This is a genomic window from Bacillus sp. JFL15, from assembly GCF_001184225.1.
GTDB lineage: Bacteria > Bacillota > Bacilli > Bacillales > Bacillaceae > Bacillus > Bacillus siamensis.
The window spans coordinates 1,775,289-1,832,959 of the sequence record NZ_KQ236689.1; the positions used below are offsets into that span (position 1 = coordinate 1,775,289).

Annotated in this window: 57 protein-coding genes, 2 tRNA genes, 1 pseudogene and 1 other annotated feature (1 of these 61 only partly in view); of the genes and pseudogenes, 43 read left to right on the forward strand and 17 right to left on the reverse strand. The window is 45.6% G+C overall.

Annotation, left to right across the window (positions count from 1 at the left end):
- The first annotated feature begins 19 nt into the window (after positions 1-19).
- The 10 genes from AD710_RS08990 (at position 20) to AD710_RS09035 (ending at position 9,562) form a co-directional block, all read left to right on the forward strand.
- Positions 20-104 (forward strand) — tRNA-Tyr (locus AD710_RS08990).
- Between the two features lie 4 nt (positions 105-108).
- A tRNA-Gln gene (locus tag AD710_RS08995) sits at positions 109-180 on the forward strand.
- A gap of 228 nt (positions 181-408) precedes the next feature.
- Positions 409-972 (forward strand): RNA polymerase sigma factor SigW, encoded by a 564-nt coding sequence (gene sigW, locus AD710_RS09000; RefSeq protein ID WP_047476068.1) that lies wholly within the window; start codon positions 409-411, stop codon positions 970-972.
- Between the two features lie 13 nt (positions 973-985).
- Entirely contained in the window at positions 986-1,603 is a 618-nt protein-coding gene (gene rsiW / locus AD710_RS09005) for an anti-sigma-W factor RsiW (protein ID WP_016936922.1), read from the forward strand.
- Between the two features lie 174 nt (positions 1,604-1,777).
- Positions 1,778-2,599, forward strand: a complete 822-nt coding sequence (gene cdaA, locus AD710_RS09010) for a diadenylate cyclase CdaA (protein WP_003156763.1) — start codon at positions 1,778-1,780, stop codon at positions 2,597-2,599.
- The gene (locus AD710_RS09015) at positions 2,592-4,031 is read left to right on the forward strand and encodes a CdaA regulatory protein CdaR (RefSeq protein WP_047476073.1); all 1,440 of its coding nucleotides are present in this window, start codon (positions 2,592-2,594) and stop codon (positions 4,029-4,031) included. Before cdaA ends, AD710_RS09015 begins: the two co-directional genes overlap by 8 nt.
- A 17-nt stretch (positions 4,032-4,048) precedes the next feature.
- Positions 4,049-5,395, forward strand: coding sequence for a phosphoglucosamine mutase (gene glmM, locus AD710_RS09020; RefSeq protein WP_045926343.1), 1,347 nt, complete (start codon positions 4,049-4,051; stop codon positions 5,393-5,395).
- Positions 5,396-5,826: 431 nt separating this feature from the next.
- Positions 5,827-7,629 (forward strand): glutamine--fructose-6-phosphate transaminase (isomerizing), encoded by a 1,803-nt coding sequence (gene glmS / locus AD710_RS09025; protein ID WP_045926342.1) that lies wholly within the window; start codon positions 5,827-5,829, stop codon positions 7,627-7,629.
- Between the two features lie 420 nt (positions 7,630-8,049).
- On the forward strand, positions 8,050-8,922 hold the full coding sequence (locus AD710_RS09030) for an ABC transporter ATP-binding protein (RefSeq protein ID WP_049627801.1): 873 nt from the start codon (positions 8,050-8,052) through the stop codon (positions 8,920-8,922).
- Positions 8,900-9,562 carry an ABC-2 transporter permease gene (locus AD710_RS09035; RefSeq protein WP_049627802.1) on the forward strand — a complete coding sequence of 221 codons (663 nt, stop codon included), beginning with the start codon at positions 8,900-8,902 and terminating at the stop codon, positions 9,560-9,562. The genes AD710_RS09030 and AD710_RS09035 overlap by 23 nt, the downstream gene beginning before the upstream one ends.
- Positions 9,563-9,637: 75 nt before the next feature.
- On the opposite strand, the pseudogene AD710_RS09040 reads toward AD710_RS09035, so the two are convergent.
- Positions 9,638-10,478, reverse strand: a pseudogene (locus AD710_RS09040) (hypothetical protein).
- A gap of 133 nt (positions 10,479-10,611) precedes the next feature.
- On the opposite strand from AD710_RS09040, the gene AD710_RS09045 reads away from it, so the two are divergent.
- A complete protein-coding gene (locus AD710_RS09045; protein ID WP_049627803.1) occupies positions 10,612-11,778 on the forward strand; it encodes a DUF4885 family protein in 1,167 nt (388 codons plus the stop codon).
- 51 nt (positions 11,779-11,829) lie between these two features.
- On the opposite strand, the gene AD710_RS09050 is transcribed toward AD710_RS09045, so the two are convergent.
- The 3 genes from AD710_RS09050 to AD710_RS09060 all read right to left on the reverse strand — a co-directional run bounded on the left by AD710_RS09050 (position 11,830) and on the right by AD710_RS09060 (position 13,851).
- Complete coding sequence (locus AD710_RS09050; protein ID WP_049627804.1) at positions 11,830-12,672, reverse strand: aldo/keto reductase; 843 nt, start codon at positions 12,670-12,672, stop codon at positions 11,830-11,832.
- Positions 12,673-12,784: 112 nt separating this feature from the next.
- Positions 12,785-13,477 carry an LrgB family protein gene (locus AD710_RS09055; RefSeq protein WP_049627805.1) on the reverse strand — a complete coding sequence of 231 codons (693 nt, stop codon included), beginning with the start codon at positions 13,475-13,477 and terminating at the stop codon, positions 12,785-12,787.
- Complete coding sequence (locus AD710_RS09060) at positions 13,447-13,851, reverse strand: CidA/LrgA family holin-like protein (protein ID WP_049627806.1); 405 nt, start codon at positions 13,849-13,851, stop codon at positions 13,447-13,449. Before AD710_RS09060 ends, AD710_RS09055 begins: the two co-directional genes overlap by 31 nt.
- A gap of 194 nt (positions 13,852-14,045) precedes the next feature.
- Between AD710_RS09060 and AD710_RS09065 the strand changes: the two genes are divergently transcribed.
- The 12 genes from AD710_RS09065 to AD710_RS09120 all read left to right on the forward strand — a co-directional run bounded on the left by AD710_RS09065 (position 14,046) and on the right by AD710_RS09120 (position 24,196).
- The gene (locus tag AD710_RS09065) at positions 14,046-14,477 is read left to right on the forward strand and encodes a MarR family winged helix-turn-helix transcriptional regulator (RefSeq protein WP_049627807.1); all 432 of its coding nucleotides are present in this window, start codon (positions 14,046-14,048) and stop codon (positions 14,475-14,477) included.
- A gap of 421 nt (positions 14,478-14,898) precedes the next feature.
- The gene (locus tag AD710_RS09070) at positions 14,899-16,284 is read left to right on the forward strand and encodes an amino acid permease (protein WP_049627808.1); all 1,386 of its coding nucleotides are present in this window, start codon (positions 14,899-14,901) and stop codon (positions 16,282-16,284) included.
- Between the two features lie 92 nt (positions 16,285-16,376).
- Positions 16,377-17,090 carry a YjjG family noncanonical pyrimidine nucleotidase gene (locus AD710_RS09075; RefSeq protein WP_049627809.1) on the forward strand — a complete coding sequence of 238 codons (714 nt, stop codon included), beginning with the start codon at positions 16,377-16,379 and terminating at the stop codon, positions 17,088-17,090.
- A gap of 10 nt (positions 17,091-17,100) precedes the next feature.
- Entirely contained in the window at positions 17,101-18,231 is a 1,131-nt protein-coding gene (locus AD710_RS09080; RefSeq protein WP_049627810.1) for a sensor histidine kinase, read from the forward strand.
- A 4-nt stretch (positions 18,232-18,235) separates the two neighbouring features.
- Positions 18,236-18,880 carry a response regulator transcription factor gene (locus tag AD710_RS09085; protein WP_049627811.1) on the forward strand — a complete coding sequence of 215 codons (645 nt, stop codon included), beginning with the start codon at positions 18,236-18,238 and terminating at the stop codon, positions 18,878-18,880.
- A gap of 138 nt (positions 18,881-19,018) precedes the next feature.
- Entirely contained in the window at positions 19,019-19,966 is a 948-nt protein-coding gene (locus AD710_RS09090) for an ABC transporter ATP-binding protein (protein ID WP_049627812.1), read from the forward strand.
- The gene (locus tag AD710_RS09095; RefSeq protein WP_049627813.1) at positions 19,963-21,150 is read left to right on the forward strand and encodes an ABC transporter permease; all 1,188 of its coding nucleotides are present in this window, start codon (positions 19,963-19,965) and stop codon (positions 21,148-21,150) included. Before AD710_RS09090 ends, AD710_RS09095 begins: the two co-directional genes overlap by 4 nt.
- Complete coding sequence (locus AD710_RS09100; protein ID WP_049627814.1) at positions 21,147-22,289, forward strand: ABC transporter permease; 1,143 nt, start codon at positions 21,147-21,149, stop codon at positions 22,287-22,289. Before AD710_RS09095 ends, AD710_RS09100 begins: the two co-directional genes overlap by 4 nt.
- A gap of 13 nt (positions 22,290-22,302) precedes the next feature.
- The gene (locus AD710_RS09105) at positions 22,303-22,482 is read left to right on the forward strand and encodes a hypothetical protein (RefSeq protein WP_016936899.1); all 180 of its coding nucleotides are present in this window, start codon (positions 22,303-22,305) and stop codon (positions 22,480-22,482) included.
- Between the two features lie 105 nt (positions 22,483-22,587).
- Positions 22,588-23,064 carry a DUF4879 domain-containing protein gene (locus AD710_RS09110; protein ID WP_049627815.1) on the forward strand — a complete coding sequence of 159 codons (477 nt, stop codon included), beginning with the start codon at positions 22,588-22,590 and terminating at the stop codon, positions 23,062-23,064.
- Between the two features lie 75 nt (positions 23,065-23,139).
- Positions 23,140-23,388, forward strand: coding sequence for a sigma-G-dependent sporulation-specific acid-soluble spore protein CsgA (locus AD710_RS09115; protein ID WP_029575245.1), 249 nt, complete (start codon positions 23,140-23,142; stop codon positions 23,386-23,388).
- A 109-nt stretch (positions 23,389-23,497) separates the two neighbouring features.
- Positions 23,498-24,196 carry a YqeB family protein gene (locus AD710_RS09120; protein ID WP_049627816.1) on the forward strand — a complete coding sequence of 233 codons (699 nt, stop codon included), beginning with the start codon at positions 23,498-23,500 and terminating at the stop codon, positions 24,194-24,196.
- 43 nt (positions 24,197-24,239) lie between these two features.
- Here the strand turns inward: AD710_RS09120 and AD710_RS09125 are convergent, their stop codons facing one another.
- Complete coding sequence (locus tag AD710_RS09125; protein WP_016936895.1) at positions 24,240-24,500, reverse strand: hypothetical protein; 261 nt, start codon at positions 24,498-24,500, stop codon at positions 24,240-24,242.
- A 185-nt stretch (positions 24,501-24,685) separates the two neighbouring features.
- Here AD710_RS09125 and AD710_RS09130 point away from each other — a divergent pair, with 185 nt between their 5' ends.
- The 5 genes from AD710_RS09130 (at position 24,686) to AD710_RS09145 (ending at position 29,013) form a co-directional block, all read left to right on the forward strand.
- Positions 24,686-26,305 carry a glutamate/serine transporter AimA gene (locus tag AD710_RS09130; protein ID WP_045926328.1) on the forward strand — a complete coding sequence of 540 codons (1,620 nt, stop codon included), beginning with the start codon at positions 24,686-24,688 and terminating at the stop codon, positions 26,303-26,305.
- Positions 26,305-26,430 carry a hypothetical protein gene (locus tag AD710_RS20205; protein WP_269430487.1) on the forward strand — a complete coding sequence of 42 codons (126 nt, stop codon included), beginning with the start codon at positions 26,305-26,307 and terminating at the stop codon, positions 26,428-26,430. The genes AD710_RS09130 and AD710_RS20205 overlap by 1 nt, the downstream gene beginning before the upstream one ends.
- A 325-nt stretch (positions 26,431-26,755) precedes the next feature.
- A complete protein-coding gene (locus AD710_RS09135) occupies positions 26,756-27,430 on the forward strand; it encodes a hypothetical protein (RefSeq protein ID WP_231595046.1) in 675 nt (224 codons plus the stop codon).
- Positions 27,431-27,494: 64 nt separating this feature from the next.
- Entirely contained in the window at positions 27,495-28,697 is a 1,203-nt protein-coding gene (locus tag AD710_RS09140) for a hypothetical protein (protein ID WP_049627818.1), read from the forward strand.
- 67 nt (positions 28,698-28,764) lie between these two features.
- Complete coding sequence (locus AD710_RS09145; protein ID WP_049627819.1) at positions 28,765-29,013, forward strand: DUF2651 family protein; 249 nt, start codon at positions 28,765-28,767, stop codon at positions 29,011-29,013.
- A 179-nt stretch (positions 29,014-29,192) separates the two neighbouring features.
- On the opposite strand, the gene AD710_RS09150 is transcribed toward AD710_RS09145, so the two are convergent.
- Together AD710_RS09150 and glpT are read right to left on the reverse strand one after the other, a co-directional pair.
- Entirely contained in the window at positions 29,193-30,080 is an 888-nt protein-coding gene (locus AD710_RS09150; protein ID WP_049627820.1) for a glycerophosphodiester phosphodiesterase, read from the reverse strand.
- 96 nt (positions 30,081-30,176) lie between these two features.
- Positions 30,177-31,511 (reverse strand): glycerol-3-phosphate transporter, encoded by a 1,335-nt coding sequence (glpT, locus tag AD710_RS09155; protein WP_016936892.1) that lies wholly within the window; start codon positions 31,509-31,511, stop codon positions 30,177-30,179.
- A gap of 335 nt (positions 31,512-31,846) precedes the next feature.
- Between glpT and AD710_RS09160 the strand changes: the two genes are divergently transcribed.
- A complete protein-coding gene (locus tag AD710_RS09160; protein WP_016936891.1) occupies positions 31,847-32,089 on the forward strand; it encodes a DUF2651 family protein in 243 nt (80 codons plus the stop codon).
- 54 nt (positions 32,090-32,143) lie between these two features.
- On the opposite strand, the gene hpaB is transcribed toward AD710_RS09160, so the two are convergent.
- The 4 genes from hpaB to AD710_RS09180 all read right to left on the reverse strand — a co-directional run bounded on the left by hpaB (position 32,144) and on the right by AD710_RS09180 (position 37,095).
- Positions 32,144-33,589 carry a 4-hydroxyphenylacetate 3-monooxygenase, oxygenase component gene (gene hpaB / locus AD710_RS09165; protein WP_016936890.1) on the reverse strand — a complete coding sequence of 482 codons (1,446 nt, stop codon included), beginning with the start codon at positions 33,587-33,589 and terminating at the stop codon, positions 32,144-32,146.
- Between the two features lie 203 nt (positions 33,590-33,792).
- Positions 33,793-34,218: a hypothetical protein gene (locus AD710_RS09170; RefSeq protein WP_049627821.1), complete on the reverse strand. Its 426-nt coding sequence runs from the start codon at positions 34,216-34,218 to the stop codon at positions 33,793-33,795.
- 73 nt (positions 34,219-34,291) lie between these two features.
- A complete protein-coding gene (locus AD710_RS09175; protein ID WP_049627822.1) occupies positions 34,292-36,460 on the reverse strand; it encodes a glycoside hydrolase domain-containing protein in 2,169 nt (722 codons plus the stop codon).
- A 332-nt stretch (positions 36,461-36,792) separates the two neighbouring features.
- Positions 36,793-37,095, reverse strand: a complete 303-nt coding sequence (locus tag AD710_RS09180) for a contact-dependent growth inhibition system immunity protein (RefSeq protein ID WP_047476102.1) — start codon at positions 37,093-37,095, stop codon at positions 36,793-36,795.
- A gap of 298 nt (positions 37,096-37,393) precedes the next feature.
- Here AD710_RS09180 and AD710_RS09185 point away from each other — a divergent pair, with 298 nt between their 5' ends.
- The 8 genes from AD710_RS09185 to trhO all read left to right on the forward strand — a co-directional run bounded on the left by AD710_RS09185 (position 37,394) and on the right by trhO (position 43,935).
- Entirely contained in the window at positions 37,394-37,864 is a 471-nt protein-coding gene (locus AD710_RS09185; protein WP_049627823.1) for a helix-turn-helix transcriptional regulator, read from the forward strand.
- Positions 37,865-37,938: 74 nt separating this feature from the next.
- Positions 37,939-39,006, forward strand: a complete 1,068-nt coding sequence (locus AD710_RS09190; RefSeq protein ID WP_049627824.1) for an iron-containing alcohol dehydrogenase family protein — start codon at positions 37,939-37,941, stop codon at positions 39,004-39,006.
- Between the two features lie 82 nt (positions 39,007-39,088).
- Positions 39,089-40,243, forward strand: coding sequence for a phosphoribosylglycinamide formyltransferase 2 (gene purT, locus AD710_RS09195; protein WP_049627825.1), 1,155 nt, complete (start codon positions 39,089-39,091; stop codon positions 40,241-40,243).
- Between the two features lie 478 nt (positions 40,244-40,721).
- Positions 40,722-41,255, forward strand: a complete 534-nt coding sequence (pssA, locus tag AD710_RS09200) for a CDP-diacylglycerol--serine O-phosphatidyltransferase (RefSeq protein WP_016936881.1) — start codon at positions 40,722-40,724, stop codon at positions 41,253-41,255.
- Positions 41,246-41,734, forward strand: coding sequence for a DedA family protein (locus AD710_RS09205; protein WP_016936880.1), 489 nt, complete (start codon positions 41,246-41,248; stop codon positions 41,732-41,734). The genes pssA and AD710_RS09205 overlap by 10 nt, the downstream gene beginning before the upstream one ends.
- Complete coding sequence (locus tag AD710_RS09210; RefSeq protein ID WP_016936879.1) at positions 41,727-42,542, forward strand: phosphatidylserine decarboxylase; 816 nt, start codon at positions 41,727-41,729, stop codon at positions 42,540-42,542. The genes AD710_RS09205 and AD710_RS09210 overlap by 8 nt, the downstream gene beginning before the upstream one ends.
- 42 nt (positions 42,543-42,584) lie before the next feature.
- Positions 42,585-42,860 carry a hypothetical protein gene (locus tag AD710_RS09215; protein ID WP_047476110.1) on the forward strand — a complete coding sequence of 92 codons (276 nt, stop codon included), beginning with the start codon at positions 42,585-42,587 and terminating at the stop codon, positions 42,858-42,860.
- Between the two features lie 106 nt (positions 42,861-42,966).
- Positions 42,967-43,935, forward strand: coding sequence for an oxygen-dependent tRNA uridine(34) hydroxylase TrhO (trhO, locus tag AD710_RS09220; protein ID WP_016936877.1), 969 nt, complete (start codon positions 42,967-42,969; stop codon positions 43,933-43,935).
- A 36-nt stretch (positions 43,936-43,971) separates the two neighbouring features.
- Here trhO and gltP read toward each other — a convergent pair whose 3' ends face one another.
- Positions 43,972-45,222: a glutamate-aspartate/proton symporter GltP gene (gene gltP / locus AD710_RS09225; protein WP_049627826.1), complete on the reverse strand. Its 1,251-nt coding sequence runs from the start codon at positions 45,220-45,222 to the stop codon at positions 43,972-43,974.
- A gap of 367 nt (positions 45,223-45,589) precedes the next feature.
- Between gltP and AD710_RS09230 the strand changes: the two genes are divergently transcribed.
- Complete coding sequence (locus tag AD710_RS09230) at positions 45,590-46,657, forward strand: branched-chain amino acid aminotransferase (RefSeq protein WP_016936875.1); 1,068 nt, start codon at positions 45,590-45,592, stop codon at positions 46,655-46,657.
- Positions 46,658-46,696: 39 nt separating this feature from the next.
- Here AD710_RS09230 and AD710_RS09235 read toward each other — a convergent pair whose 3' ends face one another.
- The 4 genes from AD710_RS09235 to AD710_RS09250 all read right to left on the reverse strand — a co-directional run bounded on the left by AD710_RS09235 (position 46,697) and on the right by AD710_RS09250 (position 51,722).
- A complete protein-coding gene (locus AD710_RS09235) occupies positions 46,697-48,100 on the reverse strand; it encodes an amino acid permease (protein ID WP_197083932.1) in 1,404 nt (467 codons plus the stop codon).
- A 113-nt stretch (positions 48,101-48,213) separates the two neighbouring features.
- Positions 48,214-49,161, reverse strand: a complete 948-nt coding sequence (gene mmuM / locus AD710_RS09240) for a homocysteine S-methyltransferase (protein ID WP_049627828.1) — start codon at positions 49,159-49,161, stop codon at positions 48,214-48,216.
- A 116-nt stretch (positions 49,162-49,277) separates the two neighbouring features.
- On the reverse strand, positions 49,278-50,714 hold the full coding sequence (locus AD710_RS09245) for an alanine/glycine:cation symporter family protein (RefSeq protein ID WP_016936872.1): 1,437 nt from the start codon (positions 50,712-50,714) through the stop codon (positions 49,278-49,280).
- A gap of 24 nt (positions 50,715-50,738) precedes the next feature.
- A complete protein-coding gene (locus AD710_RS09250; RefSeq protein ID WP_016936871.1) occupies positions 50,739-51,722 on the reverse strand; it encodes a glutaminase in 984 nt (327 codons plus the stop codon).
- A 244-nt stretch (positions 51,723-51,966) separates the two neighbouring features.
- Between AD710_RS09250 and AD710_RS09255 the strand changes: the two genes are divergently transcribed.
- The 4 genes from AD710_RS09255 to AD710_RS09270 all read left to right on the forward strand — a co-directional run bounded on the left by AD710_RS09255 (position 51,967) and on the right by AD710_RS09270 (position 55,973).
- The gene (locus AD710_RS09255) at positions 51,967-53,259 is read left to right on the forward strand and encodes a two-component system sensor histidine kinase GlnK (protein ID WP_049627829.1); all 1,293 of its coding nucleotides are present in this window, start codon (positions 51,967-51,969) and stop codon (positions 53,257-53,259) included.
- Positions 53,259-54,206: a glutamine utilization two-component system response regulator GlnL gene (locus AD710_RS09260; protein ID WP_049627830.1), complete on the forward strand. Its 948-nt coding sequence runs from the start codon at positions 53,259-53,261 to the stop codon at positions 54,204-54,206. Before AD710_RS09255 ends, AD710_RS09260 begins: the two co-directional genes overlap by 1 nt.
- A gap of 295 nt (positions 54,207-54,501) precedes the next feature.
- Positions 54,502-55,422 (forward strand): macrolide 2'-phosphotransferase, encoded by a 921-nt coding sequence (locus AD710_RS09265; protein ID WP_049627831.1) that lies wholly within the window; start codon positions 54,502-54,504, stop codon positions 55,420-55,422.
- 48 nt (positions 55,423-55,470) lie between these two features.
- Positions 55,471-55,720: a binding site (T-box leader), on the forward strand.
- Between the two features lie 88 nt (positions 55,721-55,808).
- A complete protein-coding gene (locus AD710_RS09270; protein ID WP_016936867.1) occupies positions 55,809-55,973 on the forward strand; it encodes a tryptophan RNA-binding attenuator protein inhibitory protein in 165 nt (54 codons plus the stop codon).
- A gap of 355 nt (positions 55,974-56,328) precedes the next feature.
- Here the strand turns inward: AD710_RS09270 and AD710_RS09275 are convergent, their stop codons facing one another.
- Positions 56,329-57,222, reverse strand: a complete 894-nt coding sequence (locus AD710_RS09275; protein WP_016936865.1) for a cation diffusion facilitator family transporter — start codon at positions 57,220-57,222, stop codon at positions 56,329-56,331.
- A gap of 429 nt (positions 57,223-57,651) precedes the next feature.
- On the opposite strand from AD710_RS09275, the gene AD710_RS09280 reads away from it, so the two are divergent.
- A protein-coding gene (locus AD710_RS09280) for a nitroreductase family protein (protein ID WP_016936864.1) crosses the window boundary here: on the forward strand, positions 57,652-57,671 show its start. It continues 601 nt past the right edge of the window; only the first 20 of its 621 coding nucleotides appear in the window; it begins with the start codon at positions 57,652-57,654; its stop codon lies off the right edge, out of view.

A 57,671-nucleotide genomic window follows, 5' to 3' on the forward strand; every position in this document is an offset into this window, starting at 1 on the left:
CTGTTTTTCAACAAAATACGGAGGGGTAGCGAAGTGGCTAAACGCGGCGGACTGTAAATCCGCTCCCTCAGGGTTCGGCAGTTCGAATCTGCCCCCCTCCACCATTTTTGGGCTATAGCCAAGCGGTAAGGCAACGGACTTTGACTCCGTCATGCGTTGGTTCGAATCCAGCTAGCCCAGTCTCAGACACCTTTTGCGTAAGGTGTCTTTTTTTATTTGTATTTCGTCTCGATTTCTGATTGTTCATCAGATATACTATTTTTAAGCTGCTGTTAAGGCATTATATTCTGTATTTTCCATCTACACCCTGCCTGAAATTTGGTAAAATAAATGTAATAAAAAAATGAAACCTTTTAAAACAATCAACGTATAGATACAGACCGGTGAAGGGCAGAGGTAAGATAAAACATGGAAAACCTGATTAAAAAAAGAATCAAGCAAGTCAAAAAAGGCGATCAAAATGCGTTTGCGGAAATCGTTGACCTTTATAAAGATAAGATTTACCAGCTTTGCTACCGCATGCTCGGCAATGTCCACGAAGCGGAAGATATTGCGCAGGAAGCTTTCATCAGAGCGTATGTCAATATCGAGAGCTTCGACATCAACAGAAAGTTTTCAACGTGGCTTTACAGAATCGCGACCAACCTGACCATTGACCGCATCCGCAAGAAAAAGCCTGATTATTATCTGGACGCAGAAGTGGCGGGCGCAGAGGGGCTGACGATGTATTCGCAGATCGCCGCGGACGGGGTTCTCCCTGAAGACGCCGTGTTGTCATTGGAGCTGTCGGACACAATTCAGAAAAAGATTTTAAAGCTGCCTGACAAGTACAGAACAGTTATTGTATTAAAGTATATTGATGAACTCTCTTTAATTGAAATCGGGGAGATTCTGAATATCCCTGTCGGCACCGTCAAGACAAGGATACACAGAGGCAGAGAGGCTCTTAGAAAACAATTAAGGGATCTTTAAGTGGGGTGATGAAATGAGCTGTCCTGAACAGATCGTGCAGCTTATGCATAAGCATCTTGATGGAGATATTCTTCCTGAAGATGAAGACGTATTAAAACAACATTTGCGGTCATGCGGGAATTGCAAACGGCATTTTCATGAAATGGAGAAATCCGTAGCGCTCGTCCGGAGCACATCGCATGTCACAGCCCCTGCTGATTTTACTGCCAAAGTTATGGCGAATCTTCCAAAAGAGAAAAAACGCGCTTCTGTAAAACGATGGATCAAAACTCATCCGATAATTGCAGCCGCGGCGGTTTTTGTGATTTTAATGGGCGGCGGTTTTTTCAACAGCTGGCATAACGACCACAATTTCAGTGTGTCAAAGCAGCCGAACCTTGTCGTGCAGAATCACACGGTCACCGTCCCTGAAGGCGAGACCGTAAAGGGCGATGTCACAGTAAAAAACGGCAAGCTGGTCATTAAAGGGAAAGTCGACGGCAACGTGACCGTGGTTAACGGAGAAAAATACATGGCCTCAGCCGGACAAGTCACCGGGCAGATTGAAGAAATTAACGAATTGTTTGACTGGGTCTGGTACGAACTGAAAACAGCGGGTCAGGGCGTCGTGAGTGCTTTAGACTCCGATTGAAGATGAGTAAAGCGTATAATCGCTTTACTCTTTTTTTACGCCGCGCCGCGCTGGCTGATTTCACTTGATAAATCAAAATGTGGTATAATGAGCACGCTATATGATGTACATATTGCTCATGCAGCACAATTCATAACAAAAAACGAAATGACTGAATTCTTGGAGGACGAGGAAATGGCTTTTGAGGACATCCCATTTTTGCAATACCTCGGCAATGCCGTTGATATTCTCCTTGTTTGGTATGTGATATATAAATTAATCATGGTCATACGCGGAACGAAGGCGGTTCAGCTTTTGAAAGGAATCGTCGTCATCGTGTTGGTCCGGATGGCCAGTTCATATTTGGGACTCAGTACGCTTCAGTGGCTGATGGACCAAGCGATAACATGGGGATTTTTAGCGATCATTATTATATTCCAGCCTGAGCTGAGACGGGCGCTTGAACAGCTCGGACGGGGCCGGTTCTTTTCAAGGAGCGGCACCCCCGTGGAGGAAGCGCAGCATAAGACAATTGAAGCGATTACAAAATCAATCAGCTACATGGCGAAACGCCGCATCGGCGCCCTCATCGCCATTGAGCGCGACACGGGAATGGGCGATTATATTGAGACGGGCATCCCGCTTAATGCGCAGGTCAGCTCGGAGCTTTTGATTAATATCTTCATTCCGAATACGCCGCTGCACGATGGAGCGGTCATTATGAAAAATAACGAGATCGCGGCGGCTGCCTGTTATCTGCCGCTTTCTGAAAGCCCGTTTATTTCAAAGGAGCTGGGGACGCGGCACAGAGCTGCTGTCGGCATCAGTGAAGTGACGGACAGCTTAACCATTATCGTATCTGAAGAGACGGGCGCCATCAGCGTGGCCAAAAACGGAGACCTTCACAGAGAATTGACGGAAGAAGCACTGAAAGAAATGCTTGAAGCCGAGTTTAAGAAAAACGCCAGAGATACTTCTTCTAACCGCTGGTACTGGAGGGGCAAGAAAAATGGATAAATTCTTAAACAACCGCTGGGCTGTAAAGATCATTGCATTGCTCTTTGCGCTCCTGCTTTATGTTGCGGTTAACAACAACCAGGCGCCGACTCCGAAAAAGCCGGGGGAATCCTTTTTTCCGACATCAACGACTGACGAGGCTACGCTTACTGATATTCCTGTAAAAGCATACTATGATGAAGCGAATTACGTGGTCACCGGCGTGCCTCAGACCGTAAATGTCACGATTAAAGGATCGACAAGCGCAGTGAAAAAGGCGAGACAGACGAAGAATTTTGAGATATACGCCGATATGAATAAGCTGAAGACCGGGACTCATAAGGTCGAATTGAAGGCGAAAAATGTATCGGACGGACTGACGATATCCATTAACCCGTCAGTCACGACGGTTACGATTCAGGAAAAAACGGCTGAGAGTTTTCCGGTTGAAGTTGAATACTACAATAAAAGCAAAATGAAAAAGGGGTATACGCCCCAGCAGCCGATTATCAGCCCGAAAAATGTACAGATTACGGGTTCGAAAAATGTGATTGACAACATTTCGCTTGTCAAAGCATCCGTGAACCTTGAAAATGCAAATGAAACCATTGATAAGGAAGTGAAGGTGACCGTTTACGACAAAGACGGCAACGCACTTCCTGTTGATGTTGAACCGTCAGTCATTAAAGTGACGGTTCCCGTGGCCAGTCCGAGCAAAAAGCTCCCTTTCAAAATCGAAAGGAAGGGAAGTCTTCCTGACGGGGTGAGCATTGCAAGCATTGACTCGAACCCGAGTGAGGTGACGGTTTACGGCCCGCAGGACGTGCTGGATTCACTTGAGTTTATCGATGGCGTATCTCTTGATTTAGGCAAAATTGATAAAGATACGGATATAGATGCCGACATCCCGCTTCCTAAGGGTGTGACAAAGGTGTCGCCGGGGAAAATTACGCTTCATGTTAAGGTGGACAGTGAAGACAAAAAGGATTTTGACAATGTCGCAATTAAGACGGTCGGATTGGGAGGCTCGCAGCAGATTGAGTTTCTCGACCCTGAATCGCGGGCGATAAATATTACGGCCAAAGGCTCTCCGGCCAACATTAAAGCGCTGAAAAAGTCGGACATTGAACTGTACGCCAATGTCTCAGACTTAGATGACGGAGAGCATTCTGTAAAGCTTGCAGTAAACGGACCGCAAAACATCACATGGTCCCTGTCCAAAGACACGGCTAAAATCAAGCTGACTTCTAAGAAAAACACAAGTTCAAATAAAAATAACGGCAGCTCCGCCGATTCCGGCAATAAGGACGGAACAAGCGGAGACGCAGATAAAGACAAGAACAAGAACCGGGAAGAAGACACTGACAGCGATCAGAATAAAAGTCAGAACCAGGATCAAAATCAAGACCAGGATGAAGGCGGATCAAGCGCTGATTCATCTTCAACAGAATGAAAAAGGAGCGATACAAAATGGGCAAGTATTTTGGAACAGATGGTGTAAGAGGTGTTGCCAACAGCGAGCTTACGCCAGAGCTGGCCTTTAAAGTGGGGCGTTTTGGCGGTTATGTCCTGACCAAAGATAAACAGCGCCCGAAAGTGCTGATCGGCCGTGATACACGCATCTCCGGACATATGCTGGAGGGAGCCCTTGTCGCCGGACTTTTATCGATCGGAGCTGAAGTGATGCGCCTCGGCGTCATTTCTACACCGGGGGTATCCTATTTAACGAAAGCCATGGATGCTGAGGCGGGCGTCATGATTTCCGCTTCTCACAATCCCGTACAGGATAACGGAATTAAATTTTTCGGAGGAGACGGCTTTAAGCTTTCCGATGAGCAGGAGGACGAGATTGAACGTCTCATGGATGAACCGGAAGATAAGCTGCCGAGACCGACAGGCGCGGACCTCGGGCTTGTGAACGATTATTTCGAAGGTGTTCAAAAATATCTGCAATTTTTAAAGCAGACGGCGGACGAAGATTTCACGGGCATTCATGTAGCGCTTGACTGCGCCCATGGTGCGACATCTTCCATTGCCACTCACCTTTTTGCCGATCTTGATGCTGACGTGTCTACAATGGGAACGTCTCCGAACGGATTAAATATTAATGACGGCGTCGGTTCTACACATCCGGAAGCGCTGAGTGCTTTCGTCAAAGAAAAAAACGCCGACATCGGCCTTGCATTTGACGGCGACGGCGACCGCCTCATTGCCGTTGATGAAAAAGGAAACATTGTCGACGGCGATCAGATCATGTACATATGCGCGAAGTATTTGAAATCAGAGGGCCGTCTCAAAGATGATACCGTCGTATCAACCGTGATGAGCAATCTCGGTTTCTACAAAGCGCTTGAAAAAGAAGAAATCAAAAGCGTTCAAACGGCAGTCGGAGACCGCTATGTCGTAGAAGCGATGAAAAAAGACGGCTATAATGTCGGCGGCGAGCAGTCAGGGCACCTTATTTTCCTTGATTACAACACTACCGGTGACGGTCTCTTGTCCGCGATCATGCTTGTGAATACGCTGAAGGCGTCCGGCAAAACCCTTTCAGAGCTTGCGGCTGAAATGAAAAAATTCCCGCAGCTTTTAGTAAATGTGAAAGTGACGGATAAATATAAGGTGGAAGAAAACGCTAAGGTGAAGGCCGTTATTTCTGAAGTGGAAAAAGAAATGAACGGAGACGGCCGGATATTAGTGCGTCCGTCAGGCACCGAGCCGCTCGTCCGCGTGATGGCTGAAGCGAGAACAAAAGAGCTTTGTGACGAATATGTCACAAAAATCGTGGATGTCGTGCGGACAGAAATGGGAGCGGAGTAGCGAAGTTTATAAACAGAGAGCGAACAAGACAAGTGCGATCAGCATAATATGATAGTAAACATGATGCCGGGGCGGCAAAAAATAATTGACCGTCCTTGGCACATGCTGTAAAATCAAGCTTGTTCGGCCTTTGTTTTTCACTTGCAGGGAAGGCGGAATTGTTTGCATCTTTTATAATTACAGCGCCCGAACTAAGCGCCCGAAAAACGGCTTAGTTGACGAGGATGGAGGTTATCGAATTTTCGGCGGATGCCTCCCGGCTGATTCATTTAGATCACAGCCGTAAGGATTTCTTCAAACCGGAGGGGCGACTCTCCGAACAAAGGGAAATCACATGATCTTCCAAAAAAACATGTGGGAGGGGACGATTGAAAGTCCCCTTGTAATTCGGCTTTCTTCGTCTCCTTTTACACCTTTAGGAGGAAGAAAAAATGTGTGGAATTGTAGGTTATATCGGTCAGCTTGATGCGAAAGAGATTTTGTTAAAAGGATTAGAGAAGCTTGAGTACCGCGGCTATGACTCTGCCGGTATCGCGGTGGCGAACGAGCAGGGCGTGCATGTGTACAAAGAGAAAGGCCGCATCGCCGACCTTCGTGAAGTGGTGGATCCCGCGGTTGAATCTCAAGCGGGAATCGGCCATACACGCTGGGCGACTCACGGCGAACCAAGCTTCCTGAACGCTCACCCGCATCAAAGCGCACTCGGCCGCTTTACACTTGTTCACAACGGTGTGATCGAGAACTATGTTCAGCTGAAGCGCGAATATCTTGAACACGTTGAACTGAAAAGCGACACGGACACTGAAGTAATCGTTCAAATGATCGAGCAATTTGTGGCGGGAGGTCTTAATACAGAAGAAGCGTTCCGAAAAACACTCACTCTGTTAAAAGGCTCTTACGCGATTGCATTATTTGACGGCGAAAACACAGACACCATTTTCGTTGCAAAAAACAAAAGCCCTCTGTTAATCGGTCTTGGAGATACGTTTAACGTCGTGGCATCTGACGCGATGGCTATGCTTCAAGTAACGAATGAATACGTTGAGCTTTTGGATAAAGAAATGGTGATCGTGACAAAAGACGAAACCGTGATTAAAAACCTTGACGGTGAAGTCATGACACGTGCGTCTTATATCGCTGAGCTTGACGCCAGTGATATCGAAAAAGGCACATACCCTCACTACATGTTAAAAGAAACGGATGAGCAGCCGCTTGTTATGCGCAAAATCATCCAAACGTATCAAGACGAAAATGGCAGACTGGCTGTGGCCGGCGATGTCGCTGACGCCGTGGCGGAAGCGGACCGCATTTATATCGTGGCTTGCGGAACGAGCTACCATGCCGGTCTTGTCGGGAAACAATATATTGAAATGTGGGCAAACGTCCCGGTTGAAGTGCATGTAGCGAGTGAATTCTCTTACAACATGCCGCTTCTGTCTAAGAAACCGCTCTTTATCTTCCTTTCTCAAAGCGGAGAAACAGCGGACAGCCGCGCCGTGCTTGTTCAAGTCAAAGCGCTGGGCCACAAAGCGCTGACAATTACAAACGTTCCGGGATCCACGCTTTCCCGTGAAGCGGATTACACATTGCTTCTGCATGCAGGTCCTGAGATCGCGGTTGCATCAACAAAAGCGTATACGGCTCAGATTGCCGTGCTTGCGATCCTTGCATCAGTTGCGGCAGAACGCAACGGCGTTGATATCGGCTTTGATTTAGTCAAAGAATTAGGTATCGCGGCAAATGCCATGGAAGCCCTCTGCGACCAGAAGGACGAAATGGAAATGATTGCGCGTGAGTACCTGACTGTTTCAAGAAACGCTTTCTTCATCGGCCGCGGCCTCGACTACTTCGTATGTGTCGAAGGCGCCCTGAAGCTGAAAGAGATTTCTTACATCCAGGCAGAAGGCTTCGCCGGCGGCGAGCTGAAGCACGGAACAATCGCCCTGATCGAAGAAGGGACACCTGTCTTTGCACTGGCGACACAAGAACACGTAAACCTGAGCATCCGCGGAAACGTGAAGGAAGTCGCAGCCCGCGGCGCCAACACTTGCATCATCTCGCTGAAAGGCTTAGATGACGCAGACGACAGATTCATCCTGCCGGAAGTCAACCCTGCGCTTGCTCCGCTGGTTTCTGTTGTGCCATTGCAGCTGATCGCTTACTACGCTGCACTGCACCGCGGCTGTGACGTTGATAAACCGCGCAACCTTGCGAAGAGTGTGACTGTGGAATAATATATTTAACCCCTTTGGTTATTAGCCAGAGGGGTTTTTTAATGCGGAAATGAGAAAACCCTACTCTTTGCGATTGTAAAGAAATCCCCGTTTATATATTGAAAAGGAATAACACCTGCTTTATAATACGAGTTGCATTCCGGTTAACATCCATAAATGTAATCATTAGTAAATCATTTTTGTGTATGTCTCATCGGAAAGTAATCACCTCCAGCAATTTTTCATCATGAATATCCATTATATAAACGTAATCAATCGATTGCACTTCCACATTATGCTTAAGACTTTAAAATTTTTTTTGTTTTGCCGACTCCGGCTTCATTATGGAATTCCTCGACTAGATATAAAAATCACAATATTTTTGCAATAATCCGGTTCAATTCTTGAAAAAGTCCTGACAACAGTGATAGGAGTGGTATGATGTCAAACCTTTTAGAAGTCAGAAACCTCAGCAAATCTTTTGGTCATAAAGCTGTTTTAAAAGATGTCACATTCAATGTACCTGCCGGGTCCATTGTCGGTTTTATCGGTGATAACGGCGCAGGCAAATCAACAACATTTAAAACGATATTAGGGTTAATCTCTCAAGATAGAGGAAAAGTGAAAATCTTTGGTGAGGAGAATCTGGATAAACATATAAAGTTCAAAGAAGATATAGGGGCCGCATTTGATGCGATGAATCTGCCCGCACATCTTACGATAAAGCAGCTGAATCATGTATTTAAAAAACTATTCGGTGCTTGGGACCAAGACAATTTTTATCGGTTGGTTCAATCTTTCTCTTTACCTATGGACAAAAAAGTAAATACACTCTCACGCGGCATGTCAATGAAGTTATCCGTAGCTGTTGCTTTGTCGCATAACGCAAAATTATTAATCTTGGATGAAGCAACGGGAGGGCTTGATCCCTCTTCAAGAGATGATCTGTTAAATGAATTAAAAAGCTTTGTGAGTAAATGCAACGGCGGTATTTTACTTTCATCACATATTATGTCTGATGTTGAGAAGATAGCAAGCCATATCATTATTATGAAAGATGGCGAAATTTTATTAAATGAAGAGAAAGATAAGGTTCTTGCAAGCTATACTGTTATAGATGTTGATGAAGGGCAATTGGCTGAGCTCAACGAAGATATCGTTCTTGCAAAAAGGAACCTTGGATCTTTTTGGAGTGTGCTTGTATCGGATCGACAGAAATTGCCGAATGGCGTAACGGCCAAAACCATTTCAATAGAAGAAATCAGTGTCTTTTTAACGAGGAGTGAAAAACATGAGAGGTCTGTTATTGACTAACTATTACTTAGTTTATCGAAGTTTCTTTGCATACACGGGGTTGGCCATATTGATATCAGCAGTCATCTTTTATTTTGGAGACGCTTCAATGCATCGTTTTGTTGCTATGCTGATTATTTTGTTTGTCGTCATGCCCGCACTTGAGGTTATAAAGTATGAGAGTAAGTCTGGCTATGACAAGTATGTGCTGACTTTACCGGTCAGCAGAACAAATATTGTTCAAAGCCACTATGTCTTCTATCTTTTGGTTGTTGTGATCGGAGCTGTAATATCTTATGGCGTTTTCTTTGTATACAGCCTGGGTTCTGATGAACAAATTGTCGGCATATTGAATATTGTCTCTTTTGGAACGTTCATCGTTCTCTTTGCCGGTGCAATCGTTTATCCTCTTCTCTACATGATAGGCCCGGAAAAGTCTGATGCTATTGTAATTGGAGGTGCAATGGGGGGACTTTTTGCTACCTTTGGATTGCAAAGTGTCGTTGGTTATGTAGCAAAACAATTATCGCCGTCATTTTTGCACATAAATCCTTCTTTATATGTCTCGATTATATATCTCATGATCGGCGTTATGTTATATCTCATTTCATTTTTCATTGCCGCAGCTATCTATCATAAAAAAGAATTTACAACAGGATAAGGCATGGAACGGGCTCATAAATTAACCTAAACCCAAGGAGAAAGCCGCCCGCATAATGGGCGGCTGTTCTTCTCATTAATACTGTGATGTCACATCGTACTCATAATCAATCTTCAATTTCACATTTTTCATAGTCGATCTAGCTGTTGCAAGTGTGTTGTATTTAAAATTCCAGATGCTTGAGACTGAGAGGTTATCATCCAGTGTGATACCGTAATTTCCTTGAGTGGAGCTGTTTGTGAGTGCGCGGTGCCACACTTTATTTTCTTCAGACATTATGCTGTGTTTTGTGTTTCCTTGACTTGGTATTTGAGTCGCGGTGGTGCTGATTCTTTTCACTATGGCGTCTTTTGGAATGCTTGTCTGTTTGGTTAAGTCGAGCCTGAGAACGGTTGAATCCGATCCGTTCGGACTGAGGCTTGTATTTCCTTTATTTCAGCTGTGCCGCTGAATGCGAAGGTCTCGCTTCCGGCTTTGATTCGATTGTAAATGGAGAGTGTAAAGTATATATCGTCAGTGTATGAGCCGCGGGACACTTTCACGTAGAACGTCTCGTTATTTTCTTTCGCATCTGTAATGGCATAGATAAAAGGAAGCACCGTATCAGGGTTTATCACTTCTGTGCCTTTACTGACCAGCACTTTATTTTTATTATAAATTTCAATGCTCATTCCCTTGTATTCACTTCTTGTTGAGCTCCTGACATAGAGTCTTTCTCCCTTATTGGCAGTGAAAGTGAAGTACGATTCTTTTTCCCCTTTCGGCAATACGGCTGTATCAATATTTTTATATTTCCAGTTTCAAATGAGTGATTTCCTGTAATAGTACTTACTTGAAACGCAGAGGCTGAAGGTGCAAACAATACGCCTGATAATACGATTGCAGTGACAAATAGAATAGATATATACTTTTTAATGGAAAAATACCCCTTTTTACTTCATGATATATAAAAACAACTCTTATGTAAATATTTGTTATTTAAGGTTAAAATCAACTGGGAAACAGCCGATAAAGACACTAGAACATCATCTCAAGCGGAGGTTAAAAACATGCGCCTAAACGCTCGTTATATAAAAAATCAAATAATGGCTCAGCAAGTGCTTCAGCAGTATTCTTCCAAAACAAATGCGAAAGATGCGGCAAAAAGGCCGGACCGGTTATTGATTCAATCAGGCGGGACCCGCGATCTGAGCCAGGTGAATTATTCAAGGAGCGGTGTCACTGAGAAAGGGAGCAGCCTGTCCCGTTTATATCAATCCGCAAATCAGAAAACGATTACGGATAATGGGAATGAGACGGTAATAGCCGCTGATAATCCGTATGAGTCTGAGAGTGATATTGCAAGCAGGATTCTTGATGAGAAATACAGCCGTATCAATGAAATCAATAAACGAAAATCAGATCCTTTACGTTTTATTAAGGACAAATACCAGCGTCCCGATTCACCTTATTTCAGGAGTGATTTATCCGAATCAGAGCGTCAGGCCGCTTATCATAATGAAACGGAATGGCTGTTTAAGGGGAAAGCCCAAAGCTATGATTTCCGTGATGCTGCGTTTCTGGGTGAAACACTCAATGGAGAAATTCAAGGAGAAAACGAAAAGGTGTTTCAGAGAGGGCAGGTCAATCAGCAAATCGGTGTGCTTTTTCATCGGAATCATATTCAGATTCCGGAGGGCGCGAATCTTACATTTACGATATCGCCGATTGATTATCTGTTAAAAGTGAGCGGGACTGACGATAAAGAGCTCACTCAGCAGATCGAAGCTGTCTTAAACTCCGGGGAAAACAGCAAAGAGCTGTTTGCGCACATCATTCGCAGCCGGAGTGATGACTCCTCGCAGTTTACGCCGGAAGCGTATGAGAAATATCAAGTCGTTCGGGAAATGTATGAGGTGACCGGCTATCATCTGAAAGACTTGCAGACTGTGGACGGGAAGTTCGTCACAGAAGACGGCCGCGACCTTTTAGAGGTTTATAAGGAAGCGCTGCAGCACGATCCTTTGCTGAAACATACGGCGGAAGAAGCGGCTGCCCATTACGGACAGGCGCTTACGAAGCTGGCGAGAACGGGTTATGAGGCCATTCCTGATTTGGTGCTGTCCATTGAATACAAAGACGGATCTCTGCGTGATGCCGGCCAAAGCAGGCAATATGGATTTGGGGATACGGATTGGCATTCTGAATGGAAACGGGAGCTGGGTGTGCGAATATAAAATGAGAAAAAAGCTGACGAATGATGCCGTCAGCTTTCTTTATATGCTTGCTTAAAACTCCTCATACTCCGCCGGGTCTTGGCCGTTTATGCGTCCATCCGGGCGGGTAAGCGAATCGATAAGTTTCATGTCGTTTTCATCAAGGGAGAAATCAAAAACAGAGATGTTTTCGAGCTGGCGCTCTGGGGATGCTGATTTTGGAATCGGGATGGCGCCCAGCTGGATATGCCAGCGTAAAATGACTTGAGAAATGGTTTTATCGTATTTGTCCGCAATCTGTCCGAGTTTTTGATCGTTCAATACTTCACCGGCGCGGGCTAACGGACTCCATGATTCTGTCACGATGCCCTGTTCTTCATGCCATTGCCGCTGCTGCTGCTGATTAAAAGCGGGATGCAGTTCAATTTGATTTATGCCTGGCTTTACGCCGGTTTCACGTTCGAGCCGTTCGATATGCTCAGGCAGGAAATTGCAGACGCCGATGGAGCGGATCAGGCCCCATTTTTTCGCATCAATCAGTGCCTGCCACGCTTCTGTGTAGCGGTCTTGTTGCGGATTCGGCCAATGGACGAGATACAGGTCATAGTAATCCAGACCGGCGCGGTATAAAGATTCTTGGATGGTTTGTACAGCTTTGTTATAGTCATGGTAGCGCCCGGGCAGCTTGGACGTCACGTATAGCTGTTCTCTCGGAACAGAGCTTCTCTTGATGGCTTCTCCGACCGCCCCTTCATTTTCATAGTTATAAGCGGTGTCAATCAGACGATAGCCGATATCAATGGCGCTGGTAACGGCATGAACGCCGTTGTTTCCATGAAGAGCGTATGTACCGAAGCCGATCGCGGGAATGCTTGTCCCATCCAGCAGTTTCTTTTGCGGAATTGCTGCAGTCATCTTAAATCCCTCCTTGTTTTCTACTTTACCATTCTTCTTACAAATGAAACATCAATATTGGAAGAAAATGAGATAATCTGCATATAAAAAAGCTGACGGAGAACCGCCAGCTTTAAATTTGAAACATCCATGCTACGACAGGTCCGAAGACCGATCCTAACACGGCGCAGAGCGTCATGGAGACAGAACTCATGGAGACCGTTAATTCTCCGTATTCCATTGCTTTTGAGGTGCCAAGCGCATGGGAGGCGCTCCCGAATGCAATTCCTTTCCCGAGTGAGCTGCGGATGCGGATCCACTTGAGAAGCAGCGGCCCTAAGATGACACCGGAAAACCCTGCGATCATGACGAACACGACTGTCATGGAAGGGACACCGCCGATACCGGACGCGATCTGAATGGCGACGGGAGTCGTGATTGATTTTGGGATGATAGACAAAATCAAACTCCGGCTGATGCCGAACAGCTCTGCAAATAACAGGCCGCTGACCATTCCGGAGAATAAACCGGCCAATACGCCGCCGATAATCGGAAACATATACTTGATTAACATCCGGTGCTGCTTATAAAGCGGGTATGCCAAAGCCACCACGGCGGGGCCGAGCAGTGAATTGATCCATTGTCCGCCGATCATATACTCTTTATACGGAATATGAAAAACAAGCAGCACGGCAATAATGAAAATCGTAGTCGTCAACACGGGTATGAGAAAGGGATATGGAAAGCGCACATATAATTTCACCATGGCCAGATAGGCGGCGGCCGTGAACAAAATTATAAGGATTGCGATACATGCTTGCTGCACTTCTTTTTCTCCTTTCTCTGATTGGCTTTATGCTCTAACAGCTGGCTCGCGTACCCTGCGGCGATCATTGTGACGATGGTGCTCAGCACGACGATTAAAAACAGGGCCGCCCCGCTGGCGGAAAACAGTGACGGATAATTGATGACGCCCGTCATGGCCGGAATGAATAGCAGCGGAAGAAAAGACAGCAAAAATCCGGCTCCGTCTTCAATCATTTTGGCGGGAATGATCTTAACCGATAAACATATAATGAGCAGGATTAAACCGATGATACTGCCGGGAATGGGCAGGTGAAAGACCTGCTGAACGGCTCCCCCGATAAAGGAAAATGCGAATAAAATAATGATTTGCAGTATGATGCGTATGACTTTCACAACGATGCTGTTCTTTGGAGAAGAGCAGCTTCCCCCTTTCTTGTTGCTTCGATAAGTTTCTTTACTTTTGGCACATATATTTGTACTATACAAATATATGTATGCAAAATCTTTCTATATGTTTTCTGAGTAAATGTGCATATGTTTGTATTATACAACTAATGTTGCTATTGTCAATGTAAGGAGTGAGGCGTTTGTCAAAACAAGATCCGATTGAATTAATTGAATATGAGCTCACCACTTTTATCAGGAGGGCTGTTTATCTCGATAACTCCGACCGCAAAATCGGAAATCTGGAAAGAGCTGCGTATTTGTTATTACGGCAGCTTGATGAATTCGGGCCGGCGCGTGTAAAGGAATTGGCCGAATCCTTTAAACTGGATATATCTACGTTGTCTCGTCAGGCCGCGGCCTTGGAAACGAAGGAGCTGATCCAGCGCTTCTCCGATCCTTCTGACGGGCGGGTCAGTCTGTTTGCGATTACGAAGCTTGGCAAACAGAGGTTAAAAGCAGATAAAAGGATGCGTCTTGAGCGGTATCATCGCATGCTTGATGATTGGTCCGGCGAGGAAAAAGAAATGTTCGGCAGGCTTTTGCTGCGGCTGAATGAGGCATTTATCGATTAGTGAATGATTTTTGCCGGGGTAAGCAGGATGATGGCGTATGAGAGGGAGAATGATAGAGAGTAAGGCTTTACGCCATTCTGCTTAGCAACATTTATAGGATAGGAGGTGGAACCTTTTCTGCCGGGAAATACTGTTTCTCGGAAGCTGTGGTAATTATTATCTCAATATTCTTAATTCGATAAAATGAAAGCGCTTTATTTTTAGTCTCTCGGTCTAGGGTGCATGGTGTTTACCTGAAAAAAACAATTGTGTTTTCCACAAAAATTTATTATGATGGAATAAGGAAATTGGAGACTATATAACAATAGGAAGATAGAATATTTCTAATATTGCGGGAAATGAAGATTGAGTTAGGTTCAACAGATGCGCCTTCTGCTTCATTATTTCACATATATCAGAGCTGTTAAGAGGAGGAAGCGAAGTGGCAAACAAGGAATTAAAAAGAGGCTTAGGCGCGCGTCATATCCAGATGATTGCGCTGGGCGGCACGATCGGTGTCGGTTTATTCATGGGGTCATCCAGCACGATTGGATGGACAGGGCCGTCTGTTCTGCTGGCTTATGCGATCTCGGGTATCTTTATCTTTTTTATCATGCGTGCGATGGGCGAAATGCTTTATGTAGAGCCGAGTACAGGGTCGTTTGCGACATTCGGCCATAAGTATATACATCCGTTAGCCGGCTATATGACGGCGTGGAGCAACTGGTTTCAATGGGTGATCGTCGGGATGTCTGAAATTATCGCCGTCGGTTCGTATATGAAATATTGGTTTCCTGATCTGCCGGCATGGATTCCCGGCCTTATCGCCATGGCCATTCTCGGTGCGGCGAATTTGATTTCGGTAAAATCTTTCGGTGAGTTTGAATTTTGGTTTGCCATGATCAAAATCGTCACCATTATTCTGATGATTGTTGCGGGTATCGGCATTATTTTCTTCGGTTTCGGCAACGGGGGTCATGCGATCGGATTATCTAATTTATGGTCGCACGGCGGTTTCTTTACAAATGGTTTTTCCGGGTTTTTCTTTGCTTTGTCTTTGGTCGTTGCGGCTTATCAAGGGGTTGAGCTGATCGGGATTACGGCAGGGGAAGCGAAAGATCCGCAAAAAACGCTGCGAAGCGCGATTCAGAGCATTATCTGGCGGATTTTGATTTTCTACATCGGTGCGATTTTCGTAATCGTTACCGTATATCCGTGGAATGAGCTTCACTCACTCGGCAGTCCGTTTGTTTCGACATTTGCGAAAGTCGGGATTACGGCGGCAGCCGGTTTGATTAACTTTGTTGTGATTACCGCTGCGATGTCCGGCTGCAACAGCGGGATTTTCAGTGCGGGACGCATGCTTTATACGTTGGGCGTGAACGGACAGGCGCCGAAATTCTTTAAGAAAGTTTCATCGAGCGGTGTGCCGATATTCGGTACGCTCGCAGTATTAATCGGACTTGTGATCGGTGTCGTGCTGAACTACATCGCGCCTCCGAAAATATTTGTCTATGTCTACAGCGCGAGTGTGCTCCCTGGAATGATTCCGTGGTTTGTTATCTTAATCAGCCATCTCGGTTTCAGACGGGCGAAGGGCGCTGAGCTTGATCAGCACCCGTTTAAAATGCCTTTTGCGCCGTTTACAAACTATGTGACGATCGCTTTCTTAATCATGGTATTGGCCGGCATGTGGTTTAACAAAGAGACGCGGATATCTTTGGTCGTCGGGGTGATTTTTATGGCGATTGTGACGATCAGCTATTATGCGTTCGGCATCGGCAAGCGCATGTCTGATGAAGACTCGAAAATAGAAGACGCTGTATAACTCAACAAGACACCTCTCCTAAAGGGGTGTCTTTTTCGGCTTGTCCGCGAGTGGTATACTGGTTAAAAAAAGCAGAACCGGGGGAAACATCGATGAGTCACTACCGTACGTTATTATTTGATATAGACAATACGCTGCTGGATTTTACCGCTTCAGAAACCGATGCTCTTCAAAAATTGTTTCAAGGTTCAAAGCTGGAACTGACGGCAGAGGTGGAAGCCCGTTATAAAGCGTTAAATCAAGGGCTGTGGAAGGCGTTTGAAGAGGGGGACATGACCCGCGATGAAGTGGTGAATACACGGTTTGCCCTTTTGTTTAAAGAATACGGCCTCGAGGCGGACGGCGTGCTGATGAATGAGACGTACCGCCGATACTTAGAAGAAGGACACCAGATGATAGACGGAGCTTATGAGCTGATTGAAAGGCTGAGTCCTTTATTTGATTTATACATCGTGACAAACGGTGTATCAAGATCCCAATATAAGCGGCTGGGTGATTCCGGTCTGTATCCGTTTTTTAAAGATATGTTTGTATCTGAGGATACGGATTTTCAAAAGCCGATGAAGGAATACTTTGATTATGTATTTGCGAGAATTCCCGGTTTTTCTGCCGAGCGCGGGCTTATTATCGGCGATTCACTGAGCGCGGACATAAAAGGCGGTCAGATGGCGGGAATTGATACGTGCTGGTTTAATCCCGGAAAGAAAATAAATGAGTCGGGGATCATTCCGACGTATGAAATTCATTCGCTTGATGAGTTGTATGATCTGCTGAACGTGGAGCGAAAAGCCGCCGCTCATCTGTAAGGAGAATACGATGAAGATTGCACATACGAAGTTACTGATCAGGGGCTTTGCGTTACTATCAATTTTTCATACGATTCTTCAGCTTCCTCCCGGCCGGGGGGAGCTGAAGGTTTTTTTGTCTGTACTCGTGATGCTGCTGACGGCGAATGACTGCCTGCGGCCGATATATATGAAGAGACAGTCCGCCATCTATCACGGATCTTTTCTCCTGAGCAGCGTCATGGCGGGAGTTCTGCTGTACAATGTCTATTGCATTGGGGCACAGGCCATAATGGTGCTTTTATTGGTGGAGGTGCTTATTACTGATAAGCAGATTTCGGCTGTTTTGTTAACGATGCACGCCGCCGCATTTGCCGCAGCTTTATACGCCTCCGGATCGGGTGTCAGTGATATCGTGCTCCCTTACTTCATCATGTTTGCGGTGATTTATTTATATCGGAAGAATCTGCAGGAGAAGTCAAAGGTTGAATCGCTGAATCGAGAGCTGAAGACGGCCAACGCCACACTGAAGGAATACTCAGAACGCATTGAAGAACTGGCGGTTACGAAAGAAAGAACAAGAATTGCGCAGGAGCTGCATGATTCTTTAGGTCATTATCTCGCTGCTCTGAAAATGAATTTGGAGTTTGCCGGGAAGACAGCCGGGCATCAGCCGGAAAAAGTAAAGCAGATCATTCATAAGGCGCATGATCTTACGAAAGAATCGATTTTAAAGCTTCGCCAGGCCGTGATGCTGTTGCAGGGATCATTGCCGGGGCGGGGATTTGAACAAGCGCTCCGTGACATTTTCAGCCATTTTCAAGAGGCGGGAGGGATACACTTCGAGCTGGAGATGGACGAGGCCATAGAAGCGGCGCAGCCTGATGTGAAGCACTGTCTTTATCAAACCATCCAGGAATCGATTACGAACGCGGTGAAGCACGGACATGCGTCATATGTTTCTGTCCGGATTCAAAAGGACCTGAACATGATATTGGCGCATATTCATAATAACGGCTCAGCGTGCGGGACGATTATAAAATCAAATGGTCTGAAAGGAATTGAAAAAAGAGCGGCCGCGCTTGGCGGAGAAGCTGTTTTCACTTCCGGAAATGAAACGGGTTTTGACGTGAAAATAAGGATACCGTGCAAGGAGGAATGATCTAGTGAATGTCATGATCGCAGACGACCAGTCCATTGTCAGGGAGGGGCTGAAAATGATTCTGAGCCTTCACGAAGGAATTCAAGTATCGGGAGAAGCTTCTTGCGGCGAAGAAGTTCTGCAGCTGCTTCCGCAAACCGAAACCGATGTGATTTTGATGGATATCAGAATGCCCGGCATGGACGGAATCGAAGCGACAAAAGCGGTAAAAGCCAGCTATCCGTCCGTAAAAGTCATCATTCTGACAACGTTTGAGGATGATCACTATATTTTTGCCGGGCTGAAAAGCGGGGCTGACGGCTATATCTTGAAGGATGCTGATTCAGAAGAAATTATTGCCTCTCTTCAGGCCGTTTATGAAGGAAATATGATGCTGAATCCCAAGGTTACGGTTCAAGTCGTAAAAGCGCTGAATCATATCGGCATCCCGGCCGTTCAGGAGGAGCCGCAGCCAAAGCTGACGGAGATTCTCACGCCGAGAGAGCTTGATGTCGCAAAACACATTATGGAAGGCAAAAGCAATAAACGCATTGCCGCAGACTTATTCCTGACTGAAGGCACTGTGAAAAACTATGTTTCCAGAATCCTTGATAAACTCGAAGTGACAAACAGGACTGAGCTTACATTATATTTGCAAAAAATGATATAACCCCGCTTCACCCCCTCCCTCTTTTCATCATCCAACATATGACGAAAGTAATATCAATATCGAGTACGAAAGTGAATAGAAAACAAGGATCGCCAAGAGTAGAATAAGTGCAGACATGACACAAGGAGTGCTGCACGAATGCTTGAATTAACCGATTTGACAAAGAAGTACGGCGATTTTACTGCTGTCAATCATATAACGCTGCACGTCGAAAAAGGAGAGATATTCGGCCTGCTGGGACCAAACGGCGCCGGTAAATCAACAACGGTGTCAATGATCAGCACCGTGCTCTCACCGACGGGCGGAACCATTTGCATTAATGGAATGTCATTACAAAAACAGCCTGCGGCCATAAAAAAAGTGATGGGTATCGTCCCGCAGGAAATAGCCTTGTATCAAGCGCTAAGCGCAAAGGATAATTTGGCTTTTTTCGGGAGCCTGTACGGACTTTCCGGTAAGGAGCTCGATAAGCGGGTCGATGAAGTGCTGGACGTCATCGAATTAAAGGAACAGCGGAACCAAAGGGTGTCTGAATTTTCAGGCGGTATGAAGAGACGGGTGAATATCGGGGCTGCCCTGATGAACGAACCGAAACTATTCATTTTAGATGAACCGACCGTCGGAATTGATCCGCAATCCAGACACCATATTCTTGAAACCGTTAAGACGTTAAATCAAGAAAAAGGAATGACCGTCATCTACACGAGCCATTACATGGAAGAGGTCGAATATCTATGTGAAAGAGCGGCGATCATGGACCGCGGCTCAATCATTGCCTGCGGAACGAAAGACGAATTGAAACAGTCAGCGGGTGCCTCCGATACCCTGATCGTGAATGCAGAGGGTCTGAATGATGATGCCGTACAAAAAATCCGCCGCATTCCCGGTGTTTCCGAAGCCGCCGTCAGCCATCAGACCATTTCGATGCTCGTTTCCGCGGCAGAGCGGAATATCCTTGATATTGCGGATGATATCAGAAGAACCGGTATCACTATTAAGGGCATTCATTTCGAGGAAGCCAATCTGGAAAGCATTTTCCTCCGGCTTACCGGCAAAACGCTGCGGGATTCACAGGGGGCGTCATGAAAACATTGCTCAGGCTGACTTTATTAGATTTTCGGTTAATGGCCGGAGAAAAGTCTTTCTATATAAAACTGATTCTGTTTCCGGCGCTGATGATTTTTATTTTAGGAACGGTTTTTCACGGCGATTCGAAAGCGAAGTCATTTAAAATCGCGTTTTATAATGCGGATCACGCGGAGAGTGCTTTGGGAGACATATTAAAGAATGACGTTCTGAAACAAAACGATCTCATCCGTGTAAAAGACATAAGCGGTTATCAAGCAGGGAAACAGCTTGTCGAAAGCGGCAAAGTTTCGGTTTTTGTATACGTGCCGAAAGGCTTTGCAGAAGCGGCGGAACACAATGAAAAAACAAATATCAACGTCATTTCAGACCAACAAGGCTCTGTAAACGGAGACATTGTTGAGATGATGGCTGATTCATTTGTCACCAGAGTAAAGATGGAAAGCAGCGAAGAAAAAACGGTGCTGAAACAGTCGGGACATCTGTCAAAGGAGGAAGTCGGCAGCATAATGAGCGGACTTTCCGCTGAGCGCGGACAGGCTGTGGCCATTCCGAAACAGTCGGCCGGCCATCACGCGGCTCCGATTGATGCGATGCAGTATTATTCAATCGCGATGGTCGTCATGTTTTCTATTATGACCGCTTTTGCGCTCATTCACGGCATAGTGGAAGAAAGGCAGCAGCACACATTGTTCAGAATCAAATCAATGCCTGTATTACATATCCAGTACGTGGCTGGAAAGCTTTTGGGGATCATGTTTGCCATCCTTATACAAATGGCTGCCGTCATCATCGCAAGCAGCATCTTGTACCATGTGAAATGGGGCAATTTTTTTGAAATATTGCTGGTGACGATCGTTTATTCATTTGCGGTCGGCAGTATCGTGCTTCTTTGGGGGTTTACTGCAAAAAACCACGAGACCGTCTCAAGCATGGCGGCTCCTATTCTGTATGGGTTCAGTTTTTTAGGCGGAAGTTTTATCGCAAAAGACAGCCTGCCTGCCGGTTTGAAAATCGTGCAGGAGCTGATACCGAATGGCAAAGCGATCAACAGCTACGTAAGTGTCACGCAGCATGCCGGCCTGAGCGGTATTCTGGCGGATTTGGCAGAGCTTTTCGCTATCGGCGCCGTGTTTTTATGTTTGACCATATGGGTGTTTAAGCGGAAGTCGGCTGTTTCATGACGCAGCTGTTATTCATGATGAGACATCAGCTGAAACTGATGTTACAGAATCGGGTTGCGATCTTTGCGACCATTTCCGTCCCGCTCCTTCTGACTTATCTCTTTTCCTTTTCTGCCGATGACAGTCAGCAGAAGGAAGTCTATGTGGCTGATAAGGATCAGAGCGTCTTTTCAGCACAATTGATGAACATGATTCAGACAGTCGGCCATGTAAAAGTCACGAAGGTCACGGAGGCTGTTTTAAAGACAAAGGTTAATCATCAGGATATTTCTTTCGGGTTGCTGATCGGATCTCATTTTGAAGAGACATTATTTTCCGGAGAAGAATTGAACGTTTCATTCATTCAGAATGAAGAAAAGGGTGATGCTGTTTTGACAGAGCAGCTGATTGCGCAGCAGGCGGGCAAGCTGAAAAAGATCGTCCGCGATGCGGCAGTGATGTCCCGCACGCTGCACACTGACACTAAGCAGGCGGCGGCTGACCTGTTGAAGGATATCCAAAGCCATTCTGCCGTAACCGTTGACCGCCAGCACATTTATGCAGGCGGACAAGCGGCTGACAGGCTTATCGGATTTTTAGTGATGTTTATCTGGTTCGTTGCGGTTCAAAGCTTGCGATCATTTATAGACGAAAAAGAAAATCATACATATGCCAGATTGCTGAGCACGCCCGTGTCCTATACGGCATATGCAATCTCTAAATTTGCGGCGGCGTATCTTTTCGGACTTCTCCATATTATAGTGATTCTCGGTGCCGGAACATTCATGCTGCATATCCGTTTTGCCGATCACGTTCTTGCTGCGGGAGCGATGCTTGCGGCCTGTGTATTTGCGCTGACTGCTGTAACGATGGCGGTGATCCCGTTTATGAAGAGCCAAAAGCAATTCACATCGCTTGCTTCTGTTTTTATCGCTGTCACGGGTTTATTGGGAGGGGCTTTCTTCACTTTAGATGCGGCTCCGGAGTATATGCGGACGCTGTCGTTGTTTACCCCTGAAAAATGGGTGATCGGCGCATTTCAAAACAATGGCGGAGACAGTGTTCAGATTGCGCCCTTGAGCCTGTTTCTTGCCGCCGGCGCAGCGGCACTGGCCTTATCACTCTATTTGATAAACCGCAATATGAAAAAACACAGTTAGGAGGATGGCTGCTTTGTATATGGCAGAAATCATCGGAATCATAGAATTGCTCGCTGGAGCCGCAATGAACGTATGGATCGGCTGGCTCGGAAAAACCTTTTTCGGTAAAGATGACAGAAGTTCAAGAGTCGTGTTAAGAATCTGCGGCATCTTTCTGATCATCAATGGTGTTTCCAGAGCGTTTCATATCTAGTTCACAAAGTTTTCCAGACTCTTTTTTGGAATGTAATCTTTTTCCTTTAGAATCATGTAAAATAGAATAGAGTTCTGTGAAAATATGACAAGAGGAGGAAGAAACATGAAAAAGAGAATCGTGATGTTATTCGCCGCGGCTGCCGCTGTATTGATGCTTGTAAGCGGGTTGTGGATGCCGTCAGCGTCTGCGGCGCCCGCTCCTGCTTTAACACAAATCCGTATTATCGGTGTGACGTCTGACGGACAGAATTATCAATGGGAAAATATCGGACCGAACCAAATCAGCGCATCAAAACCGATGAAGGGCACAACGGGGTATTTAGCTGTATATTTCCAAGGGTATCCGAACAATAACACAATTCAGGCGTTTAACAACGGAACGAATATTACAAATCTCACGGCAAAAGCGCTGGAAGATGAATATACGAAAAACGGCAATATCATTACAGGTTACATTAAATATTACAGCGTTCCTCTTTCTTATGTCAGTTCAGGAACGTTCTCTTTCTCCGCAACGGGGCTGAATGGGCCGTACACACCGTTAAGCAGCGGATTTTTCTCCATTCAGGTACAGAGTTAAAACAGCCGCGCTTTCATGTATAGTTTTTCTCTCTTTCCGGGAAGCTATTCCTAAAGAAAAGGGAGGGCTTACATGATGGACACGACACTCGGATATTTGCGCGAGTCGCTTTCGAACCACTTGGAGCATGATGTGTGCCGCGGGATTTATAAAAAGCTGCAGGTGAAGCATTATGCAAATGAGGGCGAGTTCGTGAAGGATCTTAATGATCTGGAAATGGATGCGCTGAATCAGGTGCTTGAGAAGGAGATCAAATATGCTGAGAACGAGCAGGATGAGAAGCGTACAATGGAATTGAATGAAGTGTATGAACTGCTGTTTTAAAAAGCCTCCCGGCGGCCGGGAGGCTTTTTATTGTTTCGGAAATAGTTTACAGAATCATCCAACCCTTTGTATAATGGATAGTTGTGAAAAACACAGACGGAGGAGAAACATGAACGAAATAAAAAAACAGACGGTTCTTGAGTTGTCATCGGCTGAGAAAGCTTTGGTTTTCCTTGTGCCGCCATTATTGGGTCTGGTCATCGGCTGGTTTCTGCCGGTCATTGCGAAATGGGCCGTTACATTGGATTGGCTGCCTTTTCACGGGCCGCTGAAAATCATCGCATCTTTTCACGGATTGAAGGCTGCGGCAGCAACCGCCGTTATCGGCTTAATTGGGGGAATGTGGCTGACGCGGGCGGCTTTTAAAGAAAGTCTTGTGGCAGTCGTGACGGACAGTGAGGTGTCCTTAACCATACATAATAAAGAAAGCGTGTTTTCGAAAGACAGCATTTCCGGCGTGTTTACGGATCGAAAGTATCTTGTCTTATTGGGGACTGAAGGGCAGGAGCTTTTTCGGGAAAAGCTTGAGCCGGCGGTTGAAAAAGCGGCTGATGCGTTTCGCGGGCATGGGTATGTCTGGCGGGGGACGGAAGATCCTTTTAAAGAAGAATACAAACGGTGGGTGCCGGACATGCCGGATTTGGAGCCTGGGGCAAACGCTCTCTTAAAAGCGAGGGAAAAGGCGCTGAAGCAGGATGAAACCGAAGATGCGAAAGAACTGAAAGCGGAAATATCCAAACTGGGCATTACCGTGCGGGATCAAGGGTCGCGTCAATATTGGCGGATCTATAAAAAGCCGTCTGCATAAAAAAGCTGCCGCCGTTTATACGGCCGGGCAGCATGGGAACAGATTATTTCTTCTTGTCATCGTAGTATTGAACCGGATACATGGAGCCTTCGGATACCATTTTGTTATCTTCAATATCTTCGGGATGCGGGTTGCCTGCTTTGTGGACGGGAAATGATTCAATATCGTGCTTCCCTGAAAGCGATGTTTTCATATTGCGGATAAAGTCCTTCACCTTTTGGCGGTTTGATTTATCTTTGAGCAGGTAGGAAGTCACTCCGACAGTCGACACGGCAAGTCCTGAAATGAGCAGTTTTTGTTTCATGATAAAAACTCCTTTCTATTTCTGGCTTGCAGTAGTTATTCCCGCTTGACGGCTGTTTAAACATCAAAGGGTAATTTTTGGATTCCTGCTTTAATGCGATAAAGATTGACAAAACTATTTTCAGAATAATATTATAAATATATGATAGCGCTGGAGTCATATTTTAATTGAAAGGTGTTAACTTTATGAATCAATTACATCGCAGAATGGGAACGTTTGCACTCATGATGGTCGGACTTGGGTCAATGATTGGCTCTGGCTGGTTATTCGGGGCATGGCGGGCGGCTCAGATTGCGGGACCTGCCGCAATTATTTCCTGGATTATCGGTATGATCGTTATTTTGTTTATCGCACTTTCTTACAGTGAATTAGGTTCAATGTTCCCGGAAGCCGGGGGAATGGTAAAATATACTCAATATTCTCACGGATCATTTATTGGATTTATCGCAGGATGGGCAAACTGGATTGCGATTGTTTCCGTTATTCCGGTGGAAGCGGTCGCGTCCGTTCAATATATGAGCTCATGGCCGTGGGAGTGGGCGAAATGGACAGGCAATCTCGTTCACAACGGCACACTGACGGGAGAGGGTCTCGGCTTTGCTTCCGTATTGCTGATTATTTACTTTTTACTGAATTATTGGACAGTTAATTTATTTTCAAAAGCGAATTCATTGATTACCATCTTTAAAATCATTATTCCGGGGCTGACAATCGGAGCGCTGCTGTTTACCGGTTTTCACGGCGGAAATTTCACATCCGGGTCAAGCATTGCGCCGAACGGCTGGGCGAGCGTGCTGACAGCAGTGGCCACATCAGGTATCGTCTTTGCGTTTAACGGGTTTCAAAGCCCGATTAACATGGCCGGAGAAGCAAAAAATCCCGGTAAATCGATTCCGATTGCGGTTGTCGGTTCGCTGTTGGTCGCAACCGTCATTTACGTCCTGCTGCAAATCGCGTTTATCGGTGCGGTTGAACCTTCTATGATCGTTCACGGCTGGAGTCACCTGAACTTTAACTCTCCATTTGCCGATTTGGCGATCGCGTTGAATATCAACTGGCTTGTGATTATTCTTTATGCGGATGCGTTCGTATCTCCGTCAGGAACCGGTATCACTTATACCGCTACGACGTCCCGCATGATTTACGGCATGGAAAAAAATAAATATATGCCGAGCATTTTCGGAAAGCTTCATCCGCTGTACGGCGTGCCGCGCCAGGCGATGATTTTTAACCTGATCGTATCGTTTATCTTTCTGTTTTTATTCAGAGGATGGGGCGTGCTTGCTGAAATCATTTCCGTTGCGACACTGATTTCTTATATCACGGGTCCTGTGACGGTGATGACGCTGCGGCGGACGGCGGCGGATTTGTACAGGCCTCTCCGTCTGAAAGGCCTCAGCGTGGTTGCTCCGCTCGGCTTCGTGTTCGCGTCTCTCGTGCTGTATTGGGCGCGCTGGCCGCTAACGGGGCAGGTGCTGTTTATCATTTTGATCGGCCTGCCGATTTACTTCTACTACCAAGCGAAAGCGAAGTGGAAAGGATTCCGCAGAAACTTTAAAGGCGGCGTCTGGATGGTTGTCTATCTGCTCAGCATGATGACCATTTCATGGCTCGGAAGTGAAAAATTCGGCGGTCTGAACATCATTCCGTACGGCTGGGATATGGGGCTGATCGCAATCGTTGCCCTTGTCTTCTATGCGTGGGCGCTGAAGAGCGGATTCAAGACTGAGTATTTGAAAGACGCCAAAGCAATCAACGATCAACTAAAAGGCGGACAGGCCGAAGCCGCTGCCGGAAAAGAATAATGATTGATACAAACCTTGCGGTAACGTTCCCGCAAGGTTTTTTGATCGGGCAAAAAATGGGTTCGGCATCATCTCCGAACCCATGCTGGCTCGATACAGACGTGATGATGAATGAGCAAGCCTAACGACAGAACAAGCAAGGCCAGTATTCTTTTTTTCTCATAATTTCTCCGTCTTATCAATAACTGTCTTCCATACTAAACAATGAATGTAAAGATATGTTGGGCAACTATCAACCTTTCTCCGTTTTCCTTTACTCCAAGTCAAAGTTTTTGAGACAAGGCAAATAATTAACCGTAGAGAAAATACAGTACGAAGTCGAGTTTACAATAAATGTATAATCAATTAAAATATAGGAGAATAAATAGTCGGAGGTAATAAGTATGAAAACGCGAAAATTTTTTGCAACATTATGCATCGTTACTCCCTTAGTATTTGGAGGTTTTACGAGTGTTAAAGGCTGTAGACTCGTATAATTCAGAAACAGTAAACTACATATTGAAAATGAATCCGAATCTGTCGAAAAAAGAATTAATTGAATCTGTTAATAATTTAGTTAAACAAGATAATAAAACATCTAATGAGATCTTGGAAGAAATTAAAACTGAATTAAAGAAGCAAGAAAAGCTAGATAAAGAAGAAGATAAAAGTAATAGAATGAGCACAATGGGCAAGAATAGCGGGCCGAAAATTATAGGATCAAGCTCTAAAGGTAATGTTTACTATACACCTGCATCTACTTTTGGGCTTCCGCATGGACATGTCGGTATGTACTATAAGGGAAATCAAATTGTCGAATCGGTCCCTAAAAAAGGTGTTCGTGCAATAGCTTCCTCGAAACGTAAGGTCGAAAAAAATGCTGTAATTCAAAATGTGAAAGTTTCTAGTTCTAAAAAAAATAATTCAGTAAATTGGGGTTACAGCAGGGTTGGGAAGGATGGTTATTCATATAATTTTGCAACAAATAGAAAATCGAGTCATTATGGTGATAAAAACTGTTCAAAACTATTATGGTCAGCTTTTAAGCTAAAGGCTGGTATAGATATGGATAAAGATAAAGGTCTGGGTGTCTATCCAAGAGACATCAGAGATTCCAATTATACAAAAACTATTAAAACATTTTGATGAATTATTTTCACTCCCTAAGTTTATTTAGGGAGTCATATTATTTTAAGGAGTGAGATTATATTTGAACAAGATTAAGTGGCTTATTATAATTGCGGTCATAGTATTAATAGGTATATTTATATGTATCGGAACATTTAAATATACTAATTCAGTTTCTGATGTTAAACAAACTGAAACAGAAAAAGAAAAGAATTTCGTGAATGATAAAATTGCAGCTATATATTATTCAGCAACAATAGATTACCCTAAAGATGGGAGTTACACTGTATATATTGATGAAAAAGGAGCAGCAACAGCTGTAAAAGGAGATGCTATTGAGGTTGGAACCATTGCACAAGATGAAAAAAACATAGTTAGACAGGACAAAAAAGAAGTATATATGATAGGCGATAGCTTTAAGAAATTCCCGATGCAACATCAAGTACATACAAGTTATGGGCAGTCATCGGGTCATTTAATAAAAGGAAATATATTTTACTTTTTGAATAATCAAGAAGTCGGTAAAAACCATTATAATAGCTTAATCAGATGGGGTAACAGCAATGGATTTCATGAAAAAATTATACCGGGTTTCTATACAAGTACCGGTAATGACGGTGAATATATTTACGTGATAAATGAAGATTCTTCAATCAAAACACCGACTTTCCAGGATGTTAAAATAGATAAAGATAAAGTTACAGTAGGGAAAGGAACAACAATTCCTATATTAAATGAAGAAAATTGGAGTGTTTATTCACAAATAATAGTTAAAAAAAGCTCAGCCTTTTTTATACTATATAACCAAACGGATAAATCAAACAAAGTACAATTCAAAGTAGCAGAAATTGATTTAAAGCATAATAAGTTTAAAGGGGCATATCCTTTAGGCAGTTATCATATCCCTGATGAAATTTCTCAACTGGCAATTCCTCTTTCTACTAATAACTTTTTTGTGAAAAATGACACTTTATATCATTTGGCAGCTAATTCAATACTTTATACTTTTGATCTGAAAAGTATGAAGCCGAAGAAAAAACTCCCATTACATAGATCGACAAAATTTGAAAACCAAGCAAAATTCACTTATTTTGATGAGTCTGAAATTTTCTTGTTAGAAATAAGCAAGGGTGGGAAATATGTGATTAATTCTTACTCTTATAAAAACGGAAAAAAATTAAAATCTACTCCTATCAGAGGACTTGAAAAAATTATTAACAATACCCATGTTTCTGAATATGACTTTTTTATGATTAAGAAAAACAAAGAAGTATGGGGTGATTAGATATAAATGGCTAGAAAGCTGAGTGAGTATACTTAAGGGGAAATTAAATTCACAAAGGAGAATAATAATGGATGAGCTAGATCTTGCTTTTGGTATTTTACCACTTTCTATTACCGTCTTATCGATTATATTCACGTATATTCTCAAAAAAGTGTATATAATGCCGCTTGTCAGTATAGTTGTTTCAGTTATATTAATGTTCACTGTTTTTAATCTATCCTTCTGGGGATGGGTGGTTGTCTATGGTTTAGTATCACTTGTATTATCGTCTATTACTAATAGTATAAGAAAGAAAATAGATAATAGAAATAAATAATTATATTCCTTTGTTTAAAAAGGTATCACAAGTAATTCATCATTACAGTGATACCTTTTTACAATTAAGGTGAGTCTCAGCCTTTTAATAATATGCTCCGCCCGCTACATAACCCATGCTGGCGTTTGCATTATCGGGCAAAAAATGGATTCGGCATCATCTCCGAACCCATGCTGGCTTTATGATTTGTATTCTTTTTTGACCTTTTGAAATATATCCGCATAGTTGGTGAACACACCGGTTACGCCCCAATCCAGCAGGCGGCGCATGTCTGCTTCGCTGTTTACGGTATAAGGGTGGAGCAGAAGGCCGTGGCTGCGTATGTTCCGGACGTTTTGAGCGTTCAGCGCTTTGTAATCCGGTCCGATTCCGACGGCATAGGTTTTGATGTCCGCTAAATCAGCGTCAGTCATTGACGTCATCTGATCCGCTTCAAGCAATTGGACGGCGGGAAGTTTCGGATCGAGCTTTTTGATTTTCAAAAGGCTGTCCCTGCTGAAAGACTGAATGATCACTTGTCCAGGTTTCGCATGCTTACCTGCCAATTTGTATTTTTTCAGTGAAGCGATCAGTTTCTCTTCCATACCCGGATACGTTTCAGGCGCCTTCGTTTCAATATAATAATTTGCGTGTCTGCCGAATCGTTTTAACACGTCATCAAGTGTGGGAACGTGAAGTCCGGCGTATTGCGGTTTTGCTTTTTCCGGATAGGCTTTATTGAACCAAGAACCGGCGTCGAGCTTTTGAATCTCGGCTGATGTATGATCCTTCACCCAGCCGTGTCCGTTTGTGGTGCGGTCCAGCTTTTCATCATGCATGACGATCAGCTTGCCGTCTTTTGTCATTTGTAAATCCAATTCAATATAGTCTGCCTTCATTTTTTGCGCAGTTTCATAAGAAAGGATCGTGTGCTCCGGGACATACCCCGAAGCACCGCGATGGGCAATGGTTAAAATTCTGTCAGGAGACAAAAGGTTTCCTTTTCCCGCCGCCGATACAGGCGTGACAACGAATGACAATAAACCGAATGAAAGCAATACCAAAGCAAACAACTTATGTTTCCGCATGTTTTCTTCCCCCTTAATTAATCAATATCTGTCTCTAGCGTAGAAAATCGTTGTAAATGCTGTACTGCAAAAATATTAATCTTTTATGTTGTTTTCTTATACATGCTCCGCCCGCTTGCCGGTATTCCACGTCATAGCCAAGAAGACGATGGACAGCGCGCATGAGGTGACAAGCATGATAAAGCCTCCGTTCCAGTCAAAGCGGTCTACAACATAACCCATGATGGCGTTGGCAAAAGCCGAGCCTCCGATGTAGCCGAAAAACCCGGTTAAGCCGGCTGCCGTTCCCGCCGCTTTTTTAGGCGCAAGGTCAATGGCCTGAAGCCCGATCAGCATGACAGGTCCATAGATTAAGAACCCGATGCTGATCAGCGCAATATTGTCGATGAGCGGATGACCGGCAGGGTTAAGCCAGTAGACCAATACAGCGATAAATACGCCGGCCATGAACAGTACGCCAGCTGGCGCGCGGCGGCTTTTGAAAAACCGGTCGCTGATCCAGCCGCACAAAATCGTGCCCGGAATTCCCGCATATTCGTAAAGGAAATAAGACCATCTGGAGTCTTCAGGAGAGAATCCTTTCGCTTCCGTCAAATAAGTCGGGGCCCAGTCAACGACTCCGTACCGCACGAAATAAACAAACACATTGGCAAATGCGATATACCACAGAAACTTATTATTCAGCACGTATTTAAAAAGAATTTCTTTGGTCGTCATTTCTTTTTCCTGGTCTTTAAACGCATGTTTCGGATAGTCATTCCGGTATTCTTCAATCGGCGGCAGCCCGCAGGATTGCGGCGTGTCACGAACGAGAAGAACGATGACAAATGAAATGACAATGGCGATAATAGCCGGAAAGAAAAACACGCTTTTCCAAGTAACAAACATGGCGATGCCGAGAGTCACGAGCGGGGCGAGAATACCTCCGCCGATGTTATGGGCGACATTCCATATCGACATTTTCGTGCCGCGTTCACTGATGGAAAACCAATGAGCCATTGTCCGTCCGCAAGGCGGCCAGCCCATCCCTTGAAACCACCCGTTAATAAACATAAAAATAAACATAATCGTCACGCTTGACGTGACCCATGGCATGGAAACAAATAAAATATTTACGACACCTGACAAAAACAGACCCGTTGCAAGGAAATATCTCGGGTTGCAGCGGTCAGACACCATCCCCATAATAAATTTGCTAAAGCCGTAAGCGATTGATACGGCCGCAAGCACCAAGCCAAGTTCCCCTTTTGAAAACCCTTGCTCCTGAAAGTAAGGAATAGCGAAGGCAAAGTTTTTGCGGAGCAAATAATACCCGGCATACCCGATGAAAATCCCCAAAAATACTTGCAGCCTGAGCCGTTTATAGGCCGCATCCGTCTTTGAATCATCCAATCTCTCAATATGCGGAGCCGGCTTGAACAATTGAAACATCATATCCTCCCCTTTGCTGAACGTCTATCATGATGTATGTATGACTCCTTTCCTTAAAAATAACAAAAAGAACCAGAAATCACCCTCGTGTAAGGGCGGGTTTTTCTGGCTCTCCTCATCTCCATCCAAAAATCATTAACTTGTGTATGATAGCGCTTTCTTAAATTATCACAGTCTGCCATAAATGTAAACGCTTTAAGAAAAGTTTTCATTTTTTTGAATAAATCACCGAAGGGAATATCAGCGTGAGCGCGAAAGGATTTGAAGTACTTGTTTTTGTACTCAGGCATAAGATGTGGTAGGCCGATTTAAGAAAAGGGAAAGGAGTGCCTCTGTTGATTGATGAATTGGATTTTGCGTTCGGTGTTCTGCCGCTTTGTATTATCATCTTGTCAGTCGCCGGAACATATCTGTTTAAAAACGCGTTTATTATGCCGGCTGCCGCTTTGGCCGTTTGCCTTATATGCACTTTTACTGTATTGAATTTCTCGTTTATCGGATGGGCCGCTGTGTACACGCTTGTCTCTTTCGCGTTATCGCATATTACGATGGTGGTGATCAGTCAAAATAAAAAATAGGATCGGCGGCAGCCGATCCAGCTATGATAAGCAGAGAGGAGGCTCTGCTTTGTTTTATTTATGAATGTTCAGGAAGTCCTTGATGACAGCGGTCTGTTCTTCTTTCGGATAGCTATTGTACAGATGGCTGGCCAAGCGGACGGGGTCACCGAAGAAGTACCGCTCATATTGTGTCTGTCTTGTTCCGAAAGGGCTCATGGTCAAATCCCATGCCAGACGGAACACTTTTACCCGATCCTCGGCATTCAATTCAGTTGCCTGTAAATATTGGTCAAGGTCTCCTCTGATGTCTGAATGAAACGCTTTTTCAGTCGGCAAAGTCACCATTCCGCTTGCCCCGATCAGCTGAATGATCTCTGTGAAGCGCGGGTAGATGTCAGGGAAAATCGCGCTGACCACACGAAGCGGAGTGACACTCGGCCGCATATATCCCCATTCATCTGTTTCGGCATCATTCTCCGACTTTTCCAAAAGGGCTTTCATCGTTTCCAGACCGGTGATGATTTCAGCCATCTTAGCCTGAATATGCTGAAACTCGCTGACATCTATCGCATCGACAAGCGTTTGGGCGAGACCCAGGAGAAACTCCGTCTTTACAATTTGTCTCGTGATGACTTGGTGAAATGCGAAAGCGTTAAAAGAGCTTTTCATATTGAAATCATAAGCCGCCTCGTAATTATCATAAAAAAATACGCGTTCCCAAGGGACTAAAACGTTATCGAATACAACGATGGAATCCATTTCTTCATATCTTGAGCTGAGCGGATAATCAAATGATGATTTTCCCAGTACGAAAGATTCCCTGCAGATGAATTTTACGCCCTTTGTATTGGAAGGAATGGAAAAAGCGAACGCTTCATCTGATTCAAAATACATCTTAGGCAGGGAAACCACGAGCACTTCATCCGTCAGGCCGCCTTGTGTGGCCAAAATCCGGGCGCCGTGAATGACGAGGCCTTTTTCATTTTTTTCGACGACTTTTGCGGAGATCGGTGTTGGTGATACGTTTACATCCATTTGTGAACGATTCACCTGAGGGGTGATAAACGTGTGCGTAAAAGAAAGATCCTGTGTGACAGCCCGTTCGTACAGCGCCTGAACATGTTCCGGAAAACAATGCTCCCGGTCTTTCAAAAGCGCGGCAGAGGAGGCGAAGCTCATCAGGACAGTATTCATGTAATCCGGGCTTCGTCCCATCATTCCGTGCGTATGCCTGGCCCAATGCTCGAACATCTTTCTTCTTCTTTTAACGTCTTCTTTCGTTTTCGGCTGCAGGTATGAAAGCCCGGCCCGCTCTTTTTTACCGGGGAGACTGTATGTCATCTCGTCTTTCATGCCCGGTTTCGTTTGCAAATCATAAAGAGAGCGCTTCGTTTCCAGAAGGCCCTTAAATGCGGGATGTTCAGAAATGAGTCCCTCGATCTTTTCACCGTCAAGCCAAATCTCATTTTTAAGCTGGTTTAATCGGTCAATATACATTTTGCCATTAATGATACCCATCATGTAGCCCTTCTTTCTTTACAGATCCACTACCACATTATATTGAGAATGAAATTGGGTGTTCCGGTTATTTCCAGTGGGGAAGAGCCTTTTTAGAAATTTTGATATTACGGCTTTTGAGGACCACTCGGGAAGGGAAAAATTATCTTTGGAATTTTGCATAAAAAACCCCTCCTTTATAGAAGGGGGGGCAGGGGGGTTGCTTAGCTCACTATGCCTTTATATCTTTGTTCAAGAACAAAATCAATCATTCCGATGATACGAAAGTTTTCAGATTTTTCCTTGAAGTTTTTTGAGATTTGAATTTTCCGGCTGTTTTTATAGACAGAAATAAGCCAAAGAAATCCTATAACACCAATAAATAAGCGAAAAATCATTCCCGTTAAATGAGAAAATTCATTGGTCGCAAAAAACATAAATAAGGTGAATAATGTCCCGCATACTGTGATTTTTATAGAGTGTGTAAGTGAAAGCCGAGGTTCAGAAAAGTAGGTTTTTAACCTGTTAAGTGTAATGGAATCTTGTTTTTGAAGATATGTAAGCAGTTCTGTGTCGTTTTTACTGCTATTCAATAATTCTGATTCTGCTATGCTTTTGATTTCATCATATATTTGATTGTCAATTTTCATACATCATCCTCCTTAGAAGAACTACATGAATACCTTTAAGAGTATTCATGTAGTATAAAATGTTGGTCAGCCTTTAAGAAAATAATGCTCGAAAAGCACTGATAAATGCTGAAGCTCCAGCCATTTCGGGAAAAATAGTAACTAAGACTACAATTCCCAAAACTACAGCTGCGCCTGCAGTAGCTACACTAACAGCAGTTTCCCAGTCTGGTTTAAAAACTTCTTCTGATTCTGGTACTGTAAATTCCTTCTGCTTAATAATAAACGTTACAGTCGTTGCAAGTCTAGTTGTAGTACCGTCGCTTACCGGAATATTTGGTGTATAAACAGTAAACGAAATCTTTAAAGAGTCAGCGGATGGTGTGACAGCCACTTGTATATAACCATTTCGTACTGATAGACTCAAGCTGTTTAACATATCTTGATAGGATGTTAGCTGTGAAGCAGCAAGGGTCGTTTTCGTCTCACCTAACAATCCTGTTACGGATGCTCCAGGTTTTCCATTTGATATACTAATTACATTAGCTGAATTAGTACTTGGCAATATAAAAGACAATGCAGTAGAAAGGGTAATATCTAGACTTGGTGACTCATAAAGTGTTTGACTATTATCGAAGTGAAACATAGTTGTAGCGATATCCGGAATGTTACTGATTGCTGGTATACTGGATAAAATATTTGTTAAGGTACGTAACCGTGCATCATAAGTTGGATTTTCAGGCGGCTGCACGCTTGAGGCACCGCTATCTTTTCCGGAATAACTATCTTTGTCAATGGCAATGCTTTCAGATTTGCCATTAACAGTACCTTCATAGAATTGATCAAACGCCCAGTTTTTGGGCATAGGGTAGCCAAGATTGCCGCTGAATCCAGTTGACATATTTGCAACAAAACTGTGTGTTGTTAATTTTTCTTTAGCTGTTCGGATACAGATATTGCGCGGTCCATATACCCCGATATGATACTGTGGTGAATCAGGGAATCTTTGCATATTGTTGAATGCAGTCTTGATTTCTTTAAAATAAGGAATGATTTTATTGGTTACTTCATAATCATAGGCGTCAAAATCAACGGCAAAATAAATGGTTGTACCGGAGGGAAATCCCAAGGTTCGTGCTGCATCTGCTGCACTATAAGCATCTCTTGTTCCTTGATTTTTAACAAAATATGATGATTCATATCCGCCGTCTTGATAAATAGGAAATACATTTAAGCCCGCATTAAAGATAATTGACAACTCTTCTTTGCTCAGCGCTTTAGAAGTAACTAAATCGCTACCAATCCGCACATTCCCGGTCAAATATCTTCCCACGATTTTATAGCCATTCTCACGTAAAGTTTTAGCCGTATCTGCCGTTATAATTGCAGCAGTGTCACAAGCCGAAGCAGCCCGCGTTGTGTCGCCTGAGCTTGATAATAAAGCTTTAATCGTCGGCATGTCCGCATAACCTGTTTGAGGCAGGCACATAAACTCTTGGAAAGCTTTCACTGCCGATACAACGCCGACGCCGTATTTTCCGTCGAATTCACCGGGGTCAAATGATTTCCCATTACAGTAAAGCGCGTATTGAACAATCAAAACAAAGCCTGTCCGTGAATCGCCGGGAGTCAAGGTAGGACATAAGCTGGTCGTTCCGTTCCCGAAAAATCCATTGGCGACGCTTGTGCTCATGCCTTCTTCTTTTTGGAGGGCATAAATGAGAGCCTTGTTTGTATCGCGGGCATATAAGCCGTCACAAGGCATCAAGCCGATGTAGTCATTGTAATCCCTGTTCAGGTTCTGCTGGATTTGGCGGATTTTTTTGTCGCCCCCCGCTACTAACCGAAAAGCGCTCATATCCAGCAAGGCTTTCATAATGAGTGCTGTGACGATGCCGTCTTGCTTAGTGAGCCCGGCCGCTTTTTGAAACTCTTTTACAGCGCTTTCGGTATTTTCATAGAAAACGCCAGAAAATCCGCCCGGGTTAAATCCTTTACACCATAGCGCCCCTTGCAGAATGTAATTCATGTTGGTCGGCTTAGAATCGGGAGCCTGCTTTTTCAACGGTTTAAATAATCTTTGTGTCGTCGGTCCGAAGTTATCGGCAGGTTCAGAAATACCAAGCTCGATTTGAAGAGCCCGTGTCAGACCGTAAATGGTATCCCAACCCGTTTTTCCGTTTTCCGGCACTTTGTTGTACCCGTGTCTGCCTTTGTACGTCTCATTCAGCCATTGCTGTGTTTCAAGGACCATTTCGTCCATTGCAATCCCTCCATTACGTGTAGTGTGCGTTCATTAATAGGTGGCAAACGTATGACAGCTTGTCTGCGCCTCTGAAACTTCGGAACGTCAGGACGGGCATAGGAGACATCTTCAAAAAAGGCAGCAAGCGATCCTGCATCAATGGGAATCGCTCGCTTTATTTACACGTTTTCAGTATTCTGCTTTGGATTTGGTTTCATTTCGGACCTATTAAATCCGCATAAAATGAGTGCCCCCGCAAGTGGCGATCCGAGTCTTTTTCCTGAAGGAATATCACAGATGGAGATTACCATGCGCCATTCTGCTCTCATCTGAATTCAATTTCACACTGCTTATCGATTTAAGTATAGTTCAATTTTTTTTGTTACTTGTTTTAACCATTCTAAAGGTGATATTTCGTAGTAAGGAAAGTAAACTCCATCGGCACATTCATCTATGAGAGTATTTTTTTCTTCAATTGTCCAATCACTATTGATAAAGTTTCTCAGAAGAGGAACCAGAGATATTAAGTATTGTCTTGATTCTTCATTCAGCAATTCTTCGTATACGGATTCCATTGAATCATAATCCTGGTGAAAGTAACCAGATAAAAAATTGCTTACTTCCTCTAAACTCTCATTCTTTACCTGTTCCATTTTATCCACCTCTATTTAACCGGAGAGCCAGTCAGTATAAAACTGCCATCTGTTTTTCCTTTTAATACAATTTTAGCGTTTGTCATTTCTATTATACGAGTTGACCCTTACAGTGTCCTTTCGCCTGATTTTCTCCGACCGTATTTTACCATGAGGATGCCAATTTCTGTTCGTAAATTGAGAAAAAGAGGAAAAGGGTACTTTTTTACCGCTTCTTTTGATTCATTTAAAAATGTACCGATATAAAAAAGGCGTCACGCGGTGTAAAATGGCTATATTGATAAATATGGAGGTTGAGATGGATCAAGATTATATGACTGAGCTTGTCTCGGTCCAGCTGAAGAAAATCCGGTCGGAGAGAGGCTATACGCAAGAGAAAATGGCGGATGTGATCGGTCTTTCCAAAAAGGCGCTGGTGCAGATTGAGAAAGGGCGGGCGCTTGCGGAATGGCCGCATGTTGTGGCGGTTTGCGCGCTTTTCAGATCAAGTGAAACACTGCAATCCGTATTAGGAGATGATCCGCTGGAGGTCATTGAAGCGGTTGCCCATCGCACAATTGACAGGCCGAAGGGGAAGACGATGGGCGGCAAGGTGTGGTGGAAAACCATCGAGAAAAAAGGTGAGTTCCGCTTGCAGCAGCATTTGATTTCCCACCATTACCGCATCCTGGATTCTTATGATGATCTGTGGTTCAGCAGTTTTGAAAAGGCAGAGGCTTTGGAGCGGCTTGATGAGCTGTTTGTGGAGGCGGAGGAGGCGAAGCGCTGACGCACCTCCGGTTGATGTATTTTCTGACAAGTGAGAAAATATATATATAAATTCCAGCCAGAGGAGAGATTCGAATGAAGCCTGAAGATATCGTGCGAAGCGGCCCGAATCAATATATATGTAAGGAAGGAATCGCAAAAGAGCTTCCGGGGCTGCTGGAGACATTCAGAAAACCCGTGATTGTGACCGGAATCAAATCCTATCAGGCGTTCTCCGATTACAACGGCGGTTCTTCCTGGGATGTGATTCAGCATAAAGGATACTGTTCACCTGAGGCGGTGCGTAAGGTCTGTGAGCAGGCGAAAGATGCGGATGTGATCATCGGTATCGGAGGCGGCACGATGTTGGATTTGGCAAAAGCGGCGGCAGACCGGCTTGATATTGAGACTGTGATGGTTCCTTCCATCGCGGGAACGTGTGCCGCAAGTACGCCGTTAAGTGTCATGTATGATGAGAGCGGCAATTTTATCAGAGTGGATTACCATAAGCGTTCAAGCTATTTGACGCTTGTTGATCCGCTGTTTTTACTTTCCTCTCCCATTGAATATATGAAAAGCGGGATCGGTGATACGCTGGCGAAATGGTATGAGGCCGAAGCGGTCATCAGAAATACGGGGACGGCGCCGCTGATGGCTCAGGCGGGGCTGAGGCAGGCGGAATATATTCGTGATCTGTTATTGCGTTACAGTGAAGCAGCCGTCGTAAGCATGGAGAAAGGTGAGCTGTCAGTACCGTTCATCCAGACGGCGGAAACGATTATTATGCTCGCGGGAACGGTCGGCGGCTATGGGGGCCGTTTGTGCAGGATGGCAGGGGCGCATGCGGTGCACAACGGACTCAGCTTTATTCAGGAGACACATCAGGTGCTGCACGGTCAGAAGGTTGCTTACGGCATATTGGTGCAGCTTGCGCTTGAGAATCGGAGACATGAGATTGAAGAGCTGCTTCCGTTTTACCGCCGGCTCGGATTTCCCGTCAGTCTCCAAGATCTCGGCATCCGTGACATGCATGAGGAAGCCAAGCGCCGCATCTCTTCTCACGCCTGCCGGGCGGAAGAATCGTTATGCTTAATGGGGCAATATGGCGAGAAGGACGTGTCAGCGGCGATTGAATCGCTCGAATCAGCGCAAAAGACAGGATAGAGCTTGGTTATCTGTCTTGTCTTTATTTTTTGAATATTTCCGTTATAATGAGGGAGGTATAGAAAGGGAGGGGCCAAAGGACATGTATCAGGCGAAAAAGATGTTGTTATTGGGATCAGGCGAGCTGGGGAAAGAAGTCGTCATTGAAGCGCAGCGGCTCGGGGTTGTCACTGTAGCCGTTGACAGCTATGAGCATGCCCCTGCCATGCAGACCGCGCACAAAAGCTATGTCATCGATATGCTCGATAAAGCGCAGGTCAGAGAAGTCATTGAAAAAGAAAAACCGGACTTGATTGTACCGGAAGTGGAAGCCATTGCGACGGATGAGCTGCTGAAGCTTGAGGAAGAAGGCTTTCACGTCATCCCGAATGCGCGTGCGGCGAAGCTGACGATGGACCGTGAAGGCATCAGACGGCTTGCGGCAGAGAAGCTGCACCTTCCGACTGCCGGCTATGAATTCGCGAATACATATGAAGAATTTAAAGAAGCGGCGGAAACAATCGGCTTTCCGTGCGTGGTGAAGCCGCTGATGAGCTCTTCCGGAAAAGGGCAAAGCGTGTGCCGCTCGGCTTCCGGGCTGGAAAGCTGCTGGAATATGGCGATGGAAGGCGGCCGGGTGAAAAACGGCCGGGTCATCGTTGAGGAATTCATTCCGTTTGAATCCGAAATCACTCTTTTGACAGTGCGCGCGGCGAACGGTACATCCTTTTGCGCACCGATCGGACATGAACAAAAAGACGGTGACTATATTGAATCGTGGCAGCCTCATCATATGACAGAACAGCAGATTGAAGAGGCGAAACACATTGCGAAAAGCATAACGGACTCACTCGGCGGATACGGTTTGTTCGGGGTTGAGCTTTTCCTTACTAAAGATAAGGTATATTTCAGCGAAGTGTCTCCCCGTCCGCATGATACGGGCCTCGTCACACTTGTGACGCAAAATTTGTCAGAGTTCGCGCTGCATGTCCGTGCGATAATGGGATTCCCGATTCCGGAAATCACACAGCTGTCGCCGGGGGCAAGCCGTCCGCTGAAGGCGCCAAAAGAGCTTGCTGATTACGCGGTTGAAGGTATGGAGAAGGCCTTGGCGGTAAAAAGCACTCAGGTCCGCATATTCGGAAAACCTGTCACGAAAGCCGGACGCCGAATGGCGGTTGCGCTTTCTGCAGCCGAGACGGTTGAAGAGGCGAGAGAAAGAGCGGCTGAAGCACTCAGTCATTTATCTGTTACATAAACCTATCTTAAGAGGCGTTTTTACCGTAATGGTAAGGCGCCTTTTTTGTGTGGGCAGACTATATACTGGAAAACGGGGTTGTGAGATAATGTATGAGGCCGTTTTGTGCCGGCTTTTTCATTCATGAAACTTTTTATGTCCGCAATCGTTATATGTAATGTTCTCATTTAACGGAGAAGGAAATAACTATACATCATAAGGCTTTTCATTCGTGAAGCGCGGACAGACCGTATCATCGGCATGGAATATTTAAGCAGGGTAATCCGGAATAGAGATAACGCCGATTGCTTACCTTAATATGAACGGCGAAAAAACAAAAATCACCAGATTAGATTGTTCAAATAACACCAAATGCTGTATAATAAAAGAATTTGAATGATAGCATTGAAAGAATTTCATTTTATGTTTCCGTAAAATGGAGTCTTTATGCATACGCAGTCCGATTTGATATGGTTTTAATTGGAGGTTTGTGTAAACTGTGAATTATATACCTAGTATGATCACAATTGGAAATTTTATTTGCGGGCTTCTATCGATTCATTCCCTTTTGTATCATAATATTCACTCCGCGGTGATCTTTATTTTCATCGGGATGTTTCTCGATTTTTTTGACGGTTTGGCCGCCCGTAAGCTGAACGCGGTATCGGAGATGGGAAGGGAGCTTGACTCTTTTGCTGATCTCGTGACGTTCGGTGTGGCGCCGTCTATGCTTGCTTACACTGTTTCACTATATACGATTCCGTTCATCGGAATTTTAATCGCGCTTTCCTACAGCATCTGCGGAATGATCCGGCTCTCGAGATTTAATATCGGACAAAGCAAGCTGCCGACGTTTATCGGGATGCCGATTCCGTTTGCGGGGATGTGTCTTGTCATTTTGAGCTTCATCAATAACGCTTTTCTTCTGGGGGCAGGAACGATTGCCCTCGGTTATTTAATGGTCAGCAATATTAAATTTCCCCACTTTAAAAAACAGGCGCCTGAAAACCTGGAGAGCAGAAGATGGAATTAGTTCAGCAATTAATCTCCGATTACGGATATATCGCGATTTTTCTCATGCTGACACTTGGTATTATCGGATTGCCTATTCCGGATGAAGTCATGATGACGCTTGTGGGCTACTTCGCCCATATAAAAGTGCTGAATTATGAGCTCTCCATTCTGATCAGCTTTATCGGAGCTCTCCTGGGGATGATTATCAGCTACTTCATCGGCAGAAAAGCCGGCCGGCCGTTTATTAATAAGTTCGGAAAATGGGTCGGCTTGAAGGAAAAGAGGATGGAGAAAGTAGACAGGTGGATGAAAAAGTACGGGCCGTACACCATTATTTTGGGTTATTTCATTCCAGGCATCAGACACGTGACCTGCTACTTTTCCGGAATCGGCAGAATGGATTTCAAAACCTACTTATGCTTCGCCGCCATCGGAGCGTTTTTATGGTGTTTTATTTTTATTACTATAGGAAAATTCATAGGAGTAATCAATGTTTAATACTGCTGCTAAAGTTCTTTATCGTTCATTGATTGAACTGACTAATAATCGATTGACGTCCCATCTCATTAAAAACTTCTGTGAATCGAAACTGAGCAAGCCGATGATTCCGCTGTTTTCCAAACACTATCGCATCAACTGGAATGAAACGGAACGGACAGCCTCTGACTTTGATTCACTGGCGTCATTTTTCATTCGTGATATTAATTTGAATCTCCGCCCCGTGGCAAAAGAGAAGAACGCCATCGTCAGTCCTGTGGATGGCGTCGTTCAGACGGTGGGCATGATTAATCCGAATCAAACCTTCATGGTAAAAGGGAAGGATTATTCGTTCGCTGAACTGACGGGGTTTAAAAGCGCCGATCACAAATACAACGGCGGCCGTTTTGCCGTGCTTTATCTGAGCCCGAGACATTACCACCGCTTCCATTCCCCCATCAGCTGTACGTATCAGAAGCTGGCCGAGCTGGGGAAACGCTCCTATCCCGTCAATACGATGGGATTGAAGTACGGGAAAGACGTGCTCTCAAAAAATTACCGTTATGTGTACGAGCTCACCCGTGGTAACCAGCAGATGCTCATGATTCCGGTAGGTGCGATGAATATTAATTCCATCGTTCAGACAAACACCGGAAACAGGCTTGAAACGGGTGAAGAGCTGGGCTATTTTTCATTTGGATCGACCGTTATTTTAGTATTTGAGAAGGATATGTTTACCCCTTCGGATAACCTCATTGAAGGCCGGGAATTACAGGTCGGCCAGATCATCGGTTATGCGGAGTCACAGGAGGAGGCGTCCGCTTTATAAAAGCTGCTCCTCTTTTTTATATGGTGTAAGGAAGTGAACAATATGGAAGAAAAGGATTTGGCAAAGCTGATAGAGCAGTACCGGCTTACAGCCAATCAGCAAGCTTTGGAAGCCGTGCGGGATGCCTGCTGGCCTGTCATCGAATCGCTCATCTCGGAACTGGGTGAAGACAGCGCCGATGTCCTGCGCGAAAAAGGCCGTGATCGTTTTCCGTTTATCATCGGCAAGTATCAGACTGCCGCCGGCCTTTCACTTGAAATCTTTTTGCGCAATACGTATCGGTTTTATTTTCAGCAGGTAATAAAAGGAGAAGCGTGACTGGAAGAAAGAGTCCGGACGGAAATGTTCATCTTTCGCCCGTTTTCCTGTATGATATAGTATAGTGTGCGTGATCATTAATATAATTGAACAGGGTGTATAAATCATGGAAAAACAATATAGAGTTTTACTTTATTATAAATATGTAAAGATTGATGAGCCTGAGGAATTCACGGCTCAGCATTTGAAGTTTTGTAAGGAGCTCGGTCTGTTAGGCCGTATTTTGATTTCTGAGGAAGGCATTAACGGTACGGTGTCCGGAACGGTTGAACAGACGGATCAATACATGAATGCGCTGAAAGCTGATCCGCGTTTTGCCGACATGCCGATCAAAATTGATGAGACTGACGGACATGCGTTCCGCAAAATGTTTGTCCGCCATAAAAAAGAGCTGGTGACGCTTCGTCTCGAAGATGATGTTGATCCGAATACCACGACGGGCAAACACTTAAAACCGAAAGACTTTTATGAGCAAATGCAGGATCCTGACACGATCGTGATTGACGCCAGAAACGACTATGAGTATGATCTCGGTCATTTCCGCGGAGCGGTCAGACCTGATATTGAGGCGTTCCGTGAGCTGCCGGACTGGATTGAAGAGCACAAAGACATGCTCGAAGGCAAAAAAATCCTCACGTACTGCACAGGCGGCGTACGCTGTGAGAAATTTTCCGGCTGGCTGCTGAAGCAGGGCTTTGAAGACGTGTCCCAGCTTGACGGCGGTATCGTCACTTACGGTAAAGATCCTGAAGTCCAAGGCAAACTGTGGGACGGACAGTGCTACGTATTTGACGAAAGAATCAGCGTACCGGTCAACCGCGTAGAGCATGTCATTATCGGAAAAGATTATTTCACGGGCGAGCCTTGCGAGCGTTATGTGAACTGCGCAAATCCGGCATGTAATAAAAAAATGATCTGCACACCTGAGAATGAATACAAGTACATGCGCAGCTGCAGTCACGAATGCCGTACAAACGAACGCAACATGTATGTGAAAGAGCACGAAATGACTCAAGAAGAAATCAATGAACGCCTTGCTTTGATTGAAAAAGAAGATCATGCGGCGATTGATTAATAGAAAAGACCACCAATGAGGTGGTCTTTTTTGTGTTTACATACTTTCCGTCCGGGCGGTCTGGTCCGCCGTGACGGGCCCTTTATATGTGAAAGCTTTTTCCCATTTGGATACGACGATGCAGGCGACCGCATGGCCGGGCACGTTGACGCCGGTTCTCGCCATGTCCATGACGCGGTCGACACCGGCAATGATGGCGACGCCTTCCGCGGGGAGACCGACGGCATTCGCTGTCGCCAGAAGCACGACGAGTGAGCCTGACGGGACGGCGGCAATGCCTTTGCTTGTCATGACGAGCACAAGCATCATCAGAAGCTGCTGAGAAAGCGGCATCTCCACATGAAAAGCCTGCGCCAGAAAAATACATGACACTGATAAATAGAGACTGGAGCCGTCACAATTCAGCGATAAGCCTGACGGAACCACAAAGGAGACGACCCGCTTCGGGCAGCCGTATTTCTCCATCCGATCCATCAGCTGAGGCAGAATGGTTTCTGTGCTTGTCGTGGAAAAAGCAATCAAAAACAGATCCCAAATCATTTTCAGCACTTCAAAGTACTTGATTTTAAAGATAAGCCCGACAATCGGAAACAGAACGAAGAGGATCAAAAACAGCCCGAGAAACACAGTGCCGATCAGCTTCAGCATCGGGAGCAAAAGCGCGATTCCGAATTGTCCGACTGAGGCGGCCATAAGGGCAAGAACGCCGATCGGAGCGGTGACCATCACCATTTGCGTCAGCTTGAACATAATATTTGCCGTTGATTCAAAGAAATTCATGACAGGTGCGGAGGCTTTGCCAATGCCGGCTGCGGCAACACCGAATAGGATCGCGAAAAAGATGACGGCGAGAAGATCGTTTTTCGCCATAACGTCAATGATATTAACGGGGATAATATCAAGAAGCATTTGTTTCAGGTCGACTACTTTTTCCGTATAGCCGGAAAGCTCGTGAATGTCTTTTTTAGCAAGGTGAGAGAGGTTAAGGCCGACTCCCGGCTTCAGCACGTTTGCCAATAGGAGGCCGAGCCCCAGAACAAGCGTCGTAATCACTTCAAACCAAATAATCGTTTTGATGCCGAGACTGCCCATCTTTTTCATACTGCCGCTGCCGGCGGCTCCGATGACAATGGTCGAGAACACGATCGGCACGACAATCATTTTAATCAGGCGGATAAATCCGTCTCCCACGGGCCGCAGCGCCATCCCGAAATCCGGGAAGAAATGGCCGATCAGTGCTCCGATGGCTAAGGCGATCAAAATCTGAAATGCGATAAATTTTTTCAAGCGAATCCCCCTTTTACTTGCGCATTTCTTACGTAATTCGTGAAGCAGGCGGCAACCACCTTCCTCTCCGCCATAAATTTGTCACAAAATTGACTTTGCGAAAGAGAGGATTTCTTTACATTATGTAAGCGCAATCATTTAATATGACAGAAAGTCCTCATTGAAAAAGATGAAGGAGAATAAAATAAAGCAAGATTTTTACTTGAAAATATCAAAAATTTTGATAATTATCCTCTTATAAGTGGTATATTTGATATGATACGGTCAACTGCATCCTTATATATCTGTGCACACGATTCAGACAGAGAAAACAGGCAGATTATAAAAGACTGAAAATTTAAACAATTACAAGAAAGGTGTGCTTTTGTTGAATCAACTGATTGAAAGACGTAAGGTCACAGCTAGAAAAGAAAAACCGGATTCCGCTTCATTGGGATTTGGCAAGTACTTCACTGATTACATGTTTGTCTTGGATTACGAAGAAGAAAGAGGCTGGCATGATCCGAGAATCACACCATATGAACCGGTTCATCTTGATCCGTCCGCATCCGTTTTCCATTACGGGCAGGCCGTATTTGAAGGGCTGAAGGCTTACAGATCAGAAGACGGTCGGGCATTGATGTTCCGTCCTGACCAAAATATAAAGCGGCTGAATAAATCGCTGCGGCGGATGAGCATGCCGCCTCTCGATGAGAAGCTTGCGCTGGAAGCACTGGTACAATTGGTGGAGCTGGAGCAGGAATGGATTCCGAAAGAAAAAGGAACTTCTTTATATATCCGTCCGTTTGTGATTGCGACCGAGCCTTCTTTAGGCGTCCGGCCTTCCAAGCGTTATAAATTCATGGTTGTCCTGACGCCGGTCGGTTCGTATTACGGCGATCAGCTGAAACCGATCCGTATTTATGTCGAGGATGAGTATGTGCGCGCCGTCACCGGCGGAGTGGGCGATGTCAAAACGTCCGGAAACTATGCGGCCAGCTTACAGGCTCAGCGGAAAGCCGAAGAACTGGGTTATGATCAGGTGCTTTGGCTCGACGGAGTGGAAAAGAAATATGCCGAAGAGGTAGGCAGTATGAATATCTTTTTCATTATAAACGGAGAGGCTGTAACGCCGGCGCTAAACGGAAGCATTCTCGGGGGCATCACCCGCGCATCTGTGATAGAGCTGTTAAAAAGCTGGGGCATCCGCGTCAGGGAAGAACGGGTTGCCATTGATGACATCTATCATGCCGCGATGAGAGGCGAGGTGTCAGAAGTATTCGGTACGGGAACCGCAGCTGTCATCTCACCGGTCGGCGAGCTGCACATTCACGGAGAAACAATTGAGCTGAATAACGGCTTGATCGGTGAAGTGTCAGAAAGGCTCTATGAAACCATTACCGGCATCCAGGTCGGGAAGGTGCCGGATTCGTTCAGATGGGTGGTTGAAGTATAAACAAAAAAAGAACCCTTGCGCGGCAGGGTTCTTTTTTGTTTATTGAGATTTTGCGGCTTGAACACGGGTGCGGCTGTTCCGGTTTTTTAAGTAATAAACGCTGTAACAGACGGCCATAAAGGCAATTCCGCAATAAAGGGCGATGGCCTGGTTCGGATCAAAAGCAATGCCGATACAGGAGGCAAGGCACAGGATAAAGGCCGCTAGCGGCACGGCCGGATATCCCGGTGTCCTGTATGTTAAGTCTGAAAGCTGATGGCCTTCTCTAAGAAACCGCCTTCTGAACAAAAATTGCGATGCGGCAATGCTCATCCACACCGCCACTACCGCAAATCCTGAGACAGAGACGAGAACAAGATACACTGTATCCGCTGCGAACACGCTTGACAGCAGTGACAGAATGCCGCCGATCATACTGAAAATCAGGGCGTTAAAAGGGATGCCTTTAGACGTCAGCCTGGCAAAGGCGGGGTGAAGCTCACCTTCTTTAGACAGGGACCACAGCATTCGTGATGAGGCGTACAGCCCCGAATTCGCCGCAGACAGAAGCGCCGTCAAAATAACGAAATTCATCAGATCGGCCGCATACGGCACGCCGATTCTGTCGAATACCGTAACGAACGGGCTTTCAATCACACCCGCTTCTTGGATGGAGATCATGCCCGACAGCACAAAAATCGTTCCGATAAAGAAAAGCGCCAGCCGCCAGACTGTAGTCTTAATGGCGCGCGGAACGGTTTTTTCCGGATCAGCGCTTTCCCCGGCGGCAATTCCGATCAATTCCGTCCCTGAAAAGGCGAAGTTTACTGACAGCATCGTCATCAGTATCGGAAAAAAACCATTTGGAAAAAGACTGCCGCCATCCGTAAAGTTCGACAGCATAGGTGCCGCCTCACCGCTTTTCATCGGGACGATGCCGAACATCGCCGCTCCGCCCAATAAAATAAACAGCAGGATGGCTAAGACTTTAATGCTTGAGAACCAAAACTCCGATTCAGCAAAAAATTTCACGGAGAAGGCGTTTAATAAAAAGATGAAAAGAGCGAATACGGCACTCCACATCCAAACCGAAGTATGCGGGAACCAGCGCTGCATGAAGAGCCCGGCCGCCGTGAATTCAGAGCCCAGCGCCACCGCCCACGTCAGCCAGTACAGCCATGCGACCGTAAAGCCCGTCGCGGGCCCGATATAGGTTTTCGCATAGGTGTGGAATGCGCCCGTCACCGGCATGGCCACTGACAGTTCACCGAGGCAAAGCATGACAAGATAGACGATGCCCGCGCCCAAAAGGTATGCAAAAATGGTACCCGCCGGACCCGCCTGATGAATGGTATACCCCGAGCTTAAAAACAGCCCCGTTCCGATTACACCTCCGAGTGAGAGCATAAAGAGGTGCCTGCTTTTCATACTTCTCTGAAAATTCGTCTCGTTCTTGTTGTTCATTGTTTTCCAACTTTCTGCGAGAGCCGTTCTAATAAAAAATCTCATGCCGGCGAACGGCACGAGATTCCGGCGAACCGGCTTTTTGAATAGAATATACAAACTATTCCGATTAGTCAAGTTGTTTTTATGGTTTTGGCCCAAGCGGCAATGGCCTGAATATCCGCGGGTTTCGTCCGGCAGCAGCCTCCGATCAGGCTTGCGCCGTTTTCGTACCAGCTTTGCGCGCTCTTTCCGAAATGTTTTGCGCACGCTTCACCTTTCCAGGTTTTTGTTTTCGGGTCGTATTGTTCGCCTGAGTTCGGATAGACGATAATCGGCTTGGACGCTGCCCGTTTGATTTCTTTTATCAGCGGCGGAATATGTTCGATCGGTGTGCAGTTGATGCCGATCGCCGCGATCTGGCTGCAGGAGCCGAGCAGGGCCGCGCATTCGGAAATAGGCGTGCCTTCGCTGATATGCCGTCCGTCTTTGGCGCTGAAGCTCATCCACGCATAAGTGCCGGGGAATTCGTCCAGCAGCCTTATGATCGCTTTTGCCTCTGACAGGCACGGAATGGTCTCGCACGCCAAAAGATCGGCGCCGGATTCTATAAGGGCTTTCATCCGGGGGCGGTGAAAGCTGATCAGCTCATCCTCCGTCAGTCCGTAATGCCCGCGATATTCAGAGCCATCGGCAAGGCTCGCGCCGTAAGGTCCGATAGAAGCGGCGATCAAAGGTTTGGGACGGTCTGAACGGTTTTCTTCATGCGCCCAAAATTCATCGCGAGCTTGGACGGCGAGCTCAACTGATGTCTGAATCAGGCGGATCGCATCGGTTTCTGAGATGCCGCGAGCCGCAAATCCTTCAATCGTTGATTGATAGCTGGCGGTGATCGCGCAATCAGCGCCGGCGGCAAAATATTCGGCATGCACCTGTTTGATCAGTTCGGGTTTTTCCAAAAGAATTTTGGCCGACCACAGATCGTCATGTAAATCACAGCCCATCCGTTCAAGCTCGGTTGCCATCGCTCCGTCTATGATCATAACCGGGTATTCATCTAATATGTGTGTAATGGGGTTCATAGGCATTCCTTTCTGACTATACTGAAAATATATAAAAAGGGTAATGGACGCTTTCCTCTTTGTCAATGAATCGGCAGAAAAAAAGATGTTCAGGACGCTGCCCGAACACCTTTTGTTTAGGAAATATGTTTGCCTTTCGCACTTTTCGCGATGTCTGAATACTCCCAGCAGTCGATCCCGTCATCATCAGGGAGCACATCTCTGTAAAAGACGGGGTCCTTTCCGGCTTTCTTTTGCCGGGCATAATCGCTCAAAGCGGCAAACGCTTTTTTCGACAGAAGGAAAATCGCGATTAAATTCACGACCACCATTAAGCCCATGAACAAATCAGCCATATCCCACACAAGCTGGACTTTGGAAATGCATCCGAACAGAACCATTCCGAGTACACAGATGCGGTAAATGAACAGCCATTTTTTGTTCTGGCTTAAAAATCCGATATTGGTTTCTCCGTAATAATAGTTGCCCATCAGAGCGCTGAAGCCGAACAAAAGCATTAAGACGGCAAGGAAACCTGATGCCCACGCGCCGATATGGTCGCTCAAGGCAGCCTGAGAAAGCGCGATGCCGCTCAGTCCCGGCTGGTGATAAGCGTCTGAAAATAAAATGATAAGTGCCGTGCTTGTACAAATGACGAGCGTATCCGTCAGGACGCCGAATGCCTGAATGAGCCCCTGTTTCACCGGATGGCTCGTCGTAGCTGTCGCCGCCGCGTTCGGAGCGCTGCCCATTCCCGCTTCATTTGAGAAAATTCCGCGTCTCACACCTTGCATCAAAGCCGCACCTAAAGCGCCGCCCGCTGCCTGATCAATACCGAACGCATTTTTTACGATAAGCGACAGAACGCCGGGCAATTGGGTGATGTTCGTCAGAATGACAAAGAAAGCGACCCCGATATATAAAACGGCTAAGACGACTACGATGTATTCCGCCATTTTCGCAATTCGTTTGACGCCTCCGAAAATCACGCCGCCGAAAACCAAGATTAAAATAATGCCAAGTGTAAGCCGGCTGGTGCCGAATGCGTTTTGAAAGGCGACGCTGATCGTATTGGACTGAACGGAATTAAAGACGACTCCGAATGACAGCGTGATTAAAACGGCGAACAGCGCGCCCATCCAGCGTTTCTTCAAGCCTTTTTCCATGTAATAGGCCGGGCCGCCGCGGAATCCGTTTTGATCTTTTACTTTATAAATTTGGGCCAGCGTGCTTTCAACAAAGCTTGAAGCCGAACCGATGACTGCGATAATCCACATCCAGAAAATAGCGCCCGGGCCGCCGAGCGCGATCGCAATGGCGATTCCGGTAATATTCCCGGTTCCGACACGCGCAGCCATGCTGATGCAAAATGCCTGAAACGGGGAAATGCTGTTTTTTGACCGGGCGGCCGCGCCTTCTTTCAAAACCCGGATCATTTCCCTCAGCATGCGGACTTGCAGACCCTTTGATCTGAACGTAAAAAACAGTCCCAGAGAAAGAAGCAGTACGATTAACAGTTTTGACCACAAAAAATCATTTGCCGAGCCGATTACATTTTCAAGGAATTCCTGCATCCAATCACCTCTTGGTTCGTTTGATTAAAAAATACTGAGCTCCCACTCCTGTGCGATATGTTTCAGCAGCATGCCGCCGGTCAGGCTGTTGCCGTATTCATCAATGGCCGGACCGTAAATGCCGATGCCGCAGCCGTTATGAAAAGGCTGTTCTCTTCTGGCGCTTGGGGGAACCAATGCCATAATGCCGCCGGATACCCCGCTTTTGGCCGGGACGCCGACGAAAGCCGCATATTTTCCTGACGCATTGTACATCCCGCACGTCAGCATCAGGGCTTTGGCGAGTTTTGCGACATCTTTCGGAATGACCTGTTCCCGGCGGATCGGATGGTAGCCGTCATGCGCAAGAATCAATCCGATCAAAGCGATGTCCTCGGTTGTCCCCTCCATGGCGCATTGCTTTAAATACACTTCAAGCGTTTCTTCGACATCCGCCTCGAGAAAGTTCGTTTCTTTTAAATAGTAGGCGAGCGCTCTGTTCCGGTGTGCGGTCTGCCATTCAGAGCGGAAGACCTCCTCGTGTATGTGAGGCCGTTTTCCTATCAATTTTTCAAAAACGGAAAAGAGATATTCCAATTTATCATGCGCCGTTTCACCGGGAAGAAGCGAGGCGACGGTAATGGCGCCGGCATTGATCATCGGGTTGAAGGGCTTCCCGGGTTTATGGATTTCAAGCCGGATGATAGAATTAAACGCATCACCTGTCGGCTCCACGTCGACACGATCGAGCACATAAGGAATGCCCCTGGACATGCAGGCGGCAATAAAGCTGATGACTTTTGAGATGCTCTGCAATGTGAACGGCACATTCCATTCACCGGCATGAATCATTGAGCCATCCGGCTCTAATATGCAAATGCCCAGCTGAGAGTCGTTGATTTCTCCGAGGGCGGGGATATAATTTGCGCTTTTTCCATTGACGGAAAACGGTCGGTAATGTTCGACCCAATCTTGTAAAAGTGAAGCCAGTTCCTCTTTTTCAAGGCGCTCTCTGACCATATCTTTCATAACATTCCTCCTCTATTACAAGCCTGTCCCCAAGCGGAAACCGGTCTTGGAAAACGTTTTCAAATATAGCGTGTTCCATGTTAATGTATAATGACATCTACAGAATCATATAAAATACGACAAAATCATTCTTAAAATAAGCCGATAGATTTATAAATCAGCAGGAACGTCCCGCCATACGGGTCTAAAGAAATTTGCGGACTCACTCGGTCTTATTCAAAATAGATAGAAGAAGGAAGTGATTGTGATCAGGCTCGACTATTTACTAAAAAAAGACGGCTATCTTTTCGCACTTATGCTGATCACCGTGCCGCTGGCGGGGGAACTAAAATTTTACCCCCTGAATGAGGTGTACCGGATCAGCTTCGGCGCCCCGGCTTTTTTCTTTTTTCTGCTGCTGCTGCGGCATGTGCCGGCAGTATTGTCAGGGCTGTTGACAGGTGCAGCCGTTGTGGCATTCCGGATCGGCCTGGCGTGCTGGGGAGGAGATCATGCCGGCTTTACGGAGGCTTTTTTCAGCCAATATCCCAGTTTCTTTTTTTACTTTACATATGCCTGCTTGTTTTATGTGCTGAGGGTCAGGTTCTTTCGGGATCGGCCGCTCATGATCGGATTCCTCGGTTTTCTCATTGAAATCGCTTCCGACACCGTTGAAATGGCGGTTCAGTTTTCAGGAGGCCGGCTGATTATGATGCCGGACAAACTGGCAGATATTGCGGTCATCGCCATTTCTCACACATTTATTGTGCTGAGTTTTTTCAACGTGATGAAGCTGCACGAATCCCAGGTCAGGGAAAAGCAAACGAGAAAGCAGCATGAGCACATGCTGATGATTGTGTCTAACTTATACGAAGAAACGATTCATTTGAAAAAAACGCTGAAAACGACGGAGCATGTGACGAAAGAATCCTATCAGCTGTATCGGGAAATGAGCGGGAACGACCGGGAGCTCGGCAGCCGAATGCTGCGCCTTGCGGGAGAAATCCATGAAGTGAAAAAAGACAATCAGCGGATATTCGCCGGCCTGTCGAAGTTGATTTCAAATGAGAGATTCCGGGATTACATGGATGCCGCCGCTCTGATCGGAATCGTCCTCCGAATCAATGAAAAATACGCCGAATCTTTAGGCAAGGATATTCAGTTCCGGAGCGTGATTGAAGGAGATCATCCCGATTATCACGTCTTTACCGTTCTGTCGATCTTGAATAACCTGACCGCCAATGCCGTAGAGGCCATGGGGGACAGAGGTGAGATCCGCCTCACGCTGCGCAGGGCGGAGGGGGAGATGGCCGAATTTCAGGCGGAAGATGACGGTCCCGGCATTTCGGAAAAAATCGGAGAGGTAATCTATGATCCCGGATTTACGTCCAAATACGATGAATTCGGCACCCCTTCAACGGGCATCGGGCTTTCATACGTGAAGGAAATCGTAACCGAACTTGAAGGCGGCATCTCCTTTCACAACAAGCCAAAAGGCGTCATATTTACGATTCAGCTGCCGGTGAGGCATTTAATTGCAGAAAGGGTGAGTTCATAATGCGCTTTTTTATAGCTGATGATGACCGGGCGATCCGTTCCATTTTAAGACAGATCATTGAAGATGAGGACTTAGGCGAAGTCGTCGGCGAGGCGGAGGACGGAAGCCAGATTGAAGGGCATTATCTCCATTTTAAACAAGTCGATATTTTATTAATTGACCTGCTGATGCCGGGGCGGGACGGGATTGAGACGATACGGCATCTTCAGGATTCGTACACCGGGAAAACGGTGATGATATCCCAGGTGGAAGCGAAGGAAATGGTGGGGGAAGCCTATTCTCTCGGTATTGAATATTTTATCCACAAACCGATCAACAAAATTGAAATCATCACCGTGCTCCGAAAAGTGAAAGAGCGGATCGAACTGGAAACCTCGATCGGCGACATCCAAAATTCGCTAAGACGGCTTGTTCAGCGCAATGAACCGCAGCAAAGCCGCTCTTTTAAATCCTGCGAAAAATCCGTGAAAGAGACCGGGAAATTTCTGTTATCAGAACTAGGGATTGTGGGAGAAAGCGGCGCGCACGACCTGATGGCCGTGCTGCATTTTTTATTTGAGGATGAGCAGGCGCAAAAAAGCGTCCCGTCGCTGAAGCGAGTGTTTACAAACGTCGCGCTGCGGAAACTGGGACCCGCGGCGTCGGAAGCAGACATCAGCAGGGAGACAAAAGCCTCCGAACAGCGGATCAGAAGAGCGATTATTCATTCGTTAAACCATTTCGCCTCATTGGGCACAACTGATTTTTCAAACCCCAAATTTGAATATTACGCCTCGAAATTCTTTGATTTCCCTGCTGTCAGCAAGAGAATGAAAGAAATGCAGGCGAAAGAAACCGTTCCGCTTTCTCCGGTTAAAGTGAATATGAAAAAATTTATTCACGTCTTCTTTTTGGAGGCGAAAGATTTACGCGAAGGATCGAAGTTTGTCAGCGGAGGGAGCAGGTAAGCTGATAAATAGGGTTTACGTATATAAGGTTTTTGTGTAAAATAATATTAACTAAGAAGGGACGGAGGGATCCTGATGGCTGATCAAATTCCGGTTTTCGCACTAATGAAATAGTGTCAAAGTCTCTGCCTTGAGTGCGGAGGAAACCGGGATTGTCTGCCTGAATAAGGAACCTGACAGTAATAGTGAGGGGGCGGCGATTATGCCGCCCTCTTTTTGGCGTCTTCACATATCTCTTTCTCCTCCGCCTCAGGCGAAGCTCTGTGTCAGTAAATAAGGGAAATGGGGAAACAAGATGACAAAACAAAGGGAAATAGAATCCGTTCTGAACATCGCAAAGGAAAATGGCTTACGGTTAAAACATGAAGGGGCGGACATAAATGAAACGGGTATGGACTTCCAAGTCGTATTTGCTGAAGATGACAGCGGCGTGACATGGGTGCTCCGAAAGCCGCGCCGTCCCGATGTTATCGAAAGAGCGGCTGCAGAAAGCGATGTTCTCGTGTTTCTCCGCAGCCATGCCGCGGTATCAGTGCCCGATTGGCGGGTTCATACACCGGAACTGATCGCTTATCCGAAACTGGACGGAAAACCCGCTGCCGCAATTGATCTGGATAAGAAACAGTATGTCTGGAACATGGAACACGAGCCGCCTTCAGACGGTTTTGTCGGCTCGCTTGCCGCGGCATTAGCCGGGCTGCACGGAGCAGACCCGGATGCGGCCTCCAGATCCGGAATCGAAATCATAAAACCGGATGACGTCAGGCAAAGGGCGGCGGAATCAATGGATCATATAAAAAAAGAAATCGGGGTCTCAGAACAGCTTTGGCAAAGATGGCAAACATGGATAAATGACAGTTCGTACTGGCCTGATTTTTCCGCGCTGATCCATGGTGACTTGCATCCTCCGCATATTTTAATCGGCGAAAATCAGCGTGTGACGGGTCTCCTCGATTGGACGGAGGCAAAGGTTGCCGATCCGGCCAAAGATTTTGTTCTTTATCAATTAATATTAGGAGAAAAAGAAACGAAACGTCTGATGAAGAGCTACGAAGCTGAAGGCGGGCGCGTCTGGCCGAAAATGCAGGAGCATGTAACAGAATGGCAGGCAGCCTATCCTGTGGAAACAGCGAAGTTCGCGCTTCAAACGGGGCAAGAAGAACATATGCAAATGGCGCGGGAAATGCTCGGCCTGTCCGATTCGAAAGGTTATTGACTTCGCCCGGAAGACAGCGTATGATACATGTTAAAATAAACGAACGGATGAACAATGCTGAGGAAGAGTAAGTACGCATCAGCGCGCGGGGTTCAGAGAGTCGGTGGCCGCTGTGAACCGATCCCCGTCCGGTGCCGAATGGGCTTCTGAATTGCTGCGCTGAAATGACAGTAGGCGGTGCCGGGATTCTTTCCCCGTTATCAAGAAAGGAGTATTGAAACCGTGTGTTTCTGTACTTTTTGAGTGAAGGCTTTACAGCCGTTAATAAAGGTGGCACCGCGAAAACCTCGTCCTTTGATGGACGGGGTTTTTTTGTATCGTTAAGGAGGTGATGGCCATGGAAAGTGACTGGAGACGGACAAACAATCAAAAAAGGAGGGATATTCATGGTGATCGCCACCGACGATCTTGAACTCACCTGTCCGCATTGTGAAGGAACCGGGGCGGAGAAGGAAGGCGCGCCCTGCCCGAAGTGCGGCGCGAAGGGGGTCATTTTGACGGCTCAGGGAAACACGCTGCTGTATTTTATCAAAAAGCATCTTGATCAGTGAAATCAAACGAAAAAGGCCGTTATCCGGCCTTCAGGCTGTCGAGAAAATCTCGACAGCCTTTATTTTTCCCTTAAAATAAAAGAAAGACTGAAAAGAACGGTGTCTTTCTCATGTTCCACACAAGAAATTCATTCGTTCTGCTTGACCAACTCGTCGAAGAAGATCATCTGCTTTGAAAAATTGATAAATGCATAGACTTCTCTTTCATCGTTGAAAAGTTGCCACATACCCAGCTAAGCAAGTCTGGGCATGCGGGAGTGCTTTTTCTGCGCCTGAAATCAAATGAATATGGAAAGAAACAGGACAAAAGAAAAAAGCTTGTAGAGAAACATCATGTTCTCTACAAGCTGCTTTTTCATTCTTCAAAATAAGGATTGACATGGATGAGCACTTCTTCAACATCTGAAAAATGTCTTTTGATTTCATTTCGGATTTCGCGGGCAATATCGTGTCCCTGCTTAATCGTCAAATCATGATCCAAAGATAACCGGACATCAAGCAATTTATAGTGGCCGTGTTCTCTCGCTCGGATTTTATCGAGCCGTTTGACTTGAGGACAATGCAAAATAACCGCTTTATATTCCTCTATCAGTTCGGGATCAACACTTTTTTCCATGAGAACGTCAACAGACGGCCTGATTAATTCCATTGAAATCTTAAAAATGAGGTACGCCACGATGACACTGGCAATTGCATCGGCGTACAACAGATAGGACCATCCGCGGGTATTCCCGATAATCGCCAATAGGACGCCGATAAAAGCGGCAAGAGAGGCAACGATATCGCCTTTATGATCGTATGCAATCGCTATAATCGCTTTACTGTTCCATTTTTCTCCTTGTTTGATCGAATAACGATATAAGATCTGCTTAGCCGCGTAGGATATCAGAGCCGCAAACAATGCGCTGTATTGCGGAACGCTTGGACCTTCAACAAAGGACGAAATCGCTTCTATTAGAATATACACAGAAACGAGCACTAATATGATTCCTACAATCGCTTCGCTGATGACCTCAGCTTTGCCATGCCCGAAAGGATGGTCTTGATCGGGCGGCTTATTAGAAATGCCGATGACGGCCAGGACAGCAATCGAAGCCACGACATCCGCTGCAGAGTGTATACCGTCGGCAAAAACGGCTTCACTATCGCCTATCAGTCCAAAAAAGATCTTTCCTGCCATTAAGATCAGATTGGCTATCAATGCAATCAAAGCAACTTTTTTGCTTATTTGTTCTCTTTCACTTGTCATTTTGTCCTCCTATAAAACTGCGCAAAAAAAGAGGAGCGCTTTTGATTCGCTCTCCGTATCCTTTCTTGTGTAATCACTTTGCTTATCATATCAATTCAGTTTCGAGTGGGTCTATAGCAAGGTTTTTTCCTGTTTACTAATAAATAAGGTGACAGAAAAAAAGTTGGAGCAGGGCTAAACAGTACACAGACAAAATGGCGCTGAATTTAAAAATGATCTGTTGACATTTAAGTATTTATCCTTTATTATTATCTTGAATTCAAGATATTTTAATTCGAGATAATTTAATTAGTGTGCAGGATAAGAACCTGCTGATCTTTTGAATCATGAAAAGATCAGTGAAGAGAACGTTTCGTTTTTTGATCATATGTTATTTGATTTTTTATACGATAATATCTCGAATTCGAGATAAAAGGGAGTGCGAGAGAAATGGCTGAATTTGTACAGCT

Bases quoted from the DNA above. Each gene is read 5' to 3' on its own strand.
- sigW (WP_047476068.1), top strand. From the start codon at position 409: ATGGAAAACCTGATTAAAAAAAGAATCAAGCAAGTCAAAAAAGGCGAT.
- rsiW (WP_016936922.1), top strand. From the start codon at position 986: ATGAGCTGTCCTGAACAGATCGTGCAGCTTATGCATAAGCATCTTGAT.
- cdaA (WP_003156763.1), top strand. From the start codon at position 1,778: ATGGCTTTTGAGGACATCCCATTTTTGCAATACCTCGGCAATGCCGTT.
- AD710_RS09015 (WP_047476073.1), top strand. From the start codon at position 2,592: ATGGATAAATTCTTAAACAACCGCTGGGCTGTAAAGATCATTGCATTG.
- glmM (WP_045926343.1), top strand. From the start codon at position 4,049: ATGGGCAAGTATTTTGGAACAGATGGTGTAAGAGGTGTTGCCAACAGC.
- glmS (WP_045926342.1), top strand. From the start codon at position 5,827: ATGTGTGGAATTGTAGGTTATATCGGTCAGCTTGATGCGAAAGAGATT.
- AD710_RS09030 (WP_049627801.1), top strand. From the start codon at position 8,050: ATGTCAAACCTTTTAGAAGTCAGAAACCTCAGCAAATCTTTTGGTCAT.
- AD710_RS09035 (WP_049627802.1), top strand. From the start codon at position 8,900: ATGAGAGGTCTGTTATTGACTAACTATTACTTAGTTTATCGAAGTTTC.
- AD710_RS09045 (WP_049627803.1), top strand. From the start codon at position 10,612: ATGCGCCTAAACGCTCGTTATATAAAAAATCAAATAATGGCTCAGCAA.
- AD710_RS09050 (WP_049627804.1), bottom strand. From the start codon at position 12,672: ATGACTGCAGCAATTCCGCAAAAGAAACTGCTGGATGGGACAAGCATT.
- AD710_RS09075 (WP_049627809.1), top strand. From the start codon at position 16,377: ATGAGTCACTACCGTACGTTATTATTTGATATAGACAATACGCTGCTG.
- AD710_RS09080 (WP_049627810.1), top strand. From the start codon at position 17,101: ATGAAGATTGCACATACGAAGTTACTGATCAGGGGCTTTGCGTTACTA.
- AD710_RS09090 (WP_049627812.1), top strand. From the start codon at position 19,019: ATGCTTGAATTAACCGATTTGACAAAGAAGTACGGCGATTTTACTGCT.
- AD710_RS09095 (WP_049627813.1), top strand. From the start codon at position 19,963: ATGAAAACATTGCTCAGGCTGACTTTATTAGATTTTCGGTTAATGGCC.
- AD710_RS09100 (WP_049627814.1), top strand. From the start codon at position 21,147: ATGACGCAGCTGTTATTCATGATGAGACATCAGCTGAAACTGATGTTA.
- AD710_RS09110 (WP_049627815.1), top strand. From the start codon at position 22,588: ATGAAAAAGAGAATCGTGATGTTATTCGCCGCGGCTGCCGCTGTATTG.
- AD710_RS09115 (WP_029575245.1), top strand. From the start codon at position 23,140: ATGGACACGACACTCGGATATTTGCGCGAGTCGCTTTCGAACCACTTG.
- AD710_RS09120 (WP_049627816.1), top strand. From the start codon at position 23,498: ATGAACGAAATAAAAAAACAGACGGTTCTTGAGTTGTCATCGGCTGAG.
- AD710_RS09125 (WP_016936895.1), bottom strand. From the start codon at position 24,500: ATGAAACAAAAACTGCTCATTTCAGGACTTGCCGTGTCGACTGTCGGA.
- AD710_RS09130 (WP_045926328.1), top strand. From the start codon at position 24,686: ATGAATCAATTACATCGCAGAATGGGAACGTTTGCACTCATGATGGTC.
- AD710_RS20205 (WP_269430487.1), top strand. From the start codon at position 26,305: ATGATTGATACAAACCTTGCGGTAACGTTCCCGCAAGGTTTTTTGATC.
- AD710_RS09145 (WP_049627819.1), top strand. From the start codon at position 28,765: ATGGATGAGCTAGATCTTGCTTTTGGTATTTTACCACTTTCTATTACC.
- AD710_RS09150 (WP_049627820.1), bottom strand. From the start codon at position 30,080: ATGCGGAAACATAAGTTGTTTGCTTTGGTATTGCTTTCATTCGGTTTA.
- glpT (WP_016936892.1), bottom strand. From the start codon at position 31,511: ATGTTTCAATTGTTCAAGCCGGCTCCGCATATTGAGAGATTGGATGAT.
- hpaB (WP_016936890.1), bottom strand. From the start codon at position 33,589: ATGGGTATCATTAATGGCAAAATGTATATTGACCGATTAAACCAGCTT.
- AD710_RS09170 (WP_049627821.1), bottom strand. From the start codon at position 34,218: ATGAAAATTGACAATCAAATATATGATGAAATCAAAAGCATAGCAGAA.
- AD710_RS09175 (WP_049627822.1), bottom strand. From the start codon at position 36,460: ATGGACGAAATGGTCCTTGAAACACAGCAATGGCTGAATGAGACGTAC.
- AD710_RS09180 (WP_047476102.1), bottom strand. From the start codon at position 37,095: ATGGAACAGGTAAAGAATGAGAGTTTAGAGGAAGTAAGCAATTTTTTA.
- AD710_RS09185 (WP_049627823.1), top strand. From the start codon at position 37,394: ATGGATCAAGATTATATGACTGAGCTTGTCTCGGTCCAGCTGAAGAAA.
- AD710_RS09190 (WP_049627824.1), top strand. From the start codon at position 37,939: ATGAAGCCTGAAGATATCGTGCGAAGCGGCCCGAATCAATATATATGT.
- purT (WP_049627825.1), top strand. From the start codon at position 39,089: ATGTATCAGGCGAAAAAGATGTTGTTATTGGGATCAGGCGAGCTGGGG.
- AD710_RS09205 (WP_016936880.1), top strand. From the start codon at position 41,246: ATGGAATTAGTTCAGCAATTAATCTCCGATTACGGATATATCGCGATT.
- AD710_RS09210 (WP_016936879.1), top strand. From the start codon at position 41,727: ATGTTTAATACTGCTGCTAAAGTTCTTTATCGTTCATTGATTGAACTG.
- AD710_RS09215 (WP_047476110.1), top strand. From the start codon at position 42,585: ATGGAAGAAAAGGATTTGGCAAAGCTGATAGAGCAGTACCGGCTTACA.
- trhO (WP_016936877.1), top strand. From the start codon at position 42,967: ATGGAAAAACAATATAGAGTTTTACTTTATTATAAATATGTAAAGATT.
- AD710_RS09235 (WP_197083932.1), bottom strand. From the start codon at position 48,100: ATGAACAACAAGAACGAGACGAATTTTCAGAGAAGTATGAAAAGCAGG.
- mmuM (WP_049627828.1), bottom strand. From the start codon at position 49,161: ATGAACCCCATTACACACATATTAGATGAATACCCGGTTATGATCATA.
- AD710_RS09245 (WP_016936872.1), bottom strand. From the start codon at position 50,714: ATGCAGGAATTCCTTGAAAATGTAATCGGCTCGGCAAATGATTTTTTG.
- AD710_RS09250 (WP_016936871.1), bottom strand. From the start codon at position 51,722: ATGAAAGATATGGTCAGAGAGCGCCTTGAAAAAGAGGAACTGGCTTCA.
- AD710_RS09260 (WP_049627830.1), top strand. From the start codon at position 53,259: ATGCGCTTTTTTATAGCTGATGATGACCGGGCGATCCGTTCCATTTTA.
- AD710_RS09265 (WP_049627831.1), top strand. From the start codon at position 54,502: ATGACAAAACAAAGGGAAATAGAATCCGTTCTGAACATCGCAAAGGAA.
- AD710_RS09270 (WP_016936867.1), top strand. From the start codon at position 55,809: ATGGTGATCGCCACCGACGATCTTGAACTCACCTGTCCGCATTGTGAA.
- AD710_RS09275 (WP_016936865.1), bottom strand. From the start codon at position 57,222: ATGACAAGTGAAAGAGAACAAATAAGCAAAAAAGTTGCTTTGATTGCA.